This is a genomic window from Mesorhizobium sp. M0243, from assembly GCF_040321775.1.
Taxonomy (GTDB): domain Bacteria; phylum Pseudomonadota; class Alphaproteobacteria; order Rhizobiales; family Rhizobiaceae; genus Mesorhizobium.
Map to the genome: position 1 here is coordinate 53610 of NZ_JAMYSF010000017.1, position 56090 is coordinate 109699.

Below are 56090 nucleotides of genomic sequence, written 5' to 3' on the forward strand. Positions count from 1 at the left end.
CTGGCCGAGGCTTCCGACGAGGCACAGAGCAAAAGCATCGGCAACCAGACCGGCGGGCGTGTCTTCCTGTTCCTGGAAACCGACGACTTCGCCCGCGACCACGCGGCGATGCTGGAGAAGGGCGTCGAATTCCGCGAAGCACCGCGCTTCGAGCCCTATGGCACGGTGGCTGTTTTCGCCGATCTGCATGGCAATCTCTGGGACCTGATCGAGCCGAAACGTTAGGCTTGCGCACGGCTTTTCCCCGATACGACAAAGCCGGCGAAGCCCAGTTGCTTTTTCCCAGCGCTCAGCCTATATCGCCGGTTCTTGAACGCGCCCATCGTCTAGCGGTCAGGACACCGCCCTCTCACGGCGGGAACAGGGGTTCGATTCCCCTTGGGCGTACCAAGCTTGTCTCCACCAATCGCTCGATCCTGGCTACGTTCGTGGCTTCTGGCGCAGTGGGCCCGATTGCATTAGCATCGCGTCATGGGTCCTCGGGCACGGCTCCAGCGGCGCGCAGAACGCCCGGTGTTGGTCGGATCCGGACGGGCAGTCGATGCCTCGGGAGGAAGGCCAATGCAGAAGCTGCAATCTCAGGGCGTTCATCACATCACGCTGGTCGGTGCCGGGCGCCAAACCTCTATCGATTTCTGGGAAGGCGTGCTCGGCATGCCGTTCATCTTCGAGCAGCCCAACCTCGACAAGCCCAGGGAAAGCCACCTCTATTTCGATCCGGGTGATGGCCGGCTGATCACCATCTTCACCGACGAGAGCCGCACACCGGAGAAACGGCGCACGCCGACCGATCCGGGTTGTGTCCACCACATCGCCTTTTCGGTGTCGCGCGTCACCTTCCTGCAGGCGGTCTCTCGGCTCGACGAGCGCGGCATCAAGCACAGCGGCGTCAAGGATCGCGGTTTCATGGATTCGATCTATTTCGAGGATCCGCTCGGCCTGCTGATCGAGTTGGCGTCCTACCGCTTCGAACCGCCAGCGGGCTTCACCCACGCCGATGTGCTGATGGAAGCGCACAGGCTGCGGGTCGCGCGCGGCGACTACAACATCGCCGAAGTGCATCTCGCCGATGCGATCCAGGCGCTCGTCGAACGTTCCCGCGCCACCTTGTCGGACGATCGGGCGCCGAAAAACCCATACTGAACAGACCAGAGGGAGGAACAAGATGGCCAAGACAGCGACGAAGACTGCCGGGAAATCCGCGGCCAAAGCTGCCGCCAAGCCGGCGGCGAAAGCTGCGGCAAAGCCAAAAGCCAAGGCGGCCGCCAAGGCGACGGCAAAAGCCGCGCCCAGGGCCAAGGCCAAGCCGGCCAAGAAGCCGGCGCTGAAGCTCAGCATGCTGAAGCCCAGCGTCAACAACATGACCGTGCGGGTGTTTGCGCGCGCGGCCGGTTTCGACCATGCCGAGACCGATGCCTGGGGCCACACCCGTTCGCCGGAGTTCATGGCGCGAAATCCCGCCCATTTGACACCGATGATCGAGGACAAGGGCCTCCCCAGAGGCGTGTTGTGGGAAAGCTGCGCCATCATGCAGTATCTCGCCAACAAGCACGGGCTGGAGAAATTCTATCCGAAGGCGCCGGCCAAGCGGGCGATGGTCGACAGTGCCATGTTCTACCTGATCGGTACGCTCTACCCCTATGTGGCGCGCGCCACCTACCCGGCGCTCGGCTTCCCGCATTATGCCGGCGAGGTCGGCCACAGCGACGCGCACCCCGACAGGAAGTCGGAGGCCCAGAAGGCGGCGATGGCCGCGATCGCCGAGCCGCTGGAGGTCTTCCACAGCTTCTTCAGGGACGGCAAGCCGTTCATCGGCGGCAAGCATCCTTCGATCGCCGATATCCGGCTGGCGGCGACGCTCGAATTCCTGGCCGTCGTCGACTATTCCCTGCCCCGATGGGCGAAGGACTATGTGGCGGCGATCGAGAAGACGCTCGGCAAGGCCTATAGCGAGCCGGCCGGCGACGTGCGCGGCTATATCGCGCATGTGAAGTCGCAGGCCAAGGCCTGAGGTTAACGATGCGTTAACCAAAGCCCTGTCTACTGCGGGGCAATTCGCTTTCGGCCCGCGACCACGGATGTACTGGCGCAGAACGTCGTAGCGATAGGAAAGGTCGGCGCAATGCCGGCCTTTTTGCTTTCGCACGCCGTCGCCAAGTGCGATCTGGCACGAGGCCTCGTCCAGTGTCGCTTTTCTGACGTCAACTTTTGCGGAGAGATATTGTCATCGCCGGCGTTGGCCCTACCATCCAGTCCGGCATGGATGATCGGTCAGGCGCGAAATGAGGGCTGGCGATGAAAAGCGTTGCGAAGTGGGTTGCGGTTGTGGGTGTGATGCTGGCGAGTGCTGTTCATCCTTCTAATGCGGCTGAACTGAACACAATGAACGATGTCGGCACCGCCATTCAGGCATGCTGGACACCGCCGGCGGATGCCGGAACCGCCAGCGTCACCTTGAGCTTCAGCTTCAAGCGGGACGGCACGCTAATCGGCCCACCGAGGCCGACAGCCATCAAGGTGGAAGGCGATGCCAAGGCGAAGAAATCGTTTGTCGACGCCGCGACAACGGCCCTGCAGAATTGTCTGCCCCTGACCTTCTCAGCGAAGCTGGCGCAAGGGATCGCCGGCAACGTGTTCACATTGCAATTCGCTTCTCCAAAATAGGCCCTGCCGCTCAGTGGTGACTGCGCCTTGCCTCGGCATGCCGGGCAAGATCGGGCGTCTCGAAGACGTAGTCGCTCCAGGCTGATTCAGGAACCTGGCCGGCCAGATAGCATTCCAGCAACAGACTCTGCTCGGGATTGAGTGGCCTTGGCGCGCGCTGGTCCAGCCCCAGCGAGTGAAACAGGTTTCTTGTCAGGTCCGAGACGGTGAAGTGGATCGACATCTGCAATCTCCCTTTGGTCCTTCAACGCGGAAGGCCCGGCAAAGGTTTCGAACGCCTGGCGATAATGGCGCATTGATCTCGGTCCGTTGCGTTGCAAATCCTCGGCCACGGTCAGGCTTGCGCTTTCTTTCGAGGTTCGTCTCAATCTTGAAATAAAAATGTAATATCGAATTTACATGAGGTAACGTAGTACAATAGACAATAGGTTATTCAGGTTGAAACTCTTTAGATTATTAGAAATTACTCATGTAGCTGAAGCTTGCTGAAGTCATGGGCTCTAAATTCCAGGTTCTCCGCAAAAAGGACCAAGTTGTCCCGATGATCCGTTTCTGGCCTTCCATGGTGATCGCATTTATTTCGCTGGCGGCAGTTTTGTTCGGTACGCTTTCGTCCTACGCGGACAGCTGCGGCGCGATCAGAAGCCAGTTGCTTTTGGCTGGCCGCAGCGGCGGGGCGAGCCCGGAGCTTGCCCAGTTGCGCCGGCAACTTGCAGCCATCCAGACTATCGAGAGACAGCGCCAGTGCACGGCGAAAAGTTCGCTTGGTGGTCTCTTCAATGCCTGCGCCGATCTCGCCAGGAGCCGCTCGGATGTGCAGCGCCGGATCGCTGCCGCTGGGAATTCGGGCCGCGACACAGCGGGCCTGCAGGCGCGCCTCGTCGCGCTTGGCTGTGCGCCTTCGGCAAAGCAACGGCCTGTGCGCGCCGCGCCCAGCACGCAATCGGCGAGCACCACGTTCGCCGGCAATGCGATGCTGTTTTGCGTGCGTCTGTCGGACGGGTATTTCTTCCCGGCGCCAAAGTCGCAGTTCGCCGCCAGCGGCGATCTTAAGGAGACGGTCGATCAATGCCGTTACATCTGCGATGACCCCAGCGTCGACCTCTACACGTTGAGCGACGCCAGCCTCGAAACCGACCAGATGACCGCGCTCGACACGCGCAAACCCTATACCGAGCTGCCGGCAGCCTTCAGATATCGCGATGATGCGAATTTCAAGGCATGCGACGTCAAGCGCTACTACCAGCGGGTCACCGAACTGCGAGCCAGGACTGTGACGCCCGCCAACATGCGCAACGCCATTATTCCGCTGCCGACGGCGAAGCCGGATCTCGGCACGGTTGCGGCCGTCGCCGGGATCGATGCCGAAGCCCCAGGTACCGCCCAGCACCTTTCGATCGAGGCCGGCGAGCGGCCGGTGCGCGTGGTCGGCCCGGCATTTTTCCCGGCCGAATGATCGCCGGTCTTCCCCGATCGGCGATCACCGGTGGCGGCGTGCCTGCTGCGATGCGGTTGCGCGATCCCTCTGGAACAGAGGGGCACTCACGGCGTTGTGATCGACATCAGCCGGGAGGAACGCCGTGGCTACTTTCAGGGAAATGCGGGTGCTGGAGATCGTCGAAGACGACTCGCTGACCACCGAACAGAAAATCGCCGAACTGCGCGAGATCGAATCCGAGGCGCGTGGGTTGCAGCGGGCTGCCTCGGAGGGCCCAATGGACGACGATGACGGTTGGCAGGAAGATCTGCGTCAGGTTCGTCTTGCACTCGACAAGCTCGGAGCGAAGGAGCCGAAAAAAGGCGCTGCTTCCCTGTGAAGGCCGGGTAACCGAGCTATCCGCGGATCGCGTTTTGTTTGATCGAATCCCGCTTTTAGGACCAAGCTCCAATCTAATCGCAGACCATGCGAGCTCTCTTGCCAGGCTCGCTGACGTTCCTGCAGGTCAGCGATTTCGCCGGCGCCGATAGGGACGCCGACGCAGGCAACCTCGTCTGGTGCCGTCTCGGCGCGGCATGGCTGACCTTGCGCTCGGAAAAACGCCGGGGCGGCTGCGGCGCCACCGGAAAAGCGCCGTTTTCGACCTCGGCTTGCCCATAGTCGACATTCGGTGGCGGCCGGTCCCAGAAGCGTCGGACATCGAGCGGCCTCGGGATGACGACCGTGCCGTCATAACTGCGCGAGCAACCGCCGCCGAAAAGCAGCGCCAGCCCCATGAAAAAAGGCAAAATCCGTCCAAGCATCAGCAATACCCCTGCCGCTGCTTATATAGCGGGTTCGACCCTGCCGACAACCGGGCGGAATGAAGCAGACCCTGCCGCCCGATCCTGTCTAACCAACCGTTAAGGTTAGCGGATCCTTAATGCTTCTCGGGCACATTCCGCCGGCGAACCGCGGAGGAGGGTTCGGCCTTGGTTTTCGGGGTGGGGACGGCATGGCGGAAGCGAACGAAACAATCGGCGCGCGCGGCAAGCGCGGGCCTCGCAGATCCACAGCGCATGGCGATGATGCATCATCGTCCGCCTCTTGCATGGATTCGAACGATGCGCTTCGCCAACTCGTTGAAGCCGGTTCCGACTGGGTCTGGGAGACCGACGCCGAACTGCGCTTCTCCTGGCTTTCGCAAAATTACCAGGCAGCCACGGGCATTGATCCGGCAAACGTGCTCGGCCGGTTCCGCTTCGACTTCCTCAACCAGGTCCTGAACGGCGATCGCAGTGGCGCCGCGCATCTGGAGGATCTGCAGGCGCACCGGCCTTTTCGCGACTTCGTCTACGAACTCAAGGGTGGCAGCGCCGACTGTCGCTGGGTCTTGACGTCAGGCTTTCCGAAGTTCGACGACGAAGGAAGATTTGCCGGTTATCGCGGCATCGGCCGCAACGTCACGGCACTGGCGGGCGCCTTCAAAGATCCGGGGCCGGGACCATCGGCCTACGGCGAGCCCGACCAGCATCTGGCCGACCTCGAGCGGACCATGGACGCCATGCATATGGGCGTCGTGCTTCTCGATGCCAGGCTCGACACGCTGATCATCAACAAGGCCTATCGCGACCTCTCGAGGATTCCGGACGGCGCTGTTAGCGTCGGCGCTCCGTTCAGCCTGTTGATGGAGCTCAACCGCCGCAGCGGCATCTATGGCGACATCGACGAACAGCAATGGCAGCGCTACCTCGCCACCCGCCTCGACGAGATTCGCGCCGGATCCGTCGCGCCGCGCGAATTTGTCCATGCCAACGGCAGGACGATGATGTTCTCGGTGACGGCGTTGTCCGGGGGCAGGCGGCTGCTGACCTATTATGAGGTCACCGAGATCAAGCAGCGCGATGCGGAGATCAAAAGCGCCAATGCCAAGATCGCAGAGACCTTCGCCAGTCTCCGCACCATGGTCGACCAGATGCCGATCGGTGTCCTCGTCCTCGACGCCAATATGCGCGCCGAGATCATCAACCGTGCTTTCTATGATTTCTGGCAGATCGACGCCCGGCGCGCCGAGATCGGCTGCAGCTTCCGCGATCTGATGGACGCCAGCCGCGACATCGATCCGTTTGGTGCCGACGATGCATCATGGCAGCGGCATGTCGCAGAGCGCGAGGCGGAAATCAGGGCCGGGATCGCCGCCTCGCGGCAGTTCTCGCGCAATGACGGCCGCACCCTGATCTCGTCGATGGCGCCGCTGGCCGGCGGCAAGCGGCTGATCTCCTATGTCGACGTCACCGACATGAAGGACCGGGAGGCCGAACTTGCCGACGCGCTGGAGAAGGCGCGGCTGGCGGAGGCGGTGATCAACGCCGTCAAGGATCCGATCTTCGTCAAGGACGACCATCTGCGCTTCGTCTTCGTCAACGAGGCGTTCGCCGCTCTGTTTGGCCAGACGCCGCAAGCCATGCTCGGCAAGTCCGGCGGCGATTTCCTTACCACAAAGGACACCGCGCTTTTCGAGCATAGCGAACGTGACGTCCTTGCGACCGGGCGGCCGTACGAAGTGGAAGAGAATTTCGAGGCCGATGGCGCCAGCCGATCGCGCATCGTCAGGAAGAGCCGCGTCGGCATGGCCAGCGGCCGCAACTATGTTGCCGGCTTCCTGTTCGACATTTCCGACATGAAGCGCCGCGAGACCGAGGCGCAGGATGCGCGCAAGCATCTCGCCAGCGTCCTGGAATCCTTGCCGGCCGCCGTGATCATCTACGATAGCGACGACAGGTTCGTGTTCGCCAACCGCAAGATCCAGGATACGCTGCCGGCCTTGAAGCCGGCATGGCAGCCCGGCTGCACATTCCGCGAGGCACTCGTTCTGGGCCATGCGAACGGCTATTTCCGCAACAGCGGCGATCCACAAGTCGACCAGCTCTACGACAGCGACCATGACCGCTGGCTGGATGCGATCCTCGCCCGCTACCGCTTGCCCAATTCCTGCTACGAGCGTCATAACCCCGACGGCCGCTGGTACCAGGTCTACGACATGCGGACCGATGATGGCACCTTCATCGGTGTTCGCGTCGACATCTCCGAGATCAAGAGCCGCGAGGCGGCATTGCGCGATTCGATGCGCCAGATCGACCTGTTCCGGCACGTGATGGACGAGTTGCCGGTGGCCGCCTTCATCAAGGCGCAGGACCTGAGCATCGAATTCGTCAACAAGGCCTGGTGCGCGATCACCGGCTTGGCCAAGGAGGATGTCATCGGCCGCACCGACCGGCAGTTGTTCGGTGCGCAGGACGCCGATGGCTACAGCCATGACGACACGCAAGTCGTCGTGACGGGCGCCGTCAAGGAGGTCGAGGAACCCGTCACCCATCGCGACGGCACGGTTCGGCAGTTGATGACGCGCAAGAGCCGCCTGGTGACGCTGGACGGGTCGGTGCATCTGGTCGGTTCGAGCACCGACATCACCGACGTCAAGGCGCGCGAGCGTGCGCTGGAAGAAAGCATGCGCGAGAACGAGGTGTTCCGCAGCCTGATCGACAACGTGCCGGTATCGATCTACGCCAAGCGCTCCGATCTCCGGCAGTTCTATGTCAACAAGGGCTGGTGCGATCTCACGGGCTTCCGCAAGGAAGAGGCTATCGGCAAGACCGACATCGAGATTTTCGGGCCGGATGGCGAGGCTTTCGTCAATGGCGACCTCGCCGTGCTGCGCACCGGCGAAACCCAGGAGGTCGAAGAGACGGTGACGTTGGCCGACGGCAGCGTCAGGCATCAATTCGCCCGCAAGGGCGCGATGATCGCCTCCGACGGCTCGCTCTACCTGATCGGCTCGACCACCGACATCACCGAGCTGAAGATGCGAGAGGCCGAACTGCGCGAGGCGCGTCAGCGCGCCGTGCTCGCCGACCGCGCCAAGTCGGAATTCCTCGCCAATATGAGCCATGAGATCCGCACGCCGATGAACGGCGTGCTCGGCATGGCCGAACTGCTGGCCAAATCGGACCTCGACCCGAAGCAGAAGACGTTTACCGACATCATCGTGAAATCGGGCAATGCGCTGCTCACCATCATCAACGACATCCTGGACTTCTCCAAGATCGATGCCGGTCAGCTGGTGCTCGATCCCGCGCCCTTCAATCTGGCCGAGGCGATCGAGGATGTAGCGACGCTGGTGTCGACACGCGCCAAGGAAAAGGACCTCGAGCTGATCGTTCGTGTCGAGCCTCGGCTCGAGAGCCTGTTCGTCGGCGATGTCGGCCGTATCAGGCAGATCGTCACCAACCTGCTCGGCAACGCGGTGAAATTCACCGATGAAGGCCATGTGCTGGTCGACGTCACCGGCGAGAGGGTTCCAACCGGAACGAAGCTGACGATCTCGGTCACCGATACCGGCATCGGTATCCCCGAGGAAAAACTGAAACTGGTGTTCGAGAAATTCAGCCAGGTCGACACCTCTTCGACGAGGCGACACGAGGGGACCGGTCTCGGCCTCGCCATCACCTCGCGGCTCGTCGAGCTGATGGGCGGCGATATCGGGGTCGAAAGTGCGGAAGGCAAGGGCTCGACTTTCTGGTTCTCGGTGACGCTGCCGAGGGCCGGACAGCAGAACGGGCAACGCATCATGCCGATCGACGTGACCGGTGCGCGTGTGCTGATCGTCGACGACAATGCCGTCAACCGGGCGATCCTGACCGAACAGATGACATCGTGGACGTTCGATTCCTGCGCGGTCGAAAGCGGCGCCGAAGGCCTCAAGGTGCTGATCGCCGCCGCAGCCTATGGCGTGCCGGTCGACTGCGTCGTGCTCGACTACCAGATGCCTGAAATGAGCGGCGCCGAAATGGCGCGGATCGTGCGCAACACCGCCGGTCTTGCCGGCACGCCGATCATCATGCTGACCTCGGTCGACCAGTCGCTCGCCAACACCAGCTATCGCGATCTCGGCATCGATGCCCAGCTGATCAAGCCGGCGCGCTCTTCGGTGCTGCTGGAAACGCTGGTCGCCACCATCCAGCGGCATCGCCACAATACTGGCGACACGCAGCCGCTCGCGGCCGACGCCACTCCAGGCAATGTTGCACGGCCGCAGCCCTCGGCACCGTCCGAACAGCGTGCGCTGCTGCAGCCGCCTTCGATTCGCCCCCGGCCACCGGTGGCGGCTGGTGGCGACAGGCTGGATATCCTGGTGGCCGAGGACAATGAGGTGAACCAGATGGTGTTCACCCAGATCCTCGGCGAGACCGGTTATGGTTTCGAGATCGTCGGCAATGGCCGCAAGGCGCTCGACGCCTTTGGCCGGCTCAACCCGTGCATGATCCTGATGGATGTCTCCATGCCGGAGATGAACGGTCTCGAAGCAACCGCCGCCATTCGCCGGCTGGAGGAAGAAACCGGCACGCATGTGCCGATCGTCGGCGTCACCGCGCATGCGCTGAAGGGCGACCGCGAGCGCTGCCTGGAGGCAGGCATGGACGACTATCTGCCCAAGCCGATCAGTCCCCGGGCGTTGCTCGAGAAGGTCGAGCGCTGGGTCGGCGCCAGCCGGCAGGCGCAGCGCAACGCCGGATAAGCCGGCTCTGCCCGAGTGCCGGGAATACGGCGAAGATTCGCGCCCCTGTCAGCGGCCAAGACTATGGTGCGATCGCACCATATGAAAGGCGGCATCCAGCCGAGACAATGGCGACATACGAATTCCGCTCTTCCCAGTTACGGGCGGGAGCAGCGACCGCCGGCATGAGACAGCGTCAACCTACCCCAACGGACCTGTTTTCGGCGATGGCCCGGCCACGACACCGTCTGGCTGAGAGCAACGCGCTCCCGTCCGGCTTTTCTTCATAAAGGCCGGCTGATCTCCAAATCGCCGGCCAGCCTCGACCGAATCGAGCAAGTCCCTGATTCCGGTGACAAAGCCGGGCTGCGTCGGGAGTGCCGGCCAGGCGGCATTCTGCTCATCCCGCTGAAGCGTTACCGGGGTGACATCAAACTGTCATGCGACTGTTATAATCGAAGGCTATTGGCCTCAGCGGGCGCCGACTGACGAGCGCCGAGAGACCATCTTCCGAACAGGAGCAGGCCACATGAAGAAATTCCTCTATACGGCGTCGGCCGCTGCGCTTGCGCTCGCCGCGTCGTCCGGCTTCGCCGCCGCGCGCGACCAGATCCAGGTCGCCGGGTCATCGACCGTGTTACCTTATGCCAAGATCGTTGCCGAGCAGTTCGGCGAAACGTTCACCAACTTCAAGACCCCGGTCGTCGAATCCGGCGGCAGCGGCGCCGGCATCAAGGAATTTTGCAAGGGCGTCGGCGAAGACACGATCGACATCGCCAACTCGTCGCGTCCGATCAAGGCGGACGAACTCAAGTCCTGCGCCGACGCCGGCGTGAAGGAAGTCCAGGAAGTCCGGATCGGCTATGACGGCATCGTCTTCGCCACCGACATCAAGGGCCCGGACTGGGCGCTGGTTCCCGCTGACATCTACAAGGCGCTCGCGGCCAAGCTGGTCGTTGACGGCAAGCTGGTCGACAATCCGAACACCAAGTGGAGCCAGGTCAATCCGAAGCTGCCCGACTGGGACATCGCCGCCTACATTCCGGGCGAAAAGCACGGCACGCGCGAAGTGTTCGAGACCAAGCTCCTCGATGCCGGCTGTGACAAGGCTGCTCTCAAGGCTGCCGGCATTGCCGACGACAAGGAAATCGGCAAAACCTGCATCGCCATCCGCAAGGACGGCAAGGCCGTCGACATCGATGGCGACTATACCGAGACGCTCGCCCGCATAGACTCCAACAAGACCGGCGTCGGCGTGTTTGGCCTCGCCTTCTATGAGAACAATGCCGACAAGCTGAAGGTCGCCACCGTGGAAGGCATCGTGCCTTCGACCGAGACGATCGCCAGCGGCAAGTATCCCGTCTCGCGCCCGCTGTTCTTCTACGTCAAGAAGGCGCATCTGGGCGTCGTTCCCGGCCTCAAGGAATATGTCGAGTTCTTCCTTGACGACCAGATGGTTGGCCCGGAAAGCCCGCTCGCCGAATACGGCCTCGTTGCTGCTCCGGATGCCGAGCGTCAGGCCCAGCGTGACGCTTTCGCCGCCGGAAAGTCGATGTAATCAGCTGCCGAACCGGGGTGCGGGCCAATCCCGCGCCCCGGTTTCATCGCAGGCCGCAACGGCGGCTGCGTAAGAATTTCTCTTGGGGTGGGTCCATGTCCTTGCTCGTACTGGCCATCGTCGTTGCCGTCGGCCTGGTTGCCTTTTTCATCGGCCGGCAACGTGCCGCGGCCCAGGACAATGGCAAGGTCAAGCCGCATTCGCGCGCCCACTATCATGGCTGGTGGGCCTTCCTGCTCGCCGTTCTGCCTGCTCTTTTGCTGCTTGCCGTCTGGACCGTCGGGTCTTCCATCTATCTGGACCGACACATTCACGCTGCCTTGCCCGAGCGCACCGTCGACAGCAAGGTTGCCAGTGAGGCACTGGACGTCAGCCTGGTAAAGAGCCTCGCCAGGGGCCTGCGCAAGCTCGATGCGGGCACACTGGCCGCAATGCCTGTCAGCTTTGCCGAGTTGCAGCCGCTGCTCGCCGCCAAGGGTGTGGCACTGGCGAGCGACACGCAGGATTACATGATCCCGATCGCCGTCGAGGCGAACAAGGTCCAGGACCGGCTCGGCCTGTTCGGCGCCATTGTCATTCTCGTTTCCTCGATCGCCGGCGCCTTCTATGCGCTCAGGCAGATCGAGCCGCGCGCCAGGGCACGCAACAATGTCGAGAGGCTGATGCTGTGGGGGCTGCTTGCCGCCTCCACCATCGCCATCCTGACCACCATCGGCATCGTGCTTTCGATGCTGTTCCAGACGATCACCTTCTTCGAAAGCGTCTCGCCGATGAGTTTCTTCTTCGGCACCGTCTGGGATCCGCGTTTTGCCGCTGCCGGTTCGGGCGGCAGCCAGGGCCAGTTCGGCCTGATCCCGCTTCTTGCGGGCACGCTCTACATCGCCGCCGTCGCACTGCTGGTTGCGGTGCCGGTGGGGCTGATGTCGGCTGTCTACATGGCCGAATACGCAACGCCCAGGGTGCGCTCGGTGGTCAAGCCGGCGCTTGAACTGCTGGCCGGCATACCGACCATCGTCTACGGCATCTTCGCCGTCGTCACGCTTGGGCCATTCCTGCGCGACCTGTCCGCGGCACTGACCGGCGGTTCGCCCTTCATCCAGGGCCAGAGCATCTTCACCGCCGGCCTGGTCATGGGCGTCATGCTGATCCCGGTCGTGTCCTCTCTTTCGGACGACATCATAACCGCGGTGCCGCGCGCCATGCGCGACGGGTCGCTCGGCCTCGGCGCGACCCGCTCCGAGACGATCAAGCGGGTGATCCTGCCGGCTGCACTGCCCGGCATCGTCGGCGCCGTCCTGCTGACTGCCTCGCGCGCTATCGGCGAAACGATGATTGTCGTGCTGGCGGCGGGCGTCGCCGCCAACCTCACCATCAACCCGTTCGAGGCGATGACGACCATCACCGTCAAGATCGTCAACCAGCTCACCGGCGACCTCGAGTTCAATTCGCCGCAGACGCTGGTCGCCTTCGCGCTCGGCCTGACGCTGTTCGCGCTGACGTTGGTGATGAACATCGTCGCGCTCTACATCGTGCGCAAATATCGGGAGCAGTACGAATGACCGACATTTCCATGGATACGATGGTCAGGGCGGCGGCCCATCCGCGCCGCGACATCGGCCTGAAGGCCCGTTACGCTGCCGAGCGCCGATTCCGCATCTATGGCGTCGTGGCGATTTCCGTAGGCCTGGCGTTCCTGGCAATCATGCTGATCACCATCGTCTCGAAAGGCTACACCGCCTTCTGGCAGACGACGGTATCACTGCCGATCTCGTTCGACGAGAAGGTGATCGATCCTTCCGGCAAACGCGCAACCGATCCGAGCGTTCTGATCAAGGCGAATTATCCCAAGCTCGCCGAAAACGCGCTGGTGGCCAAGCTCGGCATCAATCCCGACGACAAGCCGGCGATCAAGCAGCTCAAGGGCTTCCTGTCGGAAGGCGCCCGCGTCCAGTTGCGCGACATCGTTGCCGCCGATCCGTCCGTGATCGGCACGACGCGCGACGTCAACATCCTCGCCGCCGCCAATCTCGACTCGGCTTTCAAGGGTCAGATCGACCTCAGCGTCGAGGAAGCGCGACGCAAGGTCTCGGACCAGCAGATCACCTGGATGAACAAGCTCAAGGCCGAGGGCGCGATGGCCGAGCACTTCAACAGCGGCCTGTTCACCTACGGCGCCTCCAGCCGCCCGGAAACCTCGGGCATGGGCGTGGCGATCATCGGCTCGTTCTATATGATGGTGATCGTGTTGCTCCTGGCGCTGCCGATCGGCGTCGCCGCCTCCATCTATCTGGAGGAGTTCGCCAAGAAGAACCGTTTTACCGACCTTATCGAGGTCAACATCAACAATCTGGCCGCAGTGCCGTCAATCGTCTTCGGCTTGCTCGGCCTCGCGGTGTTCATCAATTTCCTGGGCATGCCGCGCTCTGCCGCCTTCGTCGGCGGCCTGGTGCTGACGCTGATGACGCTGCCGACGATCATCATCGCGACGCGAGCCGCACTTGCAGCGGTGCCGCCGTCGATCCGCTCGGCAGCTCTCGGTCTTGGCGCCTCCAAGATGCAGATGGTGTTCCAGCACATCCTGCCGCTTGCCGCGCCCGGCATCCTCACCGGCACCATCATCGGTCTGGCGCGTGCGCTCGGCGAAACCGCGCCTCTGCTGCTGATCGGCATGGTCGCCTTCGTCGCCGATCCACCGACGACGCCTTTCGATCCGGCCACCGCGCTGCCGGTGCAGATCTATATGTGGGCGAACGAGGCCGAACGCGCCTTCGTCGAGCGTATGTCCGGCGCCATCATCATCCTGCTCGTCTTCCTCATGGCCATGAACATCACCGCGATCGTGCTTCGGCGTCGGTTCGAGCGGCGCTGGTAGAAAAAAGGCATCTTGGTATGAACATCATGACCGAACAGTCCCTTGAAAACGCAGTGGGCGACAAGATGAAGTCGAACGAAGTAATCAAAATGCGCGGCGACAAGGTCGGCGTGTTCTATGGCGAGAAGCAGGCGCTGTTCGACGTCGATCTCGACGTCCGCCTGAACCAGGTGACGGCGCTGATCGGCCCCTCCGGCTGCGGCAAGTCCACCTTCCTGCGCTGCCTCAACCGCATGAACGACACCATCGATTCAGCACGGGTAACCGGCAAGATAACGCTCGACGAAGAAGACATCTACGACAAGAACATCGATGTCGTCGAACTCAGGGCGCGCGTCGGCATGGTGTTCCAGAAACCCAATCCGTTCCCCAAATCGATCTACGAGAACGTTGCCTATGGTCCGCGCATCCACGGATTGGCCAAGCGCAAGGCCGACATGGACCAGATCGTAGAGTCGAGCCTGAAGAAGGCGGCGATCTGGAACGAGGTCAAGGACCGTTTGCAAGAACCTGGCACGGGTCTTTCCGGTGGCCAGCAGCAGCGTCTGTGCATTGCACGCGCCATCGCCGTGTCACCCGAGGTGATCCTGATGGACGAACCGTGTTCGGCGCTCGACCCGATCGCCACCGCTCGCGTCGAGGAACTGATCGACGAACTGCGTCAGAACTATACCATCGTCATCGTCACCCATTCGATGCAGCAGGCAGCGCGCGTGTCGCAGCGCACCGCGATGTTCCATCTAGGCTATCTGGTCGAGGAGGGCGCCACCGACAAGATGTTCACCACCCCCGACGACAAACGCACCCAGGACTACATCACCGGCCGGTTCGGCTGAGCTCAGGCATACGAGGGACGAAGATCATGGGTGAACATACCGTCGCATCTTTCGATGAGGATCTGGAGCAGATCAGCCAGCTGATCCGCGACATGGGCGATCTCGCCCGCTCGATGGTCAGTGGCTCGACCAGGGCTTTGCTCAATTCGGACAATGCGCTGGCGCAGCGCGTGGTTTCCGATGATGCCATCATGGATGCACGCCAGCGCGAGCTGGACGATCGCGCCATCACGCTGATCGCCAAGCGCCAGCCAATGGCCAACGATCTGCGTGCGGTGGTCGGTTCGATCCGCATGGCCGGCGACCTTGAGCGCATCGGCGACCTTGCCAAGAACATCGCCAAGCGCGTCGGCACTGTCGGGCTGAGTGTCACGCCGCACGACCTTTCGCATTCGATCGACGCGATGGCGCAACTGGTGCTGATCCAGGTGCAGGGGGTCGTCGACGAGTACGCCGCCGCCGACCCGGCAGCGCTTGCCACGCTCAGAAACAATGACGAACGCATCGACGTCAAATACACCTCGGTGTTCCGCGAGCTGCTGACCTACATGATGGAAGATCCCCGCAACATCACGGCGTGCACGCACCTGTTGTTCTGCGCCAAGAACCTCGAGCGGATCGGCGACCACGTGACCAACATCGCCGAAAATGCCTACTATGTTTTGACCGGCACGCAGCTGCCAGCCAATCGTCCGAAGCAGGACGAGACGGCAATGTCCGCGCCAGCGGCATAACAGGGGTGACCAGCCGATGATCGCACCACGCATCATGGTGGTGGAGGATGAGGAGCCGCTAGGCGTGCTGCTCCGCTACAATCTTGAATCCGAAGGTTACCAGGTCGAGGTGGTGACGCGCGGCGACGAGGCCGAAATCCGGCTGCAGGAGAACGTTCCCGACCTTCTCGTGCTCGACTGGATGGTGCCGGCGGTTTCCGGCATCGAACTCTGCCGGCGCCTGCGAATGCGCCCAGAGACCGAGCGGCTGCCGATCATCATGCTGACCGCGCGAGGCGAGGAAAGCGACCGCGTGCGCGGCCTGTCGACCGGCGCCGACGACTATCTGGTCAAGCCGTTCTCGACGCCGGAGTTCATGGCCAGGGTCAAGGCGCTGCTGCGCCGGGCCAAGCCGGAAGTGCTGTCCAGCGTGCTAAAGGTCGGCGACATCGTGCTCGATCGCGAGTCGCACCGGGTCTATCGCAAGAAGAGCGAGATCCGGCTCGGGCCGACCGAATTCCGCCTGCTCGAATTCATGATGCGCCACCCCGGCCGCGTGTTCTCGCGCAGCCAGCTGCTCGACAATGTCTGGGGCGAGACGATTTACATCGACGAACGCACTGTCGACGTGCACGTCGGCCGGCTGCGCAAGGCGGTCAACAACGGCCGCATGCCTGATGTCATCCGCACCATCCGTGGGGCGGGTTACGCGATCAGGGAAGACTAGGTGGCTGTTCCGTCCCGATAGATCGTGACCGGGAAAACTCGATTAGCACGTGGTCGCCAACAGCCGCGAAGAGTGGAATGTTGCACTCGTCTCATCGATGGGGAGCGAGCACGTGACGCTTTGGCCCAAATGCGGTCATTCGAAACCTGATGAGGATGACCGCTCTTGGCGGTACGTCGCCATCTTGCCCGCAGACTCCGACCAGAAAGCCATGCAAGAATAAATTTGAGTTAACTTAGATATACGTTCGTTAAACGACGTGTGTTCTGCATAAATATACGATTTTACTAAATTGCTTCAATTTACATTGAGCCATCACCTCCTTATTCATTATCCGCCTTCCGATTATTGCGGTCTCGGATCGAATGACGATTCCGTGGAACGATCTCGTTCCTTGCAGCGTTGCTTTGGGAGCGGTCGCCGGACCTTTGACCAGGTCGGACACCATGAGGAAGGATTTCTGATGAGCACGGTCTTAAACGCCAAAGGCATCCCTCTTGCCTACACCGGCGCTTCCACTCATTGGTTCTCGGCCACCGGGTCTGGACCGGAACTGCATGGCACCTCCGGCAACGACTCCTTCTGGGGAGACACCGGCGTCACTGTCACGATCCACGGTGGCGCCGGCGACGACTACTATCATCTCTATTCCACCAACAACAAGGTGGTCGAGGATCCTGGGGCAGGGATCGACACGATCGACACATGGATGAGCTACAAGCTCCCTGACAATTTCGAGAACCTCGTCGTTACCGGCACCAACCGATTTGCGTTCGGAAATGCGTTGGACAACATCATCAAGGGCGGGTCAGGTCACCAGACGCTGGATGGCGGCAAGGGAAATGATGTCCTGATCGGCGGCGATGGCGCCGATACTTTCGCCATCTCCAAAGGTAATGGAAGCGATCTTATCTTCGATTTCGGTGCGACCGATGCGCTCCGCCTTAACGGCTACGATTTCACTTCGTTCGATGCCGTCCGTTCACAGATGGTCCAAGTGGAATCGAACGTGATGCTGAACCTCGGATCCGACGAAATCCTGGTGTTCAAGAATACGACCATCGACAAGCTGCAGCCCACCCAGTTCGAACTTCCGATAGACAAGTCCGCAATGACGCTGTCCTTCTCCGACGATTTCAACACGCTGAGCCTTCGGGACGGGCAGGACGGCACCTGGAATTCCAATTTCTGGTGGGGAGCGCCGAACGGCAGCACGTTGAGCAGCAATGGTGAGTTGCAGTGGTATATCGACGCCAATTATGGCCCGACGAGTTCGGTCCATCCGTTCAGCGTTGAGAACGGCGTCCTCACCATCACCGCCGCGCAGGCGCCGGAGGACATCAAGCCTCTGATCAACAACTACGAATACACCTCGGGGATCCTGACGACCCACGACACCTTCTCGCAAACCTACGGCTATTTCGAAATGCGGGCGGATCTTCCTGAAACAGCCGGAGCCTGGCCGGCGTTCTGGCTGCTTCCGGAGGACGGATCGTGGCCGCCGGAGCTGGACGTTGTCGAAACGCGCGGCCAGGACCCGAACACGCTCTACATGACGGCGCATTCCAATGAGACGGGAGCGCACACGAAGGTTTCGTCAACGGTGAACGTTGCGGATACCGACGGTTTCCACACCTATGGCCTGCTCTGGACGAAGGATGAGCTTGTCTGGACCTACGATGGTGTAAAGGTCGCTCAAGCAGCGACGCCGGCCGACATGCACGATCCCATGTATATGCTGGCCAATCTCGCGGTGGGCGGCATTGCCGGCCAGCCTCCTGACCATCTGGCTACGCCAGCGGAGATGAAGATCGACTACATCCGCGCCTATACGCTGGACGACCTGCAGCACCACCCCTTGGACATCGCCGGCGACCATTCGGTCTAAGCGACGCCCTTATGTTGGGGCCATGAGCCGTTAGGAGCGCGGGAATGATTGCACGGTCTGATCTGCGGGCAGTCTTGAGGCGCGCCATCGCCGATGTCGGTGTTTTTTCGTTCCTCATCAACATCCTGCTATTGGTGATCCCCCTTTATCTGTTGCAGGTCTATGACCGCGTCCTGCCTTCCTCCAGCGTCGAGACGCTTCTTTACCTCTCTGCTATCGCGGTTCTCGCACTCGCCTTTCTCGGTCTCCTCGATGCGGTCCGCTCCGTTTACACGCAGCGCGTTGCAGCCATTGTCGACAACAGACTGGGCGCGAGGACATTCGCCGTCTCGCTGGAGGCTAAGTACGCCGGGGGAGCAGCCCTGCCTCCACTGCGCGACCTTGCCTCGGTATGCGCCTTCATCAGGTCACGTGGCGCGGCGGTCTTGTTCGACCTGCCGTTTGCTCCGTTCTTCCTCGCCCTGCTGTACCTCATCCATCCTTTGCTGTTCTGGCTTACGCTGGCGGGATCTGGTCTGTTGCTTGCGCTGGTCGTGGCAAATCAGTTTGCCATCGGCAAGAATGATGCCTTGTCGGCGGAACGCTCGGCTGTTGCCAGCCTGTCGGAGCAGGCCTTTGCCCGGAATGCAGAGACGCTGCGCGCCATGGGCATGATCCAAAACGCCGCGCGAGTGTGGGGAAGGCACGTGGCGGAGGCGCTAGTCCTGCATGACCGTTCGTCGATGGCCAACGCGATTTTCAGTGGAACGTCGCGAGCCGTACGCATGATGCTTCAGCTAGCAATACTGGGTGTCGGAGCATGGCTCGTGCTGCAAGGGAAGATGACGGCCGGCATGATCTTCGCGTCTTCCCTGGTGTCGTCCCGTGCGCTGCAGCCGCTCGACCAACTGATCGGGTCATGGCGGCAGATCGTCGACGCCAGACGATCGTGGAAGCGTTTGGACAAGGCGTTTTCCGCCCATCCGGCGCATGCGCAAAAACTGACCTTGCCGGACCCGTCCGGCGAAATTGTCGTGCAGGGCCTCATCTTTGTCGCGCCGAACGCCACACCCGGCACCGAACCCATCATCAAGAGACTGAACTTCCGCATCGGCGCAGGCGAAGCGGTGGCGATAATAGGTCCGAGCGGAGCCGGCAAGTCCACCCTGGCAAGATTACTTGTCGGTGCGATTCAGGCAACCAGCGGCTGCGTCAGGATTGATGGCGCCGATCTCAGAACCTGGGACGAGAAGCAGCTTGGCCGGCATATCGGATATCTCGCTCAGGAGGTGGAGCTCTTTCCCGGATCGATCGCGGAAAATGTCGCCCGCTTTGAACCCGATGCGAATGACGCCTCTATCGTCGAGGCAGCAAAGAATGCCCGGGCGCATGAGCTGATACTGGAGCAGCGAGACGGCTATCAGACCAGAATAGGTTCGTCGGACAGAACACTGTCGGGCGGCGAACGCCAAAGGATCGGGCTGGCGCGCGCTTTTTACGGCAATCCGCATGTTCTCGTTCTGGATGAGCCCAGTACCCATCTCGACGGCAGCGGCGAAGCCGCGCTCGAAGAAGTGCTTGCCGCCGCGAAAGCGGCGGGCGTTACGACAATCGTGATAACGCACCGCCCTTCGGTCGCCGCAGCCTGCGACCGCGTGATGCTTCTACGCAGCGGAGTGATCGAAGCCTTCGGTCCAAGCGGCGACGTGATGCGGCAGCCAATCGCCGGCATCGGCCTTGCCCCACAGCGCAGCATGGCGGTGACAGGGTCTTTTGCAACGACGAACCGCGGCACCCCTCATAGTGTCCGCTTTGGATCGTAGAAGATGACAGCACAGAGCCTCGTCCGGGAAGGCACAGCACGCACCGACATTCGCCGGGTGGCATTCGCCGGATACGCGGCAATGGCGATATTGATGGGTTGCTTTGGCTATTGGGCGGTCAGTGCACCGTTGTCCGGCGCGGTCATCACGCAAGGCACAATCTCGGCGACAGGCGGGAACATCCTCATCCAGCATCCCGAGGGCGGCATCATCCAAGAGTTGCTCGTCCATGAGGGTGATCGGGTGCAACAGGCCCAGGAACTGATCCTGCTGGATCGAACAGCCGCGCAAGCCGAACTCAACCGGCTGACGAGACAGTCGATCGCGTTGAAGGCCAGCGCCTCGCGGCTGGAGGCGGAACGCGACGGGTTGGATCGGCTTGCGCCAATCACAGAGGCTGCGCCGGCACCGTTCCAACACAATTTCGAGGTCCTGGTTCAAGAACAGCAGAAGGAATTCAACGCCAGGCTCGCCCGATTTCGATCGGAACAATCGATCCTCAGGCAACGGGTTGCCATGCATCGCCAGTCTGTTGTCGGATTGCAGGCCCAGAAACAGGCCATTGAGCAACAGGCCGAAGTCGTGAAGAAAGAACTCGGCATCAAGACCAGCCTTTTGGACAAGGGCCTCACCAATCGCACTGAATATTCACAGCTTTTGCGTAGCGAGGCCGATCTCGTCGGGCAGGCAGGGGCGCTGGAGGCAAATCTTGCATCGGCCAACACCCAGATCGTCGAAGCCCAGGAGCAGATAGAGCGCCTGACCACGCAACGCGTGGAGGAAGCCCTGACGAAACTCGACGAGGTACGTTCTTCGCTGGCTGACATTGACGAACAGATGCGGGCATCCGAGGCAGTGCTGCGGCGGACGACGATCAAGGCGCCGGCGGCGGGCATCGTGGTATCGTCCACCTACAATTCCAAGGGCAGCGTGATTGCCCCCGGCGAGAAGATCATGGAGATTCTGCCTACGGCATCGGGCTTGATCGTCGATGCACGGCTGCCGCCGAAAGACATTGACCAGGTTCGTGTCGGCCAGCCGGCAAGACTGCGACTATCAGCGTTGAACATGCGGCTCACCCCTGAGATTTCAGCCATGGTGACACAGGTTTCCGCAGATCGGCTTATCGATCAGGCTACGCATGAACCCTATTTCCGCGCCAAGCTGAAGATTGCCGCCAACTTGCCGCCCGGCGTGAAAGCGGAGCAGCTTTACCCTGGAATGCCGGTAGAAGCGTTCATCAGCACCGGCGAACGGACTTTCTTCGAGTATCTCGTACGGCCGATGCGCGATTCCTTCGCGCGCGCTTTCAAGGAGCGGTAGATGTTGCGGACCGCGCAATTTTGACCCTGGTCCTCACGCCACGCTCTTTCCGGCGCTCCCTCTCGCCTGCACGCCCGGCGCAAAAATCTCTTGATCGACGAAGATCAGTGCCCGCATGGCGCAGCCTTCGCGGATCAGTGGCAGTTCGTTCGGCTCGGTGTCGAAGGAAATCGATTTTGAGTGCTGGCCACCGGCGGTCTGGGCAATCGCCTCGCGCAGTGCCGGCTCTATCAGGTCGAAGGCGGCCGCGCTGACGCCGACCATGGCAACGGGCGCCGGATCGATCAGCGCGAACAGGCTGCCGAGGCCGTAGCCGAGCGCTTCGCCAGCCTTGCGATAGGCTTCCCGTTCGGGTCCGTCACCTTCGCGGGCCGCGGCAGCCAGGGCGCGCATGTCGGCGTCGCTGACATCGGCGACGGGTTCTGCATCCTCGCCCATCTGCCTGGCGTTGCGCCAGATGGCGTAATTGCCCGCATAGGCTTCGACGCAGCCGCGCCGTCCGCAGCGGCAGAGCGCGCCGTTCGGCCGATGGATCATGTGGCCGAATTCGCCGCCCGAGGAATGGGTGCCGGTGAACAATTCGCCCTTCAGCACCAGGCCCATGCCGATGCCGTGCGACAAAAGGATAGCGATGAAATCGTCGCGGTAACGATCGGGGTCGCGCCACCGCAGCGCCACCGCCATCATGTTGCAGTCGTTCTCCATTATGGCGGGGATGCCGAACGCGTCTTCGAATATGTCAGCGAAGGCGATATCGGTGTGCGGCGTGATCGGCGACCACAGCATGGCGCGGGCACGGGTGTCGGTAATGCCCTGGATCGCCAGCGCGATGCGGGCGATGCTGCGCACGTCCAGGTCGGGATCTGCCAGGCGGCGCCGCACGATTGCCGTGCATTCACCGATCAGCGACTCGCGCGACATCGTCAGCGTGTCCAGCCGGCGCTGTTCCTCGGATACTACCTGGCCGGCATAGTCGATGACGGCGACGGAGAGGAAGTTCAGCGACAGCACCACGGTCATTACCGCGGCCGCTTCCGGATTGAGGCTGAGGCCGACCTGCGGCCGGCCGCGTTTGAGCGAGCCGGCCTCGCTCGGCTTGCTTTCGGTCAGGATGCCTTCGACGATCAAGTCGGAGGAAATCGCCGAGATGGTCGAATGGCTGAGGCTTGTGGTCGCGGCGATTTCGGTGCGGGACGGTTGTCCGGCCTGGCGCACGGCCGCAATTACCATCGCCCGGTTGCGGCGACGCAGATCGTCGTGGCGGATTCCGACCGACATGTTCTTTCACGTCCTCCCGGTCGCCGCGGTTCTTCCTGCCCTGGAACGCTGTCGGTGACGCAGGTAAATACTGGCAGAAGCTGCACGCCCTGTCATTTATTTATTCCGAGACTCGAAAAAAACTCGAAATGACATCAAAATCCATCAGAATCGATGTTGACAGCGTTCGGACGTTGGCCCAGTGTTTTTTCGAGGCTCGAAAAAATAGGGCTTCTGTGCCGGCCCTCGGGTCAGTTTGGTCGCGCCATACGCGGCGCAGGGAGGATAATATGAAAAGATTCACAGCCGCCATCCTGGCGGGTGCCGCCATGTCGCTGACGCTCGCGTCTGTCGCGCAGGCGAAGGACAAGGTCGTCGGCGTTTCGTGGTCCAATTTCCAGGAAGAGCGTTGGAAGACCGACGAGGCCGCCATGAAGACGGCGATCGAGGCCGCCGGCGACAAGTACATCTCCGCCGATGCGCAGTCCAATCCCGGCAAGCAGCTCACCGATGTCGAAAGCCTGATTTCGCAGGGCGCCAATTCGCTGATCATCCTGGCGCAGGACGCCTCGGCCATCGGCCCTGCGGTGCAGAAGGCGCTGGACGAAGGCATTCCGGTCGTCGGCTATGACCGGTTGATCGAAAACAAGGACGTCTTCTATCTGACCTTCGACAACAAGGAAGTCGGCCGCATGCAGGCCCGCGAAGTGTTCAAGGTCAAGCCGGAAGGCAACTACGTCTTCATCAAGGGCTCCGGTGCCGATCCCAATGCCGACTTCCTGTTCTCGGGCTCGATGGAAGTGCTCAAGGAAGCCATCGACAGCGGCAAGATCAAGAATGTCGGCGAAGCCTACACGGATGGCTGGCTGCCCGCCAACGCCCAGAAGAACATGGAACAGTTCCTGACCGCCAACGACAACAAGGTCGACGCGGTGGTCGCGGCCAATGACGGCACCGCCGGTGGCGTCGTCGCGGCGCTGACGGCGCAAGGCCTTGCCGGCACAGTGCCGGTCTCGGGTCAGGACGGCGACCACGCCGCGCTGAACCGTATCGCGCTCGGCACGCAGACCGTTTCGGTATGGAAGGACGCGCGTGAGCTCGGCAAGACCGCCGCCGAGATCGCTTCGCAGCTCGCAGACGGCAAGAAGACCGGCGACATTGCCGGCGCCAAGGACTTCACGACGCCGGGCGGCAACACCGTCAAGTCGCTGTTCCTGACCCCGATTGCCATCACCAAGGACAATCTCAACCTCGTCATCGACGCTGGCTGGATCAAGAAGGAAGAAGTCTGCACGGGCGTCGCTGCCGGCACCGTCGCGGCCTGCAACTAAAAGCTGGCTTGTGCCTGCATTCTCAACGCCGCGGCCCAAAAGCCGCGGCGTTTTCTCAAAGACTTTTGTGTTTCCGCATCATGCGGATAGCTTCTAGGCTGGGCTCCGGTATACGCGTCAGACGGCCAGTCGGTGGGAGGAAATCATGACCGATACGACGTCCAACCCACAGGCCGATACGGCGCGCGCGTCGGAACTCGGGGCCGTCGCCCGGTTCCTGAAGGCGACCGAGATCGATACCCGCATGCTCGGCATGATCGGCGCGCTGCTGGTCATCTGGATTGGGCTGCATGTCATTTCCAGCCTGCGCCTCGGCGTCAACCCGCTCGATTTCGACAGCCGCACCTTTCTCACGCCGCGCAATCTGTGGAACCTGTCGGTGCAGACATCCGCGGTTGCCATCATGGCCTGCGGCATGGTGCTGGTCATCGTCATGCGCAACATCGACCTGTCGGTCGGTTCCGCCGAGGGCCTGATCGGCATGGTGATGGGGTTTGCCCAGGTGCATTTCCTGGTGCGCTTTGTCGGGCTCGAACTCGGCAATCCGTGGATCTGGGTCCTGGCGCTGGTCATCGGCCTGGCGCTCGGCCTGCTGATCGGCGCCTTTCAAGGCTTCGTCATCGCCTATCTCGAAGTGCCCGCCTTTATCGTGACGCTGGGTGGCCTGCTGGTCTGGCGCGGTGCGGCCTGGTGGGTCACGTCAGGCCAGACCGTGGCGCCGCTTGACGCCACTTTTCAGCTGATGGGCGGCGGGCCGGCGGGATCGATCGGCGCGACCTGGAGCTGGGTCGTCGGGATTGTCGCCTGCCTCGCCGTGGTGTTTGGGCTGTTCAACGGGCGGGTACAGCGCAAGCGTTTCCGGTTTCCGCTACGTCCGATCTGGGCCGAGACGCTGCTCGGAGTCGTCACCTGCGGCGCCATCATGGGCGCGGTCTGGCTCGCCAATTCCTATCCCTGGCCGATCGGCATCGTGAACAGATATGCGGCTGCCAACAACATCACCGTTCCCGAAGGCGGCCTGTTCATCGCCCACGGTATCGCCATACCGGTGCTGATGGCGGTTGCCGTCGGGCTGGTCATGACCTTCATCACCAACCGCACCCGTTTCGGCCGCTATGTCTTCGCTATCGGCGGCAATCCCGAGGCGGCCAATCTCGCCGGCATCAACACGCGCTGGATCACCATGAAGGTGTTCATGATCATGGGCGTGCTGGCCACGATCGCCGCAGCGATCTCCTCGGCCCGGCAGAATTCGGCCACCAACGTGCTTGGAACGCTCGACGAGCTGCTGGTCATTGCAGCCGCCGTGATCGGCGGCACGTCGCTTGCCGGCGGGTCGGGAACGATCATCGGCGCCATGCTCGGCGCCCTGCTGATGCAGTCGCTGCAGTCCGGCATGGTGCTGCTTGGCGTCGATTCGCCGCTGCAGAGCATCGTCGTCGGCGCCGTACTGGTGATCGCCGTGTGGCTCGACACCGTCTATCGCAAGCGCGTCTAGGAGGGCATGCCATGACTGACAAGACTGCTCCTACAGCCACCGCGCTGATCGACATGAGGAACATCTCGATCGCGTTTGGCGGCATCCGCGCCGTCGACGACGCCTCGATCGATCTTTTCCCCGGGGAGGTCGTGGCGCTGCTCGGCCACAATGGCGCCGGCAAGTCGACATTGATCAAGATCCTGTCCGGCGCCTACAAGCGCGATTCGGGCCAGATCTTCGTCAACGGCGAGGAGGCATCGATCTCCAATCCACGCGATGCCAAGAAATACGGCATCGAGACGATCTACCAGACGCTGGCGTTGGCCGACAATGTCGACGCCGCCGCCAATCTGTTCCTCGGCCGCGAGTTGATGACCGCCTGGGCCACGCTCGACGACGTTGCCATGGAGGCCGAGGCACGCAAGGTGATGGGTCGGCTCAATCCCCGCTTCCAGCGCTTCAAGGAGCCGGTGATCAAGCTGTCGGGCGGCCAGCGGCAATCGGTGGCGATCGCGCGTGCGATCCTGTTCAACGCCCGCATCCTGATCATGGACGAGCCGACGGCGGCGCTTGGTCCGCAGGAAACGGCGCAGGTCGGCGAACTGGTCAAGCAGCTCAAGTCCGACGGCATCGGCATCTTCCTGATCAGCCACGACATCCACGATGTGTTCGAGCTTGCCGACCGGGTCTGCGTCATGAAGAATGGCCAGGTCGTCGGCACCGCCCGCACCACTGATGTCACCCAGGACGAGGTGCTGGGGATGATCATTCTGGGCAAATGCCCGCCGGGCGCCATTCCCGGACCGGGCGCGCTGAAGATAGCGGCCTGAGATCGAGCCAGATCGCGGTTGCCGGACACGTGATATGCCAGCCGTAAGGATGGCTTGGCCTTGGCATTGTGTTGGCACGGCGACTTGCCCATAAAGGTCCGACATCGCTCAGGGACCGCACGATCCGTTGAAGAAGCTTTTTCCGATCATCGCCTTTATCGCCGTCGCGCTGATCAGCATGGTGATGGCAGGTTTTGCTTATTTCGCCACGCAGGAAGCCGCGCGCATCAAGTTCGAGGCGACTGCCGACGATGCGCTCAACCGGATCGAGAGCCGCATCGACCTGCATCTGTCGCTGCTGCGCTCGACGCAGGCCCTGTTCGACGCCCGCAATGGCGATATTTCTCGCAATGAGTTCAAGGCGTTCTTCAACGCGCTCGATGTCGACAAGAATTTCGCCGGCTTGCGCGGCATCGGTTTCCTCAGGCTGGCAAAGGCGGGCGACGAGGCGACGGTCGAACGCGATATGCTGCACGATTATGGCGTCAGTCATCCAATCTACCCGGATACCACGCAATCCTGGCGTACCCCTATCGTGCTGTTCGAACCGCTGGATCCATCCAACCAAGCCGGCATCGGCTACGACATGTTCAGCGAACCGGTGCGGCGTGTGGCGATCGAAAAGACGATGTCCGACGACCAGCAGCACGCCAGCGGGTTGGTGCAGCTGGGCCAGGACACGGGCGCCGCGCAGACGTTCACCGGCTTCTTCGTTTTCGTGCGGCTCAATGTCGAAACCGCTCCCGACGTCATCAATGCTTCGAGATCCTCGACGGCCGGTTTTCTCTATGCGGCCTTTCGGGCTCGCGATCTGTTCCAGACCGCGCTCAGCCGGTCGCCGCTGCTGCCGGTCAACACCGAAATCTATGATGGCGATGGTGCCGTGAACGGCGATAATCTGCTGTTCCGGTCGGAGACGCCGCCGGCGTCGACTTTCGGCGACAGGCTGCTGGTCACCCGAAAGATCATCGTCGCCGGACGGCCATGGACTGTCCTGTTCCGGCCGACAAGCGCCTTCTCGCAGCCGTCGTCGCGCGCCATTCCGGTGATGCTGGGGCTGTTCGGCCTGTTGTTGGCGGGCGCCATCGCGCTGGTGGCGCGCTATCAGGAGCGGGCCTATGAGGCAGCGTCGCGGTTGCACGAAACGACGGAAAAGAGCCTGATCGAAAAAGACCTGATGCTGCAGGAGATGAAGCATCGCATCAAGAATTCGATCACCAGGGTGCTGGCTATCGCGCGCCAGACGGCATCGCGGGCTACCGACGTCAACGAGTTTTCCGCATCCTTCTCGGCCAGGCTGCAGGCTATGGCGGCGTCCCAGGACATGCTGACGCGCTCGCGCTGGCAGAAGGCCGATCTTGGCGATCTCCTGCGCATCGAACTCGGCCAGGTGTTCGGCAAGGAGCTGCCCGAGGGGCTGCTGTCAGGGCCGCAGGTGCTGCTCGACGAAACCACGACGCAAGCGCTCGGCCTGACCTTCCACGAACTGGCGACGAATGCGCTGAAATACGGCGAAGCCGGCAATTCCGTCGGCGCGCTGAAAGTGGACTGGTCGGTCGAAGGGCGCGGGCGCGACAGGACGCTGGCTCTCAATTGGCGCGAAAACGGGCAGACGAAACTCGAAGCGCCAGCCAAGACCGGATTCGGCACCAAGCTGATCGATCTCAACGTGACGCGGGAGCTGCGCGGTACGATCAAACGCGATTACCAGGCCAATGGGCTGAACGTTGAAATCAAAATTCCACTCGCCAACTGAGCGCGACCTTCACCCGAAAAGGATCAAGCGTCCAGACATGAAAAATCCGAAGGCCAGCGGACCGGCCTCCGGATCCACGTTTCGATTATCGCCGAATTAGTTGCAGCGAGCCGTGTAGATCCGGCCGCGATGATCGCGATATTGACAATAGCCGTTGCGCAGGTTGCGCACCAGCAGGCCGGAACCGGCACCAACGGCCGCGCCGATCAGCGCGCCCTTGCCGCCGCCGACCAAGCCGCCGACACCGGCGCCGATCAAGCCGCCGCCAACCACGTCCTGCTCGGTCGAGGTGCAGCCGCTGACGGCAACCACCGCAACCAGTGCAATAATCATCTTCCGCATAGAGTCACTCCTCACTTTTTGTCCTCACTTGGTAAAGCTCCAGCTGCCATTTAGCATGAAATGACGGCCTTTGCTGCTGCAATCTATTGTTGGTGAAGATAGTCTTTTTCTGGGCGTGCCGCGTTCGACGCCATTACGAGGCTGGAAATTGCCAAAGACGCGTCAAGCGTACCATCGGCGCGCACATTCCAGACGATCTTATCATAGTCGTCTTCAAGCGCCGGATCGACGGCAAGGCATTTGGCGACGATGTTGTCAGCCTGCCCTTGCACGTCGCCCAAGGCGAACGGGCGTTCGGCCACGCATTGCTCGGCGCTCGCGAAAACGCTTCTGGGCACCTGGAGTTCACGGCAGTCGGCCATCGTGTTCGAGCAACCGATGACCAGCAGCAATGCAGCGATATGTTCCATGGCGGGAAGTCCTCTCGCCATAGTAACGGTCTACATTCGCCAAAGTTCCTGGCTCGCTGGGCCGGGCAGGGAAGTAAGAGGGCGACAATCAATTCTGTCACCGGCCGAAACGAGCTGGCCTCAGACCAATTGGTACAGGGCGACCACCGCGATCACGGCCAGCAGGCCCAGCGCGACAAGGCGCAAGGCCCCATTGGGAACAGGGGCCAGCGGTGGCGCGGATGCCTCGGAGTCCTCAAACTCGCCCATGGAAATCCGGGCGGCCTGCTCCAGTCTGTTCATGTCGGCAACCGTCAAGGCATTCCTCCCGCACCATGCTGCAATCCTGCTGCGGAAATGTTCGGTGATGCAACAAGTTCCAGCGGTATCTGGGAAAAACAGCATCTGCTTTTATGGTGAACAGCTGGTTAAGGAAGCTCGGGTCGCTCAATCCGTCTCGAAATTGCCGTGCGGAACGACAAGGCGGTACTCGAGACGGCCAGCCGCGATTTCGAGCGTCGCCGTTCCGTTCAGCGACGTCGGCACGACCCGTTCGAGTGCGACGCTGCCGAAGCGCTTCTCGCTACGCCTAACATCACTGGCTCCGATTGCCTCGGCCCATGTCAGGGACAGGGAGGTTCCCGTGTCGGCGGCGGTCAGGTTAGCTGTAACATCGACGAATCCATCGGGCCGCGACAGGGCGCCATAGCTCACCGAATTGACGGCGAGTTCATGCATCGCAAGGCCGATATGCAGGGCAGCGTTGGGATTGAGATAGGGGTTTGCCCCCTGAAATCTCAGGCTGCGAACCGGATCGCCGCCGTAGCGGCCCACCTGGCCCGATACGAGTTCGCGAAGTGCTGCACCCCGCCAGTTGGAAGAGGTCACGAGATCTTGGGACGAAGCCAGCGATTGCAGCCGGCCGCGAAAGCGTGTCAGGAAATCGCCGATGCTGTCGGAGTAGCGACCGGTCTGGGTGGCTATGCTCTGGATGATCGCCAGCAGGTTTTTGGAGCGATGGCTTACCTCCCGCAACAGCGTCGTCAGGGTCTGCTCGCGGCGCTTTTGCTCGGTCGTCTCGACCATTGTGGTGACGACGCCTTGCACCGTGCCGCCGTCGCCGTGGTCGGCATCGATCCAGACCTCAAACCAGCGGCTGCCATCCTCGACGGGAACGCTGATCTCGAGACGTTGGGGGTTGCCGGATGCAATGACGTCGCGCTTGGCCGCGCCGATGCGGTCGGCCTGCGCCTCCGGCAGAATACCGATGCTGTCGGTGGTGTCCGAAACCCAGGGCGCACGCATGTTGCGCGCCCATACGGTTTTCATCTCGCGATCCTGGTAGAGAACGGAAATGCCGGCATTGTGCAACGCGTGAAGAAGGGCGCGGCCGAGCTGCATGCCGCTTTCGGCAGGATGGAGGGCGATGACTTCATCGCTTTGCACGTCGTCCTTCCTGTTTCCGGTCCTGGAACCCATCGGCCAAACTGTCCACCCAATTCAGGCTGAACGGCTCACCGGTGAATGGGTTCCAAACAGGTTTCCCGAACCGCCGCCAAAAAACGGTCCGCCGGACGGCGTCCTTTAGGACACCGCCCGGCGGTGGCTGGAAACCGTTTGAGGGGTGCGGCTTCCAGTGTTCGGCCGTTCGTTGTTATGAAGCCCGTTTGAACAGGCCCGCAAGAAGCGAAATGACCAGGAAAGCGAGGAAGATGAAAAACAATATCTGCGCTATGCCGGCAGATGTACCGGCGATGCCGCCGAAACCAAGCGCGCCGGCGATGATCGCAACGACGAGAAATACGAGCGCCCAGTAAAGCATGATGCATCTCCTTCGAATGGTGCGATAAAAACGTGGGTGGCTGCGGTTTGTTCCCACCCTTTGCCGAAAAAGACCGAGCTTGCAAATCGTTCAAGCAGGAAGCGCGCAGGAATTTCACCGTCGCCGCCCGCGTGCATCAGGCGGCACGATTACCACTTCCCCAATTCACGACTATGCGGCGGCTTTCGCCTGGCGGTCAAAGAACAGTGCCTGGCTGATCAGCGCCTTGACCATGTCGGGATTGAACGGCTTGGTGACCAGAAAGGCCGGTTCCGGCCGTTCGCCAGTCAAGAGGCGCTCGGGGAAGGCGGTGATGAAGATGACCGGCACCGACGTCGATGACAGGATCTCGTTCACGGCCTCGATGCCGGAACTGCCGTCGGCAAGCTGGATGTCGGCCAGCACCATCTTCGGCCGTGTCTTGCCGAACATCATCACTGCCTCGGCATGGGTGCGCGCCGTTCCAACGACGCGGTGCCCGAGGCTCTCTACCATTTCTTCGATATCCATGGCGATCAGTGGTTCATCCTCGATGATCAGAACGTCGGTTGCCACCTGACGGGATATCTCGTTGCTCGCCTGGGCAAGCAGCTCTGAAAACTCCTGGTCGCCGACGTCGAGGATCTCAGCCGCTTCGTCCTCGCTGAAGCCTTCGACAGCCACGAGCAGAAAGGCCTGACGAGGCCGCGGCGCGATCGCATTCAGATTGGCGGCGGTGCGCTGTTCCCACGCCGATTGCGCCTGCTCCTGCGGGACGCGGATGGCGACGGATGTGAACAGCTTGGCGAAAACCTTGTACAGCGCGATGCGGTCGCTCGATGCTTCGGGAAATATCTCGATATCGGCGATGATGGCCTCGAGCATCGCGGCTACCAGCGCATCACCACTCTCTTGCGACCCGGAAACAGCCCGCGAGAAGCGGCGCAGGAAGGGCAGATGTGGTGCGATGGTGGCGGATAAGCTCATGGTAAGACGTCTCCCTCAGAATGACGTGATTGCATAGGTCAAGCTGACTGCAAGCCCTGACGTTAACGCGGATTTTTTGAAAAAGTTCCGCCTCGACGGAACAAAAGCCGGGGAGTGGCGTTTGTGGTCGGGATGGGCAACCAGACGAGGGCGCCGCTTGCGTTGTGTTGAGTATGATAAGAGCGGCTTGAGCGCTGGGAATACAAGGGCAAAATGAAGGATATGACGAAAGATATTCTGGCTGGCGCCGAGAGCAGGCTCCGGAACGGTTCTGGTGATGCTCTTGGACCGAACTCCGAAATCGGACGCAAACTCAAACAATATTACGACGCGCTGGTCTCCGACGATGTGCCGGATCGCTTTTCCCAGTTGCTTAGCCAGCTGGAACAGGCTGAACCCGCACAGAAGAAGGACTGAGGCATGGCCGCGGTCTCCCAAGGCTTCAAGACCGATCTGCTTGGGGCAATCCCAAGTCTGCGCGCGTTCGCCGTGTCGCTGACTCAAAATGCCGATAAAGCCGACGACCTCGTCCAGGAAACGCTCGTCAAGGCTTGGGACAAGCATGAGAGCTTCCAGCCCGGCACCAACCTCAAGGCCTGGCTTTTCACCATCCTGCGCAACGAGTTCTATTCGCAGATGCGCAAGCGCGGGCGCGAAGTGCAAGACAGCGACGGTATCATGACGGCCAGGCTTGCCGTTCATCCGGCTCAGCACGGCCAGCTTGACCTGAAGGATTTTCGTGGGGCGCTGGAACAATTGCCGGAGGACCAACGCGAAGCCATCATCCTCATCGGCGCGTCTGGTTTCTCCTACGAGGAGGCCGCCGAGATCTGCGGTTGCGCGGTGGGGACGATCAAGAGCCGCGTCAGCCGAGCCCGTACGCGCTTGCAGGAGATCCTGAAAATATCAGGCGAGGACGAGTATGGTCCGGACGCAATTTCGGCCCAGGTAACGAGCTCGCCGGCAAGCTGACCGCGATCGTGTCTCAAGCGCGTCCGCAGGCCGCGGCGACCGCTTGCACGAGGTCTTCACCCGAATAGGGTTTGCCAATCAGCCTGACGCCCGGAAACGATGCCTTGATCTCCTCTGCATCCGAATAGCCCGACGCAAACACGAAAGGTATGCCTGCCGCGCGCAGGCCGGAGGCGAAATCGATCGTCGAGACACCGCCCAGCATCAAGTCGACAATGGCTGCATCGAATCGCGTGGCGACCTCGCGGCCATCGACCTCGGTCAGGTCACGGGCGATCACCACCTCATCGGCGCCATGGTCGCGGCAAAGCTGCTCGACATCCATGGCGATCAGAAATTCGTCCTCCAGGACCAGAATCCGCAATCCGTCAAGCAATGTGGGCACAGGCAAAGACTCCTTGAAACGCCGGAGTCATGATCGCTAATTCGCTTGCTGTCATTTAAAAAAGACATGTGGCAAGCGGGCGGAATCTCAATCCTTGCAACGGGAAACGCGCTCCTCCAAGAGCGGGCTTTCGAAGGGGGTCGAAATGTCAGTCCAGAACAATAGCCAATATCCTTGCGAGAACTGCCCATTGCGGCCGTTGCCGATTTTCCGCGATTTCGAAAAACAGGAACTGGCCTTCATCAGCAAATTCAAGAAGGGCGAACTCGCAGTCGAAAAGGGTGGCACGGTGCTGGTGGAGGGAAGCCATAGCGCCCATCTCTACACCGTGCTCTCCGGCTGGGCGTTTCGCTACAAGTTGTTGCGGGACGGCCGCCGCCAAATCCTCAACTATCTCATGCCCGGCGATCTGATCGGCCTGCAAGGCAGTGTGATGGGCGAGATGCAGCATTCCGTGGAGGCACTGTCGCCGATGCTGCTGTGTGTTTTCGAGCGCGAATATCTGCATGAGCTGTACCGCAATCATCCCGGGCTGGCCTATGACATCACCTGGATCGCATCGCGTGAAGAGCGGATGCTGGACGAGAACCTGCTCAGCCTCGGGCGCCGCAGTGCGATCGAGCGCGCTGCCTATCTCATCGCCTTCATCGGCGGCCGCGCCAAGGTCGTTGGACTGAATGGCAACCAAACTGTCCAGATACCGATCACGCAGCAGCACATTGCCGATACGCTCGGCCTGTCGCTGGTTCACACCAACAAGACGATCCGCAAGCTGATGGATCGCAAGCTGATCGTCTGGCGCGACGGCGGCTGCGTGGTCTCCGACAATGAAGGCCTCAAGCGGCTCGCCGGCTGGGAAGGGCTGGGTGAAGCGCGCCGGCCATTAATCTGAGGAAGCGTCTTTTGCGGGAGCCGACGGACCGGGTGCGCGCCGATGCGTTTTCGGCTACTTTGTCCCCAATGCCGGAACCTTGAGGCGGGCAGCGCGTTTGAAACCAAGCAATCACAAGGAGTTAAGCCATGGCCACTGCCGCAGGAAAGACCGCAAACGACGCCCGTGCAAATGCGGACCTGGAAGCCGACATCAGGCAGTTGAAGGCCGACATCGACAAGCTCACCAAACAACTGGCCAAGACCGGCGAGCATGGTTACGGCACCGCGCGCCGCGCAGCCACGGAAGGGGTCGAGCAGTTGCGTGCGCAGGGCGAAGCAGCCTTTGACAGCCTGCGCAGCAATGCCAAGGACATTGAAGCGCAGATGATGGCAAGCGTGCGCGAAAAGCCGGTGACGTCACTGGCGATCGCCGCCGGCGTCGGCTTCCTTTTCGCGCTCATCGCGCGTCGCTAGTCGCGCTTCGGATGGGAATGCTGGCAACCCTGATCTCGGGTCTCGCCTCGGGGGAGACCGTGGCCGCCATATACCGGGCGCGCACGGCGGCAATCGTCTATGTGATCGCCATGGCCGCCGCACTTTGCGGTCTCGGCTTTCTTGTCGGGGCGGCCTATATCTGGACGGCGATGCGCTATGGGCCGCTTGCCGCGGCACTGGGGTTCGGCGTCGGTTTTCTGGTGCTTGCCGGGGTTGTCCTGCTGGTCTACCGGATATCGGCAGGCTCGCGCGCCCGGCGCCGGGCGCGGCGCCGCAATGCCGACATGAAGGCGATCGGCATCACCGCCGCACTCGCCGTGCTGCCGAGCCTGCTTAAGGGAAAAGGCGGTCTCGGCGTCATTCTGGGGCCGGCCGTGGCGCTCGCGGCCTACGCCATCTACCGCGAGAATGTGAAATCCGACGATCCGGACGAGAGCGAGCGGAGATAGACCTGTCGGGAGGTCACTTCGACAGATCTTCCAGGGGCATCGATATTTCGGCAAATACGCCTTCCGGCCGGAATTCATGGGTCACTTCGCTGAAAATGACCTTGGCAAGGCTGCGGCGAATGAGGATCGAGCCGAAGCCGTGCCGATCCGGCGGAGCGACTTGCGGGCCGCCGCTTTCGCGCCAGGTCAGCACAAGACGCCGGGCATCCCTCCTGCCTTGCGTCCTCCAGCCGAGGTCGACCCTGCCTGACGGCACCGACAGCGAGCCATATTTCAGCGCGTTGCTGGCGAGTTCATGCAGGATCAGGCCAAGCCCGATGGCCTGGTCGGGCGACAGCAGCAGGTCGTCGCCGGAGATCGTCATGCGCGGCTGCTCGGCCGTTTCGAAAGGTTTGACCTCGATTTGGACGAGTTCACTGATGCCGATGCCACGCCACTCGCGGTCCGACAACAGATTGTGGGCGATGCCCAAGGCCTGAAGCCTGGCGCCGAAGGCCTCGAGGAACTGGCTTGGCTGGCGGGCGTGGCGCACGGTCTGGGTTGCCAGCGCCTGGACGGTCGCCAAAGTGTTCTTGACGCGATGGTTGAGCTCACGCAGCAGCAGCCGTTGCCGTTCGTCGCCGAGCTTGCGCTCGGAGATGTCGTAGTTGACGCCGAAGATCAATGTCGGCTTGCCGTCGCCGTCACGCTCGATCACACGGCCGCGCGTGGCGAGCCAGCGCGGCGGATGAAAGCCCTTCACCCGGTATTCGCCGAAATAGTCGTCGCTGCCGGTCAGGGCGTCGCGAAAGCGGGTTTCGGTCTGGTAGACGTCACGCGGATCGATGGCGGCGAGGATGTCACGTGCGCGCAGCCGGTTGGAGCGCGGCAGGCTGAACAGCTCCGACATCAATGTGTCGCATTCGATGATATCGGTGCGGATGTCCCATGCCCAACTGGCGAGCGACGCCGCATCGAGTGCGATGGCGCGTCGTTTTTCCTCGCGCACCAGTGCGGCCTCGGCGATCGCGCCGCTGCGGGTTGCATCCTTGAGGGTGAACAGGCTGGCGGCGAGGCTGGCGAGCGCCTTCAACTGGTCGAGCTCGGCGCGGGATGGAAAACCATGCGGCTCGCGGTCGAGCACGCACAGAGTACCGATGCGGGCACCTGCCACGATCATCGGCGCGCCGGCATAGAAGCGGACATGATGTTTTCCGGTGACCAGCCGGTTGGTCTTGAAACGGGGGTCCGTCGTTGCATCCACGACCACCATCGGCTCGTCGCCGGCGGAAATCGCATGGGCGCAAAACGAGACGTCGGTCGCCGTTTCGGTCTCGTCCAAGCCGAAGCAGGATTTGAACCACTGCCGTTCGAGGTCGACGAGTGTGACCAGGGCCATCGGCGCCTGCATCACCGCCGCGGCAAGGCTGCTGACCCGGTCGAAATCGGGGTCGGGCGCCGTATCCAGCATCTCCAACCCGTGCAGCACAGCGAGCCGGTCAACATCCTTGACTGCGCGCGCAACTTCGGCCGGCAGATCGGGTGTTGTTTGCGTCTTGCCAGTCACCCTAATTGCCTCGTCCCGGTCTTCGCCGCCCCATGCTTGCGCTGGTGCAAGGCCAGGGCGCATTTCCGGAACCATCCTAGCGAGGAACCGTTACCCGACCATGATTTGCCGAGCGCGCCAGTTGGTGCAGTATGAGACAGGGATCGAGCATGGCCAAGATCATTCCAGAAAACAAGGCGCGGCAGGGGCGATGGGGCTGGCATGGATTTCGAATCCTGATCGCCGCATTGCTTTTGGTGTTTGCCGCGTGGGGCGTTGCCGAGATCTATGGTGTGTTGATCAAGGCGCCAACCAGTGATGAACAGCATGTCCCCACATCTAGCACCACCGAGCAGGCTCCTGCTGGTTAAAGCCGGTTTGTTCGTTGCAACGCATCGTATCATGCGGCTCTCGATTGGGCCGCGCTCGTCGGCACCAGTACATTCAGCGCGCCGGGCTGGATTTCGATTACCGTTTCACGGTCAAGCCTGACCAGTTCGCCGTCCATGACGGCGCGAAACTTGCGGCTGCTCGAATGGATTCTCAGCACCGTTCTGTTCGTCTGGTGGATTTCGACATGTTCGTTGTCGCGCCATTTGCCGCGCGCCACGTTGAAGAAGAACTTGACCAGTTCGGCGCGCTGCTTCGCCACCGTGACATAGACACCAAGCACGCCGCCCGCCGGATTGTCGGCGTAGGGCAAATGGCCTTCGCCGAACAAATTGTTGGTGACGCCGATGCCGGTGATGCGGGCCGCCATTTCGGCTTCGCCGATGCTGAGCGTCACATTCATCGCAGGTGGATTGTTGATCGTCGCCCAAGCCGCCTTGGCCGAGGCGCGGATCTTTCCCAACCGCGAACCGAACTCCATCTTCTGGCGCAGTTGCACCATCTTCGCATGCATGCCGATCGAGAACTGGTGCACGAAAGGTTGGCCATTGGCCGTCGCCACGTCCACTGCGATGATTTCGCCGTCGGCGAAGGATTTCAGCGCGCCGTCGAGCGACTGCGGAATGCCCAGCCCGCGTGCGAACAGGTTCATGGTGCCGGCCGGCAATATGGCTAGCGCCTTCTTCGTGCCCATCAGCCGGGCAGCCGCGGCGGAAATGGTCCCGTCGCCGCCACCCGCCAGCACGATGTCGACCGAGCGACGCGACGCCGCGCTGTCGAGCGTTTCCACCACGTCCTTGCCGGCGACAATCTCGATGCTGAGCGAGTGACCGGCCGTCTCCAGCGTCTGATGCATCCGGTCGGAGAATGCGGCGAGGTCGGTGGTGCGCAAAGTGCCGCCATCCCGGTTCAGCACCGCTGCGAATTTCATGCCCCGCTCCACCATGTCAGCCAAAAGCGGCCGGGACAACACCCAGCCGATGGCTGAAACGCGGCGGCGACGGAAAGGTTCCCTAGCTACGCGTGGGCTGCCCGGCGGCCCGATATTTCTGTGGTTTCGATTCCCGGACGGCAGCGGTTTTGTCGGAACAACAGACTGGTCACAACGTTGTGAACCTGTAGATGCCGCGTCCGATTTTCCAACGAACACGCGGCGCATGAGATCAGGCACGAGGAGAGACTATCATGATCCGCAATCTTTTAGCCACCACTGCACTCGCAACGCTGATCGCCACCGGCGCTTATGCGCAGAGTGCGACGACCCCAGCGCCCGCGCAGAGCCCCGCCGTTCAGGAGACAGGCGCCGCAGCGGTCCGCGCAGAGGGCAGCATAGTCACCAACATCATAGGAGAGTCCGTCTATAACGGCACCGGCGATGATGCCGAGAACATAGGTGAGGTCAGCGACGTCGTCTTCGACAAGGATGGGCAGGCGAAATCCGTTGTCATCGACGTTGGCGGTTTTCTGGGCGTCGGTGCCAAAAGCGTCGCCTTCGAGTACGGTAAGCTGCAGTGGGCCGAAAAGAATGGTGACCGCTGGCTGGTAGCCCAGACGACCAAGGACGAGTTGACCGCTCAGGCGGAATTCGACAGCCAGCCCTACAGTCCGGCCCCTGCACCTGCGGCATCGACTGACGCGGCCGCACCGACGGCACCCGCTACGACGGATACGGCACAAAAGCCGGCCGACATGAACGCCGCACCGGCGGAACCGGTGAAGCGCGCGGACGGTAACCTTGCCACCAACATCATCGGTGAAGACGTCTATAACGGCACCGGCGACGACGCGCAGAATATCGGCGACGTCAATGACATCGTGCTGACTAGGGAAGGCAAGGCCGAGTCCCTTGTCATCGGCGTTGGTGGTTTCCTTGGTCTCGGCGCCAAGAACGTCACCTATGACTTCTCCAAGGCGCAGTGGGCCGAGAAGAATGGCGACCGCTGGCTGGTCGCCCAGACCACCAAGGAAGAGCTGCAGGCGCAGCCGGATTTCGACCGAAAGGCCTATGATCCGGCGCCGGCAACGACGGCTTCAAATGCGCCGGCGGCCACCGCTCCGGCAGCTCTGCCCTCTGACACCACGGCTCCTGCTGTCGCTCCGGCAGACAAGACCGCCGAAGCTCCGGCAGCGACGACCCCTGACGCCTCGGCTCCCGACCAGACACAGACTGCCGCCATCGACAAGTCGACGTTGACCGAGATGCCGGTCGGCGAGATTCGTGCCGATGACCTGAAGGGCACGACTGTCTACGGCGCCAACGACGCCAGGGTCGGCGAGATCGGCGATGTCGTGCTTGCGCCCGACAAGAAGGCCGACGCGGTGATCGTCGACGTCGGCGGCTTCCTCGGCATTGGCGAGAAGGAAGTCGCGGTCGGCATGGATAATCTCAAATTCATGACCGATAAGGACGGCAACAAATATCTTTACACGACCTTCACCAAGGAACAGCTTGAGGCTCAAACCGCCTATGACAAGGGCAGCTATGCCGAACAGCGCGATCAGCAGCGCATGATCGTAAGGTAATTCTGTTCAGCCAAATGAAGCCCGCGCTGGCAACGGCGCGGGCTTTATTTATGTGTGGCCAGGTGGCAGGCCAGCGGCATGGCCGACTAGGCCGTTCTCGGTCAATTCGGCCAGTGCCAACGACTGGTCGAGATGTTCGGCCCGCCAGGCGAGCAGCCGTTCGGCGAATTCCAGGCGCACGGTGAGATGACTGGGGTCGGCCGCGAGATTGTCCAGCTCGCCCGGATCGTTTTCCAGATCGAACAGCAGCGGCGGCAGGTTGCCGCCGAAATGCACATACTTGAAATGTTCCGTGCGGATAACGGCGAGGTTGCATTGACGTGCGGCGATGCCGAAATGGTTTTCGGCCTCGCCCGCGGCAATCGAGCGGAAGTCAAACTCCCAATGCGCGGCATCGCGCCACGCCGCAGGGGTTTCTCCGCTCAGGAACGGCTTCAGCGAGGCGCCGTCGAGATGCGGCGCGGGCTTTTCGCCGAGCAGGTCGAGAAGGGTCGGCAAAATGTCGACCGCTTCGGTGAAGCTATCGACACGGCCGCCGGCAGCCTTGCCGTGGCGCGGATCGCGGACAATCAGCGGAATGTGGTAGCTGCCGTCGAAATAGGCGCCCTTGCCCAGCATGAAATGGTCGCCCATCATCTCGGCATGGTCCGAGGTGAGCACGATGATGGTGTCGTCCCACGCGCCCGCGGCCTTAACCGCTTGCCAGACGCGGCCGAGCTGCGCGTCGACCTCGGAAATCATGCCGTAATAGATCGCGCGGATGCGGCGAAAATTGTCTTCGCTCCAGTCGTGCACCTTGCCTCTGGCTTCGGGCCGGAATTTTATCTGTTTCTGCCGGCCGAGATCATAGGCAAGATAGGGATGGTTTTCCGCCTCTTCCTGCCAGCTTGCCGCGCGCCGGAAGGCCGGGCCGTCAGCCGGATCGTACATTGTATTGTAGGGCTCCGGGGCAATGAAGGGCGGGTGCGGGCTGATGAAGGAAAGATGCGCGAACCACGGCGCGGCGTGCTCCTGTTCGCCAAGCCAACGCGTGAATTCGCCGGTCAGGAAGGCCGCCGGGGTTTGTTGCCCGCGGTAGACGGGCGGCGCGTTGCTGATGGTGGTCCCGGCGCCGTCGGCCAGCGGACGGTGGATGTCGGGGGAGCCGGCGCTGGCGTCGACACCTTGCAGCTCCAGCCAGGATAGCCATTGCTTCTGGTGCTCCGGCAGCAACTGGCGCACCGTAAAGCCCGGCAGCACGCCTTCATAGCTTTGCAGCCGCGGATCGCCCGGCGCCAGCAGGCGCGGATCGAGCGAGACGTCGGTGTAGCCGAACAGCGTCGGATCATAGCCCAGAGCGCGAGCCGAGAGCGCGATGTTGCCGTGGCGCGCGTCGAGCGGCGTGCCGTTGCGGCAGACGCGGTTGTTCATCTGGTAGAGACCGGTGTAGAGGCAGGCGCGGGCGGGCGAGCAGGGCGCCGCGCCGCCATAGTGCCGCTTGAACAGCACACCCTCCCGGGCCAGTGCGTCGGCGTTCGGCGTCTGCACAACCGGATGACCGGCTGCGGACAGACAATCGCCACGCCACTGATCGCATGTGATCAGGAGAATGTTGGGCCGCCTGGCTTTTCCAGTCACTCACGATACCTTTGTCCCGGAATGTCGAATGCCGTTCATGGAAACGAATTCTGGCCACGGCGCAAGCCCGACTCTGCGAGCCAATTGGTGAACGAACTCTGTTCCATCGTTCACTTTTGCGACACAGTCCGTTCTGTGTTTGCCGCCTTTGCGTAAACTGCTCGGGTCCTCATATTGGCATGGACAGCGGCGAGGGCCGCACAAGTACCAAGGGAAGGAGCAAGACAATGCTCGACCAGATCAAGGGCCTGCATCACGTCACGTCGATGGCCAGGGATGCCCGCCAGAACAACGATTTCTTCACCAGGAAACTCGGCCAGCGCCGGGTCAAGAAGACTGTCAATTTCGACGCGCCCGACGTCTATCATCTCTATTATGGCAATGAGACCGGCACGCCGGGTTCGGTGATGACCTATTTCCCTTTCCCCGACATCGGCAAGGGCCGGCATGGCGTCGGCGAAGTCGGAACCACCGTCTACTCGGTGCCGGAAGGCACGCTTGCCTATTGGGAAAAACGTTTTGCCGATGAGGGCGTCACCGGCCTCTCGCGCGAAGAGACCTTCGGCGAGAAGCGCCTGGCTTTTGCCGGACCGGATGGTGACGGCTTCGCGCTGGTCGAGGGCAAGGGCGACGGCAGAGCGCCCTGGGCGAAAGGCGGTGTTCCGGTCGACCAGGCGATCCGCGGTTTCCATTCGGTATCGCTCAGGCTGAAGGATGGCGGCGCCACTGAGGAGCTGCTGAAGTTCATGGGCTATGAGGAAGTCGACAAGTCCGGCAATCTCAGGCGGCTGGCGGTGAAGAACGGCAATGGCGCCGATGTTATCGACATCGAATCGCTGCCGAGCACGGCCTTCGCCGATGTCGGTGCCGGCTCCGTCCATCACGTCGCCTTCGCGGTCGAGAACCGCGCCAGGCAGCTCGAGGTGCGCAAGGCGTTGATGGACACGGGCTATGGGGTGACGCCGGTGATCGATCGCGACTACTTCTGGGCGATCTATTTCCGCACACCGGGTGGCGTGCTGTTCGAAGTCGCCACCAACGAGCCGGGTTTCGATCGCGACGAGGATACCGCTCATCTGGGCGAAGCGCTGAAGCTGCCGACACAGCACCAGCACCTGCGGCCCTATCTTGAACAGCATCTGCCGAGACTGGAAGGCTGAGGTCATGAGCAAGGACGCTTACATCCACAAGCTGCTGCCCGGTTCGCCGGGCGGCCCATTGCTGTTCGTCTTCCATGGCACTGGAGGCGATGAGAACCAGTTTCTGTCGCTGGGGCGCGATCTCACGCCCCAGGCAACCATCATCTCGCCGCGCGGCGACGTGTCCGAACAAGGTGCTGCGCGCTTCTTTCGCCGCACCGGCGAGGGCGTCTACGACATGGAGGATCTGGCACGGGCGACGATCAGGATAGCGGGCTTCGTCAAGGCCCATGTCGAAGCAGCGAAGCCATCGGCCGTGCTGGGTCTCGGCTATTCCAACGGCGCCAATGTCCTGGCCTCGGTGGTGTTCGCGGCTCCAGCGCTGTTCGACGCGTCGGTGCTGATGCATCCGCTGATCCCGTTCGAGCCGCAGGTCAAGGGCAGCCTCGCCGGCCGCCATATTCTGATGACCGCCGGCAAGCGCGACCCGATCTGTCCGCCGAACCTGACCACGCGGCTCGAGGCCTATTTGCGTGCCGACGGCGCCGATGTCACAGTGGAATGGCACGATGGCGGGCACGAGGTGCGGCCAAACGAGATCGAGGCGGCACGGCGGTTCTTTGCCGATGCTGCCCAAGGAGCATAGCGATGCCTGAACAACTGCCTGAGATCGAACTTGAGGATCGCGGTTCCAAGGGCCGCTATGTCCTGCGTGGACCCGATGGAGCCGAGGCCGAGATGACCTTCACCAAGATCGGTGAGCACCAGATCATCATCGACCACACCGAAGTGCCGGACGTCTTTCGCGGCCAGGGTGCCGGGCTTCGGCTCGTCACCCGCGCCGTCGAGGATGCGCGTGCGGCAGGCAAGAAGATCATCCCGCTCTGCCCGTTCGCCAACGCCCAGTTCCGCCGCCATCAGGAATGGGCCGACGTGCTGAAGCGGTAGGGATTTCGTTGCTTGGAAACGGCGCGGCAAGCGGCTGCCATCCTGCCGGGGCGGCTTTGGCATTTGCGCGGGTGGCGCATCCTGCCTAAGTAGATAGGATATATCCTAGCCGCCGCGCCGACAAACGAACCGAATGATCCCCCAATGACCGAAACCGATCTCGTTCCCGTCTTCGACGGCCACAACGATACGTTGCTCAGACTCTATCAGTCGAAAGACACGGACGTCGAAAAACTGTTCATCGAGGGGAAATCGGGCGGCCATATCGACCTGCCACGCGCGAAAGCCGGCGGCTTCGCCGGGGGCATGTTCGCCATCTTTCCGCCGCCTGTCGAGAAATCCAGGCGCGGCGCCGTGCCCTTGGCGCCGAGCGTCGCCGAACCGCTGCCGCCCGAGGTTCCGCGCAATGAGGCGCTGACCTCGACCATCGCCATGGCCTCGATCCTGTTCAGGCTGGAACGGGCCGGAGCGCTCACCGTCTGCCGTAGCGCCGGCGATGTGCGCAATGCCATGGCGCAAGGTTCGATCGCCGCGGTGTTCCACATCGAAGGGGTCGAGGCGATCGATCCCGAGCTCACCATGCTCGACGTGCTGCATGAAGCCGGCCTGCGCTCGCTCGGCATCGTCTGGAGCCGTCCGAACGCCTTTGGCCACGGCGTGCCGTTCCGCTTCCCGTCCTCACCCGACACCGGCCCCGGGCTGACCGATGCCGGCAAGGCGCTGGTCAAGGCCTGCAATCAGCTGAAGATCATGATCGATCTCTCGCATCTCAACGAGAAGGGCTTTCGCGATGTCGCGGCGCTCAGCGATGCGCCGCTGGTCGCGACCCATTCCAACGTGCACGCGATCTGCGGCCATTCGCGCAACTTGACCGACTGGCAGCTCGGCGCGATCCGCGAAACCGGCGGCATGGTCGGGCTGAACTTCGCAACCGGCTTCCTGCGCGAGGACGGTCGCATGAATGCCGACACAAGCCTCGACATCATGGTGCGGCATATCGATTCGCTGCTGCAGGCGCTGGGTGAGGATGGCGTTGGTCTTGGCTCCGATTTCGACGGCGCCATGATCCCGGCCGTCATCGGGGATGTCGCCGGCCTGCCGAAGCTGATCGATGCATTGGCGGCACGCGGTTTCGGCCGCGCACTGATCGAAAAAATCGCCTATCGCAATGGCTCAATATGCTCGATAAAACGATAGGTTAGAGACAAGCCTGCGGCATGGCGTGTGCGGCCCGCCGGCATATGTCGACAGGGACATACTTCGTCTGTGGAAGCCGGATGCGACTGGGTGGATAGCCGGCAATGCTGAAGACCTTCACGGATGAGGGCGGCGAATTCGAGCGAACCGATGTCGTCATCGTCGGTGCGGGTTTCACAGGCCTGTCGGCGGCGCTCGAGATGAAGAAGGCCGGCATCGATTTCATCCTGCTCGAAGCACGCGACCGCGTTGGCGGACGCGTCGAGTCCCGACTGAACGGACTTGGCGAACGGATCGATAGTGGCGGCCAGTTCCTGTGCGAGGACATGCCGGAATTGATGGCCCTGGTCGAAGCACGCGGCAAGACGCTGGTTGAAACCTATGTCGATGGCGATTTCATTACCCAGCCGACGATGTCCGTACAGAGAGCAGAGCGGATCTATGACGCGGCAATGGCAATCCGCGAGCGCATGAACGGGATCGATCCGGACGACGTCTCGATTGCCGGGCTGGCCGTTGCCGACTGGCTTGCCCGCCAGCGCGATTCCGCCGATGCCAGGGCCGTCTTCCGTTCGATGATCGAAGGCCTCTGGTGCATGGCGCTGGATCAGATTCCTCTCTGGTATCTGATCGACAATGACCGACGCGTCACCAACGAGGTGCCGGAGCTGCAATATTTCGTGCGCGAAACCATGCATTCGCTGGCCGACGATCTGGCCCGCGACCTTGGCGATCGGTTGCGGCTCAGCGAGCCCGTCACGCGCATCGAGCACAGTTCGCAAGGTGTTCTTGTCGTTTCGGCCGGGAGTGCCATCGCGGCGCGCGCGGTTCTGGTTGCCGTCCCCCCGGCGACGGTGACGGAGCTCGCCTTTGTCCCTGCCTTGCCGGCTGGACTGGGGCGGGCGCTCGGCGCCTGGAAAAGCGGCGCGGCTATCAAGATCCTGGTGCGCTATGCCAAACCGTTTTGGCGCGGGCGGGATTTGAACGGCATGGTGATGTGGCTCGATCCGCCGGGACTGTTTGCCTGCGACGCTGGCAAGGATGTCGAGCATGCCGCGCTCGTCGTGTTCGTCGGCGGGCCGCTCGCGCTGCGCTGGCGCGACCTCGGCGAGCCGGAACTGCGTGCGGAGGTGACCGGCCGGTTGGAGGCAGCCCTTGGCCCGAGTGCCGGCGACGTCATCGATTTCAGTTTGCGTGACTGGGTAGGAGATCGCTGGAGCGGCGGCGCGTACAGCGATCTTGTTGTCGACGTGACAGCAAGAGATGCCGAGCGAACGATCCTTGCCGGCGCACCCCCGGTGTATCTCGCCTGTTCAGAACTCTCGCCGTCGTTTCCGGGGTATGTCGAGGGCGCTATTATTGCCGGGCGTATCGCCGCGCACAAGATCATTGCCGAGCTTCAAGCTCCGGCCTGAGCCTGGTCTTTTCGAAAAACTGTTTGGCAAGATCGGTCGGGTTGCGCCTCGAGCCCGAGCGCCGTCGAAGCTATGCCCGATTTTGCCCGACTTCGCCCGAATGCTGTTTCGAACTCGTTACAGTGCCAGTCCTTCGCCACCCCATCGTCGTTACAAAGTGCGGATAAGTTCATTTCACCGCCAAAAGAAACTCAGCGAAGGGGAAGGCAATGCATGCGAAAATCCAGACGATCCGCGGCGAGAGCCGCCTTCAGGCTCCAGAACGCAATGACCGCCGTCCGAAACTGGCGCTGCGCCAGCGGGCCAGCGACCACCCCATGGCGATGTTCATGGTGCTGGCTGCTTGCGCCTTCGTCGGCATGGCGTTCACGCCGACAATCGGGCCGGCCTTCGCTTCGTTGAATCCGCCGTCCAATCTCATCGACGGCGCGCAGACGACGACCAGGACCGCGCGTCTGCCGGTGCCGGTGACCGACTTCGCCTGCAAGGGCCAGGCCTGGGGTGCCGAGAGTATCGATTGCCTGCGCGCCATCGCCGAACAGTCCGGAACACACAAGAACCGCGCCATCCGCATGATCGCCTATGCCGCGCCCTTGGCCGACACGCCGAATATTTTCTGATTTTGTCGAAGCATGATCCGAAACCGTTCCCGCTTTGGGATCATGCTCCGGACTCCCCGAGCGCTCCCTCCAGTGCGCTCTTCTTCGGCCCCGGGGGCCTCTTCCTTATCCTTTCAAGACCGCCTGTTCGGCAATGGCGGACAGCACACTGCGCACATCCAGCGTGCTGAACGGCTTTTCCAGGATCTGCGGCCGCTGCTGTGCCGGCAGCGCCTCGATTTCGGCTTTCGCACCGATCAGGTCGCCTGTGACCAGCACGAAACGCCGTGCCAGATCAGGCTTTTCGGCGAGCAACTCGCGATAGATCGATATGCCGCTAACGCCGGGCATGCGCAGGTCCGAAAAGACGATGTCCGGCGGCATGTGGCCGCTCAAAGTGGCGGCGGCCGATTCCCAGACAGGAACGATCCGTGACTTGATGCCCATCAGTTCGAGAATGTCGGAGAGCGAGCCGGCGACATCCGGCTCGTCGTCGATGATCAAGGCATGCCGCAGGCCGCTCGATCGCGGCTGGTTGTCGCCGGCGATGGCGAGGCCGGCCACGATGGCCGGCAGCTGGACGACGAAGCGCGCGCCTCTCGGGAGCACTTCCTCGAACCAGACATTGCCATTGTGCCGCTCGATGATCGATTTCGAGATCGACAGGCCGATGCCGGTGCCGACGCCGACCGGCTTGGTGGTGAAATAGGATTCGAAGATGCGGCTGCGGATCGTTTCCGGCACGCCGGGCCCATTGTCCTCGACCGAGAAGCAGGGATGACCGCGGTCGCTGCGGAACGTCCGCACCTTGATCAGCCGGTCGCCGGCAATGCCGGCCAAAGCGTGCTGGCTGTTGATGAGGAAATTGGCCGCCACCTGCGTCACATGGTCGGCGTCGGCCATGGCCAGCAGCGGGCCGGCGGCGAAATCGGTGTCGATGGTGATGCCGCTCGAGCGCGCGCCATAGGCGGTCACTTCGAGTGCCGACCGGATCACCTGGTTGAGGTCGGTCTCGGCCTGTGCCGCGGGATGGAGGCGGACCATCGACAGGAAGCTCTTGACGATGCGGCCGCAGCGCTCGGCGGCCGCACGGACTTTCTCGGCGCGCACCTTGGTCTGCGGGTCGGAAGCGAATTCGTGCAGCAGCGTCGATTGCGCCACCACCACGGCCAGCGGATTGTTGAGCTCGTGCGAGACGCCGGCCAGCAACGAACCCATCGCCGCCATCTTCTCGTTCTGGTGCAGCTTCTCGCGCTGCCGGCCGATCTCCTCCTCGGCGCGCAATTTGTCGCGCAGGTCGCGGATGGAGCCGAAGATCAGGCGGCGGTCGGCAACCCGCATCTCGGTCGCCGTCAGCTCGATCGGGAACACTTCGCCGGCGGCGTTCTGGGTCACCGTCTCGAGCCGTTGGCCGACCATCGGCGCGCCGCGGCCGGACATGTATTCGGCCCCCGAAGCATAGCCCTTGCGGTAGTAGATCGGCACGATCGTATCGAGCAGGTCCTTTCCGAGGATGTCGCTGCGCTGGAAGCCGAACATCTTCTCGGCAGCCGGATTGAATTCGATGATCGAGCCGGTCTCGTCGATGACGACGATGGCGTCGAGCGAGGCCTGCAGCATGGTGCGGCGAATGACCTCGCTGGCGTGGGCGTCGGAGGGCGAGCGCTCGATGGCGTCGCCGATGGCCAGCGCGATGATATGCAGCGTCGCCTCTTCCTCGTCCGTCCATGCACGCTCGTTGACGCAGTCATTGACCGCCAGCGTGCCCCAGAGATGGCCATGCGCGAAGACCGAGACCGAGAGGAACGATTTGATGTTCTGCTTCTCGAAATCGGTCCTCAGGAAGCCTTCGAGGTCGCGCGTATGGCCAGCGAAGATCTTGCCTTGCCGTTCGTCCTCGGCAAGCCGCTCCAGCAGGGGGTCGGAATTGACGATCGATTGCATGATGACGGTTGGCGACGCCAGTTCGCCGCCGAAAAGAGGGTCGATCCAATAGGCGGCGACGGATTGGGCGAAGCCCTGGCCGGGCAGTTCGCGCAAGCGAAACAGGATGCCGCGCTGGCAATCCATGGCCCGGCAAAGCGTTTCCAGTATGCCGTCCATCTCGCGCTGCCAGTCGCCGGCCTCGCGAAGCCGGCGAACGACGCGCACGGCCGCCATCGCCGCGCCCTGCCTGAACCCTTGCATATCGGTGCTTGCTGCTTCAGCGATCATCTTGTGCCGTCATTCCGGAGTCGTGCCAATTCGGAGTCGTGCCAATTTCGGCTGGCGAGCAACCGAATCCTTCCGGCTCGGAGCTCAGTTCCCGTCGCCGGCCGGCAGCGAGAAGATATAGCCCTCGCCGCGCACCGTGCGCAGGAATTTCGGATTGGCGGGATCGGCCTCGATCTTCTTGCGTAGCCGCATGATGCGAATGTCGACCGCGCGTGACGATTCCGGATCTTCGGTGAAACCGATCGCCTCGGAGATAGCGGCGCGGGTCAGCAGCCGATTGGCGCGGGTGAGGAAAATCTCCAGCACGTCGAACTCGCTCTTGGCCATGTCGATCACCGCGCCATTGGCGCCGGTGACCAGCCTGCCGTCGAGATCGGCCTGGAAGGGGCCGAAGGTAACGGAACGGCGATCCGTCCCGGCCTTGTTGTCCTGGAGCTCCTTCGGCTGGGGAACCCGGCGCAACACGCTGCGCACCCTGGCCAGCACTTCGCGCAATTCGTAGGGCTTGACGATGTAGTCGTCGGCACCGAGTTCCAGCCCGACGATGCGGTCGAGCGCGGTGCCGGCCGCGGTCGCATAGATGATGCCGATCGGCAGTTTCGAACGCAGCCAGCGGCCGAGCGAGAGGCCGTCCTCGCCGGGCATGGCGATGTCGAGAATGGCGAGATGAAACGATTGCGTTTCAACGAGGCTGCGCGCCGCGGCAGCACTTTCAGCGGTGGCCACGTCATAGCCGGATGCGCCAAGATATTCTGCGACCGCGTCCCTGAGGTCGGGCTCATCCTCGACGATGACAATTCTTGCCCGCACGATGCTTTCGCTCCCACTTTCAGTGGAAAGTAGATTGGGTATAAACATCATGTCCAGCACTCATATCCGGGTTGCCAGGGAACGGTTGGAAAAGATGGCCGCACGATCCGTTATTGCGCTCGTTTCGGTAGCCGAAGTGGTGGCGACCGAACTCGCCGACCATCTCGAGCGGCGCGGCCACGACGTGCATCAGGCGCGCCAGCCCTGGGAGGCCGAATCGCTGCTGTCGGGAAAGGGCATCGACGTCGTCGTCGTCGGCGACAGCCTCAGCCAGGCGGAGGGGCGGGACCTGCTCAGACGTTATGGCGGCCAAGGAGGAGGCGGCGAGGGCGGACCGGATTTTATCCTCATCTGCCGGCCGGCCGATCTTGTCGACAAGGTGCTGGCGCTGGAGCTTGGTGCGGCCGACGTCGTCGAGAGCCCGCTCAATGTCCGTGAACTGGCCGCCCGTGTCGGCGGCCTGCTTTCGCGCCGCGGCAGGGGCACCCAGGAACTGATCGTGCTGGAAAACGCGACCGTCGATCTGAGATCGGCCATGGTCATGCATCGCTCCGGCTCCGAGGAACAGCTTTCGCCCGGCCAGGTGGCGCTGCTCAGGTTGTTCCTGGCCAGTCCACGCAAGGTGCTGACGCGTGACGATATCATCGCCGCGGCACCGGCCGAAAACGCCGACGCCTTCGATCGTTCGATCGATTCGCGCATCGTGCGGCTGCGCCGCAAGCTCGACACCGACACCATCACCACAATACGTGGCGCCGGCTATCGGTTCGATCCGCCGCGGCAATTCGCCGACTGACTGCCGGGTACTGGCGCAATCCCTTTTTTCGGGCATCGGATTTTCCATCTCTGGGCCCGATGCTCTTTATACTCAGCGTACCAGCAGAAGCGATGGCCCCACCGGCATGTCACTGCCCATGGTGAGTTCGCTTGCATGGGCGCGGTCCCTGAGAAGCATGGTGGCAAGACCGGCAAAGCCGAGCAGGCCTTGGGCGTAAAGCAGTGCGGACAGCACCGAAGCAGCGAATTTCGTTTTCATCGTCGCAGTTCCCCAAAAATGCCAATTCTCTAGAAATGAACCTGTTGCGGGTCGCTTCAGGATACCCCCGAAGTGCCCGCGCCGCCCACGGAGCCCCCCGTCGCGGCGCGGGCCTTCGGTCCTCTCGGCAGCAAGTTGCCGGAGGCGCCGCGCAAACCCGTCAGCCTAAGGCCGACCCGCCAGAGGGCCTTGAGCCGGGCGATGCGCAGGCTGGAAACAATCCAGACCGTGGCGAAAAACAGTGCGGCATGCAGCGTCGAAATCTCGCCTGATGTCATCGCGCCGAGGCTTGTCAGCGGGGTGCCGGCAACCGTGCCGACGCCGCCGATGACCGCTGCCGCGATGCTGATCCTGAGAAGCCAGGACAGCGCGTTCGATTTCGTTCCCATGTTCGTTACCGGCTGTTTTCGTTGCGTCAACTTTGCTCGCGGCCCGTATCCGGATCATGCCGCTAGGGGTCGCGCTTTGTTGCAGGTTGGTTTCGATACTGACGGTTGTTCTTTCACATGACGCCAATTCGCACTTTCATTTGGGGGCGGATACTCATGTTCCCGACTCTTGGTCTTGGCTGGGCGGGCCTGCCGAGCCTGTTCTAGCTAGGCTTATAAGGAGGCGTTTGTTAAGTAGTGGAAACAGATTCGAAACAGAAACGAGTGTTTTGCGAAATCTCCTCGAAACATGACGTTGGGATAAGCGGCCATCGAATTGGAGCCGGCCTAACCGGCAGAAAGAGGGGACTTCATCATGCACACCGCCATTTCCGCCAAGCTCATCAACATCACCGCCGCTGCCTTGACTGGTGCAGCACTGCTGCTCGGCGCCGGCTCGGGTGCGGCGCACGCCGCCAACAAGATCGTGGCGCGCGTTTCGCTTTCGCAGCAGATCATGGAAGTCTCCGTCGACGGCCGGCCGACCTTCGCCTGGAAAGTCTCCACCGGCGACCGGGCCCATGTGACGCCGACCGGCTCGTTCAAGCCGACCCGCATGCATGAAATGTGGTACTCGAAGAAATACGACAACGCCCCGATGCCGCACTCGGTCTTCTTCAGCGGCGGCTATGCGGTGCACGCGACCTACGCGATCAAGCGCCTCGGCCAGCCGGCTTCGCATGGCTGCGTGCGGCTGCACCCCGACAACGCCGCCGATTTCTACCAGCTCGTCGAAACCTTCGGGGCGACCAACACCAGCATCGTCATCGTCAAGTAGCAGGCTGGAAACGGTGGCGTGTCAGCATGCTGTCGCGCCTTGTTCAAGGCTCCCGCCGGAAAACGCTGCGGTATCGAGTACAGCGCAAACCGGCGGTATCGAGCAAAGCTCGAACCGGGGTATCGAGCCCAGCCAAAAGAAAGAGGCCGGGAAATTCCCGGCCTCTTTTCTTTTGCTTCCATCGATTTGTCCTGCACATTTCCGGGCGGGACTCCCTCGACCGCCCTAGCTCGGCAGTGCCGGCATCAGCTTGGGGTCCGGCTTCTCCGCCAAATGAGGCAGATCCTTGCTGGCGATGAAGGTGTAGAACATGGGCACGACGAAGAGCGTGAACAGGGTGCCGACCAGGATGCCGGTGAAGATGACCAGGCCCATCGAATAGCGGGCTGCGGCACCAGCGCCGCTGGACGTGATCAGCGGCACAACGCCGAGCGCCATCGCCGCTGTCGTCATCAGGATCGGCCGCAGGCGCACCTTGGCCGAGGCGATGATGGCGTCGCGCCGCCGCATGCCATGTTTTTCACGCTGCTGGTTGGCGAACTCGACCAGCAGGATGCCGTGCTTGGTTATCAGACCGATCAGTGTGATCAGGCCGACCTGCGTGTAGATGTTGAGCGTCCCGAGGCCCAGATTGAGAGGCACGATCGCGCCGAAGATCGACAGCGGCACCGCCATCATGATGATCAGCGGGTCGCGGAAGCTTTCAAACTGCGCCGCCAGCACCAGATAGATGACGACCACGGCGGCCGCGAAAGCGATCAGGATGGTGTTGCCCTGTTCTTTTTCCTGCCGCGATTGACCGGAATAGTCGAGGAAGAAGGTGTCGGGCAGGCTCTCCTTGGCAATGTCCTCCAGCGCCTTCAGCCCGTCGCCGGTCGTGACGCCGGGCAGCGGGAGCGCCGAAATCGTCGACGAATTCAGCTGGTTGAACTGCTCGATTGCCGCCGGCGCCGCATTGGTCGAAATCTTGACCACCGCCGATAGCGGCACCATCTCGCCCGTCACGCTGCGCACGAAGTATTCGCCGAGCTTGTCGGGGTTGTCGCGAAACTCTTGCGGCACCTGCGGGATGATGTCGTAGCTGTTGGAGTCGCGGTCGAACTGCGCCACTTCGGCGCCGCCGACCAGCAAGGTCAGCGTGCGGCCGATATCGGCGATCGGCAGGTTCAGCGCCGCGGCGCGGTCGCGGTCGATGGTCACCGTCACCTCCGGCGCGTCATAGGCCATCGAATTCTGCACGACGATGAAGCGGCCGGAGGCCTGCGCCTTGTTCTTGATCTGCTCGGCCACCTCGTACACCTCCGAGGAAGCGCCCGTCGATCGCACCACCATGGAAATGGGCAGGCCGCCGCCGGAGCCCGGCAACGTCGGCGGTGCAAAGACGAAGGCCTCGACACCGGCCACTTTGGCGATACGGGCCGTAATGTCGGCCTGCAGTTCCTTCGAATTGCGCTTACGTTCCGCCCAGTCCTTGAAGGCATAGCCGACGAAGGCGCTGTTTGTCGTGCCGCCGAAGGCCACGGCCGAGAACTGCGCCCGTGTTTCGGGAATATCCTTCACCAGGCCGAGGATCTGGTTGACGTATGTCTCGGTGTAATCGGAGGTCGCATAACGCGGCCCCGTCACAATCGAGAGCAGAAAGCCCTGGTCTTCTTCCGGCGCCAGTTCGCTTGAGGTCTTGGTGAACATGAAGCCGGTGACGCCGACAAGCGCAAGCACGATGATCAGCGTCAATGGGCGATAGTTCAGTGATCCGGTGACGGCCCGTTCATAGACATGCTCGACGCGCGCGAAGGTGCCGTCGACAATGCGCTGGAAACGGCCCGGCGTGCCGGACTTCAAGAGGCGTGCCGACATCATCGGGGTGATGGTGATGGCAATGACACCCGACAGCACCACCGAGCCGGCGAGCGTGACCGCGAATTCACGGAACAACGCGCCGGTCAGGCCGCCGGTGAAGGCCAGCGGCGCGAACACGGCGGCCAGCGTCATGGTCATGGCAACGATGGCCGACGATATTTCGCGCATACCGCTGAACGCGGCCTGCATCGGCGACATGTGGTCTTCTTCCATATGGCGATGGATGTTCTCCACCACCACGATGGCGTCGTCGACGACCAGGCCGATCGCCAGAACCATGGCCAGCAGTGACAGCAGGTTGATCGAGTAGCCGACCGCAAACAAAAGGAAGCAGACGCCGATCAGCGACAACGGGATGGTGATGATCGGCATCATCACCGACCGGAAGGAGCCAAGAAACAGAAGGATGACGACGATGACGATGGCAACCGCCTCGGCGATGGTCTTGAACACCTCTTCGATCGAGGCGCTGATCTGCCCGGTCGCGTCGTAGACGACCTCGATCGTCATTCCCTTCGGCAGTGTCTCCTGAATCTGTGGCACCAGCTTGGTGAGCGCCGCCGCCGTGGTCAGCGGATTGGCCGCCGGCGTCGGGAAGATGGCGAGGAAGGTGCCGGGCTTGCCGTTGAACGAGACCCTGGTGTCGGTGTTCTCGGCGGCGAGTTCGACGCGAGCCACGTCGCGCAACCGCACCACATTGCCGTCAGTCGAGCGCAGCGGCAGCTCGGCGAAGGCCTCCGGCGTCTGCAATGTCGAGCGCACGGTGATCGAGGAAACGACATACTCGTTCTGGGTGTTGCCGGGCGCCGACAGGAAGTTGGAATTGTTGATCGCCGTCAGCAGTTCGGAGGCCGTCACGCCGCGCGCGGCAAGCTTGACCGGATCGATCCAGACGCGCATCGAGTATTCCTGGGCGCCGAAGATCTGCACGTCGGCGACGCCTTCGACCGTCGACATGCGCGGCCTGATGACGCGCTCGATATACTCCGTAAGCTGCTCCTTCGTCATGTTCGGATTTTGCATCGAGATGTACATCATCGCGAACTGCTGGCCGGTGCCCTTGACGATGACAGGGTCCTTCGATGCGTCCGGCAAGGTGCCGCGCACGCCCTGGACCTTGGACAGAACTTCAGTCAGCGCGACGTCGGGGTTCGAGCCGAGCTTCATCTGCACCGTCACGGTGCTGGAGGACGGGCGGCTGGACGAGGTGACGTAGTCGATGTTTTCGGTCGAGGCGACGGCGCGCGCGATCGGGGCGGAAATGAAGCCCTGGATCAGATCGGCGCTGGCGCCCGGATAGGCCGTGGTGATGGTGATCGCCGTTTCGTCGACCTTCGGATACTGCCGGATCGACAGGTTGAAGATGCCCTGGAAACCCAGAAGCAGGATCATGCAGCCAAGGACCGTCGAAAGAACAGGCCGGCGAATGAAGAGATCGGAGATGCTCATTGCTGGCCGGCCTGCTTGTTTGCCGATTTGGTCGGGTCGATGGTGTTGTCCACAACGACGGACATGCCGTTGAAGAGGCGGTTCTGACCGGCGGTGACGACTTCGTCGCCAGCCTTCAGCCCCTCGACGATCTCGACCATGCCTTGATTGCGGCGGCCGGGCTTGACGAACACCTGCGACAGCACGAGCGCGGGCTTGTCACCTTCCGCCGCCGGCTTGGCCGCATCGGGAGCCTGGTCAGTCGGCTTTGCCGCATCGGCGGTGGGCTTGGCAGCATCAGCCGCCGGCTTCATGGCATCGGCCGGCTTGGTGTCCGCAGGCTTGGCATCAGCCGATTTGTCGGCTGCCGGCGCGGCGGGTTTTTCCTCCGGCTTGGCAGCTGGCGCCGCCTCGGCGGGCTTGGCTGGCTGCACCACGAAGATGTAGTCGCCATAGAGACTTGTCGTCAGCGCCGTCTGCGGCAGGGTCAGCACGTTCTGCTCTTCGGGCAGCTCGACACGCACCTGCACGAACTGGCCGGGGGTCAGCTTGCCATCGGGATTGGCGACTTCCGCCCGGATGTTCACCAGCCGGCTGGACGAGTCGATCTTCGGGTCGATGCCGCGAATGGCGCCTGCGAATGGCCTGTCCTCACCGCCAAAGCCCAATCGAATCGTCTGGCCTATCTTGAGCAAGGCGAGTTGCTGTTCGGGAACCGAGAAATCGACCCGCATCGTGTCGAGATCCTGCAATGTCACCACGGCGGTGCCGGGCGCCAGATACTGGCCGATATCGATCCTCGGAATGCCCACCGTGCCGCCGAAAGGCGCCGTCAACTGCTTCTGCTCGAGCACGGCCTGCAGCTTGGTGACCTGAGACGCCGAGGCCGAGGCCGCCGCACGCGCCGTGTCCAGCGTCGAGTCGGAGCCAACGCCACGCCTGGTCAGTTCGATGGCGCGGGCAAGCGATGTCTGATCGAGCGCGGCCTGAGCCTTCTGTGCGTCGAGATCGGCGCGCTCGACGGCGTCATCGAGCTGCAGCAGAACCGCATTGTCCGCCACCTTCTGGTTGGCATGGAAAAGGATGTCCTTGACGATACCGGTGGTCTCGACCGTCAGGTCGACACCGCGCACGGCCTTGACCGTACCGATCGCCTCGACGCCGGGCGTCCAGGCCGAAGGCTTGGCGATGGTTGTCGAAACGGTTGCTGCCGGCGGCTTCATCGATGCGAAGTACTGCTTGATGCCGTTGTCACGCAGGAAGTTGAAGCCCACGATGCCGCCGACCACGACGACGAGCAGGGCCAAAACCAGAACAATGATAAATATACGGAGTATGCGCTTGAACAAGGAAGTCCCCTCAGTCGAAATCCGGCGCGAAGCGCGGATATCGGGACACATATCGACTGCGGGTCCCGATTTCAAATAATGGCGGTCTTACTGTACCGTCTGGACGGTCTTGTCAATTGGGCCTAAGCTTGCG

The 56090-nt window shown here is 62.2% G+C and carries 53 protein-coding genes, 1 tRNA gene and 1 pseudogene (1 of these 55 only partly in view); 36 read left to right on the plus strand and 19 right to left on the minus strand.

Annotated features, from left to right (window positions below; all coding sequences use genetic code 11):
* The 5 genes from NKJ11_RS21370 to tolA form a co-directional block, all read left to right on the plus strand.
* A protein-coding gene (locus tag NKJ11_RS21370; RefSeq protein WP_023810974.1) for a VOC family protein crosses the window boundary here: on the plus strand, positions 1 to 225 show its 3' portion. Its footprint begins 183 nt before the window's first position; the window shows 225 of its 408 coding nt (coding positions 184-408); its start codon lies beyond the left edge, outside the window; the stop codon is at positions 223 to 225.
* Between the two features lie 90 nt (positions 226 to 315).
* Positions 316 to 390: transfer RNA gene (locus tag NKJ11_RS21375), tRNA-Glu, on the plus strand.
* Positions 391 to 561: 171 nt separating this feature from the next.
* The gene (locus tag NKJ11_RS21380) at positions 562 to 1143 is read left to right on the plus strand and encodes a VOC family protein (protein ID WP_127268028.1); all 582 of its coding nucleotides are present in this window, start codon (positions 562 to 564) and stop codon (positions 1141 to 1143) included.
* A 22-nt stretch (positions 1144 to 1165) separates the two neighbouring features.
* Entirely contained in the window at positions 1166 to 2011 is an 846-nt protein-coding gene (locus tag NKJ11_RS21385) for a glutathione S-transferase family protein (RefSeq protein WP_128305016.1), read from the plus strand.
* 284 nt (positions 2012 to 2295) lie between these two features.
* Positions 2296 to 2664, plus strand: coding sequence for a cell envelope integrity protein TolA (gene tolA / locus NKJ11_RS21390; RefSeq protein WP_352794233.1), 369 nt, complete (start codon positions 2296 to 2298; stop codon positions 2662 to 2664).
* 10 nt (positions 2665 to 2674) lie between these two features.
* On the opposite strand, the gene NKJ11_RS21395 is transcribed toward tolA, so the two are convergent.
* Positions 2675 to 2887 carry a hypothetical protein gene (locus NKJ11_RS21395; protein WP_023810978.1) on the minus strand — a complete coding sequence of 71 codons (213 nt, stop codon included), beginning with the start codon at positions 2885 to 2887 and terminating at the stop codon, positions 2675 to 2677.
* A 318-nt stretch (positions 2888 to 3205) separates the two neighbouring features.
* Here NKJ11_RS21395 and NKJ11_RS21400 point away from each other — a divergent pair, with 318 nt between their 5' ends.
* The gene (locus NKJ11_RS21400; protein ID WP_352794235.1) at positions 3206 to 4120 is read left to right on the plus strand and encodes a DUF2865 domain-containing protein; all 915 of its coding nucleotides are present in this window, start codon (positions 3206 to 3208) and stop codon (positions 4118 to 4120) included.
* A gap of 124 nt (positions 4121 to 4244) precedes the next feature.
* Complete coding sequence (locus NKJ11_RS21405) at positions 4245 to 4481, plus strand: hypothetical protein (RefSeq protein ID WP_013529265.1); 237 nt, start codon at positions 4245 to 4247, stop codon at positions 4479 to 4481.
* Positions 4482 to 4554: 73 nt separating this feature from the next.
* Here the strand turns inward: NKJ11_RS21405 and NKJ11_RS21410 are convergent, their stop codons facing one another.
* A complete protein-coding gene (locus NKJ11_RS21410; RefSeq protein ID WP_352794237.1) occupies positions 4555 to 4905 on the minus strand; it encodes a hypothetical protein in 351 nt (116 codons plus the stop codon).
* 191 nt (positions 4906 to 5096) lie between these two features.
* On the opposite strand from NKJ11_RS21410, the gene NKJ11_RS21415 reads away from it, so the two are divergent.
* The 10 genes from NKJ11_RS21415 to NKJ11_RS21460 all read left to right on the plus strand — a co-directional run bounded on the left by NKJ11_RS21415 (position 5097) and on the right by NKJ11_RS21460 (position 21354).
* Positions 5097 to 9656: a PAS domain-containing protein gene (locus NKJ11_RS21415; RefSeq protein WP_352794239.1), complete on the plus strand. Its 4560-nt coding sequence runs from the start codon at positions 5097 to 5099 to the stop codon at positions 9654 to 9656.
* Positions 9657 to 10164: 508 nt separating this feature from the next.
* Entirely contained in the window at positions 10165 to 11193 is a 1029-nt protein-coding gene (locus tag NKJ11_RS21420; RefSeq protein ID WP_352611788.1) for a PstS family phosphate ABC transporter substrate-binding protein, read from the plus strand.
* 95 nt (positions 11194 to 11288) lie between these two features.
* Positions 11289 to 12752, plus strand: coding sequence for a phosphate ABC transporter permease subunit PstC (gene pstC, locus NKJ11_RS21425; RefSeq protein ID WP_352794240.1), 1464 nt, complete (start codon positions 11289 to 11291; stop codon positions 12750 to 12752).
* Positions 12749 to 14065, plus strand: a complete 1317-nt coding sequence (gene pstA / locus NKJ11_RS21430; RefSeq protein ID WP_023810984.1) for a phosphate ABC transporter permease PstA — start codon at positions 12749 to 12751, stop codon at positions 14063 to 14065. Before pstC ends, pstA begins: the two co-directional genes overlap by 4 nt.
* Positions 14066 to 14082: 17 nt before the next feature.
* Complete coding sequence (pstB, locus tag NKJ11_RS21435) at positions 14083 to 14901, plus strand: phosphate ABC transporter ATP-binding protein PstB (RefSeq protein WP_013529271.1); 819 nt, start codon at positions 14083 to 14085, stop codon at positions 14899 to 14901.
* 26 nt (positions 14902 to 14927) lie between these two features.
* Positions 14928 to 15635, plus strand: coding sequence for a phosphate signaling complex protein PhoU (gene phoU / locus NKJ11_RS21440; RefSeq protein ID WP_127413489.1), 708 nt, complete (start codon positions 14928 to 14930; stop codon positions 15633 to 15635).
* A gap of 16 nt (positions 15636 to 15651) precedes the next feature.
* Complete coding sequence (phoB, locus tag NKJ11_RS21445) at positions 15652 to 16341, plus strand: phosphate regulon transcriptional regulator PhoB (RefSeq protein WP_010911896.1); 690 nt, start codon at positions 15652 to 15654, stop codon at positions 16339 to 16341.
* 463 nt (positions 16342 to 16804) lie between these two features.
* On the plus strand, positions 16805 to 18229 hold the full coding sequence (gene eglC, locus NKJ11_RS21450) for an endo-1,3-1,4-beta-glycanase EglC (RefSeq protein WP_352442041.1): 1425 nt from the start codon (positions 16805 to 16807) through the stop codon (positions 18227 to 18229).
* A 44-nt stretch (positions 18230 to 18273) separates the two neighbouring features.
* Positions 18274 to 20031, plus strand: coding sequence for a type I secretion system permease/ATPase (locus NKJ11_RS21455; protein ID WP_352629262.1), 1758 nt, complete (start codon positions 18274 to 18276; stop codon positions 20029 to 20031).
* A gap of 3 nt (positions 20032 to 20034) precedes the next feature.
* Positions 20035 to 21354, plus strand: a complete 1320-nt coding sequence (locus tag NKJ11_RS21460; RefSeq protein WP_128305025.1) for an HlyD family type I secretion periplasmic adaptor subunit — start codon at positions 20035 to 20037, stop codon at positions 21352 to 21354.
* 33 nt (positions 21355 to 21387) lie between these two features.
* On the opposite strand, the gene NKJ11_RS21465 is transcribed toward NKJ11_RS21460, so the two are convergent.
* Positions 21388 to 22632 (minus strand): ROK family protein, encoded by a 1245-nt coding sequence (locus NKJ11_RS21465; protein ID WP_128305026.1) that lies wholly within the window; start codon positions 22630 to 22632, stop codon positions 21388 to 21390.
* Positions 22633 to 22901: 269 nt separating this feature from the next.
* Between NKJ11_RS21465 and xylF the strand changes: the two genes are divergently transcribed.
* The 4 genes from xylF to NKJ11_RS21485 all read left to right on the plus strand — a co-directional run bounded on the left by xylF (position 22902) and on the right by NKJ11_RS21485 (position 28008).
* Positions 22902 to 23942, plus strand: a complete 1041-nt coding sequence (gene xylF, locus NKJ11_RS21470; protein WP_023810990.1) for a D-xylose ABC transporter substrate-binding protein — start codon at positions 22902 to 22904, stop codon at positions 23940 to 23942.
* Positions 23943 to 24087: 145 nt separating this feature from the next.
* Positions 24088 to 25440, plus strand: a complete 1353-nt coding sequence (locus NKJ11_RS21475) for a sugar ABC transporter permease (protein WP_224698718.1) — start codon at positions 24088 to 24090, stop codon at positions 25438 to 25440.
* 11 nt (positions 25441 to 25451) lie between these two features.
* Positions 25452 to 26252 (plus strand): ATP-binding cassette domain-containing protein, encoded by an 801-nt coding sequence (locus NKJ11_RS21480; protein ID WP_352772815.1) that lies wholly within the window; start codon positions 25452 to 25454, stop codon positions 26250 to 26252.
* A gap of 127 nt (positions 26253 to 26379) precedes the next feature.
* The gene (locus NKJ11_RS21485) at positions 26380 to 28008 is read left to right on the plus strand and encodes a CHASE domain-containing protein (protein WP_352677409.1); all 1629 of its coding nucleotides are present in this window, start codon (positions 26380 to 26382) and stop codon (positions 28006 to 28008) included.
* Between the two features lie 96 nt (positions 28009 to 28104).
* Here NKJ11_RS21485 and NKJ11_RS21490 read toward each other — a convergent pair whose 3' ends face one another.
* The 6 genes from NKJ11_RS21490 to NKJ11_RS21515 form a co-directional block, all read right to left on the minus strand.
* A complete protein-coding gene (locus tag NKJ11_RS21490) occupies positions 28105 to 28350 on the minus strand; it encodes a YMGG-like glycine zipper-containing protein (RefSeq protein ID WP_023810994.1) in 246 nt (81 codons plus the stop codon).
* Between the two features lie 83 nt (positions 28351 to 28433).
* The gene (locus NKJ11_RS21495) at positions 28434 to 28760 is read right to left on the minus strand and encodes a hypothetical protein (protein ID WP_023810995.1); all 327 of its coding nucleotides are present in this window, start codon (positions 28758 to 28760) and stop codon (positions 28434 to 28436) included.
* 120 nt (positions 28761 to 28880) lie between these two features.
* Positions 28881 to 29057: a hypothetical protein gene (locus NKJ11_RS21500; RefSeq protein ID WP_127295168.1), complete on the minus strand. Its 177-nt coding sequence runs from the start codon at positions 29055 to 29057 to the stop codon at positions 28881 to 28883.
* A gap of 129 nt (positions 29058 to 29186) precedes the next feature.
* Positions 29187 to 30218: a sensor histidine kinase gene (locus NKJ11_RS21505; protein ID WP_164893021.1), complete on the minus strand. Its 1032-nt coding sequence runs from the start codon at positions 30216 to 30218 to the stop codon at positions 29187 to 29189.
* 175 nt (positions 30219 to 30393) lie between these two features.
* Positions 30394 to 30561: a DUF1328 domain-containing protein gene (locus NKJ11_RS21510; protein WP_013529282.1), complete on the minus strand. Its 168-nt coding sequence runs from the start codon at positions 30559 to 30561 to the stop codon at positions 30394 to 30396.
* Positions 30562 to 30732: 171 nt separating this feature from the next.
* Positions 30733 to 31527, minus strand: a complete 795-nt coding sequence (locus NKJ11_RS21515; protein ID WP_023810997.1) for a response regulator — start codon at positions 31525 to 31527, stop codon at positions 30733 to 30735.
* A gap of 213 nt (positions 31528 to 31740) precedes the next feature.
* Here NKJ11_RS21515 and NKJ11_RS21520 point away from each other — a divergent pair, with 213 nt between their 5' ends.
* Positions 31741 to 31944, plus strand: coding sequence for a NepR family anti-sigma factor (locus NKJ11_RS21520; protein WP_352794241.1), 204 nt, complete (start codon positions 31741 to 31743; stop codon positions 31942 to 31944).
* Between the two features lie 3 nt (positions 31945 to 31947).
* Positions 31948 to 32499 carry an RNA polymerase sigma factor gene (locus NKJ11_RS21525; RefSeq protein WP_013529285.1) on the plus strand — a complete coding sequence of 184 codons (552 nt, stop codon included), beginning with the start codon at positions 31948 to 31950 and terminating at the stop codon, positions 32497 to 32499.
* A 13-nt stretch (positions 32500 to 32512) separates the two neighbouring features.
* Here the strand turns inward: NKJ11_RS21525 and NKJ11_RS21530 are convergent, their stop codons facing one another.
* Positions 32513 to 32824 (minus strand): response regulator, encoded by a 312-nt coding sequence (locus NKJ11_RS21530; protein WP_050592687.1) that lies wholly within the window; start codon positions 32822 to 32824, stop codon positions 32513 to 32515.
* A gap of 205 nt (positions 32825 to 33029) precedes the next feature.
* Between NKJ11_RS21530 and NKJ11_RS21535 the strand changes: the two genes are divergently transcribed.
* The 3 genes from NKJ11_RS21535 to NKJ11_RS21545 all read left to right on the plus strand — a co-directional run bounded on the left by NKJ11_RS21535 (position 33030) and on the right by NKJ11_RS21545 (position 34701).
* Entirely contained in the window at positions 33030 to 33776 is a 747-nt protein-coding gene (locus NKJ11_RS21535) for a Crp/Fnr family transcriptional regulator (protein WP_352794242.1), read from the plus strand.
* Positions 33777 to 33904: 128 nt separating this feature from the next.
* Positions 33905 to 34231: an ElaB/YgaM/YqjD family protein gene (locus NKJ11_RS21540; RefSeq protein WP_023811001.1), complete on the plus strand. Its 327-nt coding sequence runs from the start codon at positions 33905 to 33907 to the stop codon at positions 34229 to 34231.
* An 11-nt stretch (positions 34232 to 34242) separates the two neighbouring features.
* Positions 34243 to 34701, plus strand: a complete 459-nt coding sequence (locus tag NKJ11_RS21545; RefSeq protein WP_352554484.1) for a hypothetical protein — start codon at positions 34243 to 34245, stop codon at positions 34699 to 34701.
* 13 nt (positions 34702 to 34714) lie between these two features.
* On the opposite strand, the gene NKJ11_RS21550 is transcribed toward NKJ11_RS21545, so the two are convergent.
* The gene (locus NKJ11_RS21550) at positions 34715 to 36247 is read right to left on the minus strand and encodes a sensor histidine kinase (RefSeq protein ID WP_352794243.1); all 1533 of its coding nucleotides are present in this window, start codon (positions 36245 to 36247) and stop codon (positions 34715 to 34717) included.
* A gap of 149 nt (positions 36248 to 36396) precedes the next feature.
* On the opposite strand from NKJ11_RS21550, the gene NKJ11_RS21555 reads away from it, so the two are divergent.
* Positions 36397 to 36597 (plus strand): hypothetical protein, encoded by a 201-nt coding sequence (locus NKJ11_RS21555; protein WP_352794244.1) that lies wholly within the window; start codon positions 36397 to 36399, stop codon positions 36595 to 36597.
* Between the two features lie 29 nt (positions 36598 to 36626).
* Here NKJ11_RS21555 and NKJ11_RS21560 read toward each other — a convergent pair whose 3' ends face one another.
* Positions 36627 to 37547, minus strand: a complete 921-nt coding sequence (locus NKJ11_RS21560) for a diacylglycerol/lipid kinase family protein (RefSeq protein ID WP_352554482.1) — start codon at positions 37545 to 37547, stop codon at positions 36627 to 36629.
* 254 nt (positions 37548 to 37801) lie between these two features.
* Here NKJ11_RS21560 and NKJ11_RS21565 point away from each other — a divergent pair, with 254 nt between their 5' ends.
* Positions 37802 to 39139 carry a PRC-barrel domain-containing protein gene (locus NKJ11_RS21565; protein ID WP_352794245.1) on the plus strand — a complete coding sequence of 446 codons (1338 nt, stop codon included), beginning with the start codon at positions 37802 to 37804 and terminating at the stop codon, positions 39137 to 39139.
* Between the two features lie 48 nt (positions 39140 to 39187).
* Here NKJ11_RS21565 and NKJ11_RS21570 read toward each other — a convergent pair whose 3' ends face one another.
* Complete coding sequence (locus NKJ11_RS21570; protein WP_352794246.1) at positions 39188 to 40756, minus strand: alkaline phosphatase family protein; 1569 nt, start codon at positions 40754 to 40756, stop codon at positions 39188 to 39190.
* A gap of 227 nt (positions 40757 to 40983) precedes the next feature.
* On the opposite strand from NKJ11_RS21570, the gene NKJ11_RS21575 reads away from it, so the two are divergent.
* From NKJ11_RS21575 to NKJ11_RS21600, 6 genes and pseudogenes are all read left to right on the plus strand, one after another.
* Positions 40984 to 41916 carry a VOC family protein gene (locus NKJ11_RS21575; RefSeq protein WP_352794247.1) on the plus strand — a complete coding sequence of 311 codons (933 nt, stop codon included), beginning with the start codon at positions 40984 to 40986 and terminating at the stop codon, positions 41914 to 41916.
* 4 nt (positions 41917 to 41920) lie between these two features.
* On the plus strand, positions 41921 to 42541 hold the full coding sequence (locus tag NKJ11_RS21580) for an alpha/beta hydrolase (protein ID WP_352677418.1): 621 nt from the start codon (positions 41921 to 41923) through the stop codon (positions 42539 to 42541).
* A gap of 2 nt (positions 42542 to 42543) precedes the next feature.
* Positions 42544 to 42843, plus strand: coding sequence for a GNAT family N-acetyltransferase (locus tag NKJ11_RS21585; RefSeq protein ID WP_023811010.1), 300 nt, complete (start codon positions 42544 to 42546; stop codon positions 42841 to 42843).
* A 144-nt stretch (positions 42844 to 42987) separates the two neighbouring features.
* Positions 42988 to 44045, plus strand: a pseudogene (locus tag NKJ11_RS21590) (dipeptidase).
* A 99-nt stretch (positions 44046 to 44144) separates the two neighbouring features.
* Positions 44145 to 45455, plus strand: coding sequence for a flavin monoamine oxidase family protein (locus NKJ11_RS21595; RefSeq protein WP_352677419.1), 1311 nt, complete (start codon positions 44145 to 44147; stop codon positions 45453 to 45455).
* 209 nt (positions 45456 to 45664) lie between these two features.
* Entirely contained in the window at positions 45665 to 46075 is a 411-nt protein-coding gene (locus NKJ11_RS21600) for a hypothetical protein (RefSeq protein ID WP_023811012.1), read from the plus strand.
* 105 nt (positions 46076 to 46180) lie between these two features.
* Here NKJ11_RS21600 and NKJ11_RS21605 read toward each other — a convergent pair whose 3' ends face one another.
* Complete coding sequence (locus tag NKJ11_RS21605) at positions 46181 to 48268, minus strand: ATP-binding protein (RefSeq protein ID WP_352760778.1); 2088 nt, start codon at positions 48266 to 48268, stop codon at positions 46181 to 46183.
* 84 nt (positions 48269 to 48352) lie between these two features.
* The gene (locus NKJ11_RS21610; RefSeq protein ID WP_352611813.1) at positions 48353 to 49126 is read right to left on the minus strand and encodes a response regulator; all 774 of its coding nucleotides are present in this window, start codon (positions 49124 to 49126) and stop codon (positions 48353 to 48355) included.
* 46 nt (positions 49127 to 49172) lie between these two features.
* On the opposite strand from NKJ11_RS21610, the gene NKJ11_RS21615 reads away from it, so the two are divergent.
* Positions 49173 to 49874, plus strand: coding sequence for a response regulator transcription factor (locus NKJ11_RS21615; RefSeq protein WP_127271440.1), 702 nt, complete (start codon positions 49173 to 49175; stop codon positions 49872 to 49874).
* A gap of 72 nt (positions 49875 to 49946) precedes the next feature.
* Here the strand turns inward: NKJ11_RS21615 and NKJ11_RS21620 are convergent, their stop codons facing one another.
* Both NKJ11_RS21620 and NKJ11_RS21625 read right to left on the minus strand, forming a co-directional pair.
* On the minus strand, positions 49947 to 50114 hold the full coding sequence (locus tag NKJ11_RS21620) for a hypothetical protein (protein ID WP_023811016.1): 168 nt from the start codon (positions 50112 to 50114) through the stop codon (positions 49947 to 49949).
* Between the two features lie 56 nt (positions 50115 to 50170).
* On the minus strand, positions 50171 to 50503 hold the full coding sequence (locus NKJ11_RS21625) for a hypothetical protein (protein WP_023811017.1): 333 nt from the start codon (positions 50501 to 50503) through the stop codon (positions 50171 to 50173).
* 355 nt (positions 50504 to 50858) lie between these two features.
* Here NKJ11_RS21625 and NKJ11_RS21630 point away from each other — a divergent pair, with 355 nt between their 5' ends.
* A complete protein-coding gene (locus NKJ11_RS21630) occupies positions 50859 to 51320 on the plus strand; it encodes a L,D-transpeptidase (RefSeq protein ID WP_023811018.1) in 462 nt (153 codons plus the stop codon).
* Between the two features lie 225 nt (positions 51321 to 51545).
* On the opposite strand, the gene NKJ11_RS21635 is transcribed toward NKJ11_RS21630, so the two are convergent.
* Positions 51546 to 54629, minus strand: coding sequence for an efflux RND transporter permease subunit (locus NKJ11_RS21635; RefSeq protein ID WP_023811019.1), 3084 nt, complete (start codon positions 54627 to 54629; stop codon positions 51546 to 51548).
* Positions 54626 to 55957, minus strand: a complete 1332-nt coding sequence (locus NKJ11_RS21640; protein ID WP_128305042.1) for an efflux RND transporter periplasmic adaptor subunit — start codon at positions 55955 to 55957, stop codon at positions 54626 to 54628. Before NKJ11_RS21640 ends, NKJ11_RS21635 begins: the two co-directional genes overlap by 4 nt.
* Between the last annotated feature and the right edge of the window lie 133 nt (positions 55958 to 56090).

What these genes read in the sequence shown, in the direction of transcription:
- NKJ11_RS21380 (WP_127268028.1), top strand. Translation starts at nt 562, where the DNA reads ATGCAGAAGCTGCAATCTCAGGGCGTTCATCACATCACGCTGGTCGGT.
- NKJ11_RS21385 (WP_128305016.1), top strand. Translation starts at nt 1,166, where the DNA reads ATGGCCAAGACAGCGACGAAGACTGCCGGGAAATCCGCGGCCAAAGCT.
- tolA (WP_352794233.1), top strand. Translation starts at nt 2,296, where the DNA reads ATGAAAAGCGTTGCGAAGTGGGTTGCGGTTGTGGGTGTGATGCTGGCG.
- NKJ11_RS21395 (WP_023810978.1), bottom strand. Translation starts at nt 2,887, where the DNA reads ATGTCGATCCACTTCACCGTCTCGGACCTGACAAGAAACCTGTTTCAC.
- NKJ11_RS21400 (WP_352794235.1), top strand. Translation starts at nt 3,206, where the DNA reads ATGATCCGTTTCTGGCCTTCCATGGTGATCGCATTTATTTCGCTGGCG.
- NKJ11_RS21410 (WP_352794237.1), bottom strand. Translation starts at nt 4,905, where the DNA reads ATGCTTGGACGGATTTTGCCTTTTTTCATGGGGCTGGCGCTGCTTTTC.
- NKJ11_RS21415 (WP_352794239.1), top strand. Translation starts at nt 5,097, where the DNA reads ATGGCGGAAGCGAACGAAACAATCGGCGCGCGCGGCAAGCGCGGGCCT.
- NKJ11_RS21420 (WP_352611788.1), top strand. Translation starts at nt 10,165, where the DNA reads ATGAAGAAATTCCTCTATACGGCGTCGGCCGCTGCGCTTGCGCTCGCC.
- pstC (WP_352794240.1), top strand. Translation starts at nt 11,289, where the DNA reads ATGTCCTTGCTCGTACTGGCCATCGTCGTTGCCGTCGGCCTGGTTGCC.
- pstA (WP_023810984.1), top strand. Translation starts at nt 12,749, where the DNA reads ATGACCGACATTTCCATGGATACGATGGTCAGGGCGGCGGCCCATCCG.
- pstB (WP_013529271.1), top strand. Translation starts at nt 14,083, where the DNA reads ATGAACATCATGACCGAACAGTCCCTTGAAAACGCAGTGGGCGACAAG.
- phoU (WP_127413489.1), top strand. Translation starts at nt 14,928, where the DNA reads ATGGGTGAACATACCGTCGCATCTTTCGATGAGGATCTGGAGCAGATC.
- phoB (WP_010911896.1), top strand. Translation starts at nt 15,652, where the DNA reads ATGATCGCACCACGCATCATGGTGGTGGAGGATGAGGAGCCGCTAGGC.
- eglC (WP_352442041.1), top strand. Translation starts at nt 16,805, where the DNA reads ATGAGCACGGTCTTAAACGCCAAAGGCATCCCTCTTGCCTACACCGGC.
- NKJ11_RS21455 (WP_352629262.1), top strand. Translation starts at nt 18,274, where the DNA reads ATGATTGCACGGTCTGATCTGCGGGCAGTCTTGAGGCGCGCCATCGCC.
- NKJ11_RS21460 (WP_128305025.1), top strand. Translation starts at nt 20,035, where the DNA reads ATGACAGCACAGAGCCTCGTCCGGGAAGGCACAGCACGCACCGACATT.
- NKJ11_RS21465 (WP_128305026.1), bottom strand. Translation starts at nt 22,632, where the DNA reads ATGTCGGTCGGAATCCGCCACGACGATCTGCGTCGCCGCAACCGGGCG.
- xylF (WP_023810990.1), top strand. Translation starts at nt 22,902, where the DNA reads ATGAAAAGATTCACAGCCGCCATCCTGGCGGGTGCCGCCATGTCGCTG.
- NKJ11_RS21475 (WP_224698718.1), top strand. Translation starts at nt 24,088, where the DNA reads ATGACCGATACGACGTCCAACCCACAGGCCGATACGGCGCGCGCGTCG.
- NKJ11_RS21480 (WP_352772815.1), top strand. Translation starts at nt 25,452, where the DNA reads ATGACTGACAAGACTGCTCCTACAGCCACCGCGCTGATCGACATGAGG.
- NKJ11_RS21490 (WP_023810994.1), bottom strand. Translation starts at nt 28,350, where the DNA reads ATGCGGAAGATGATTATTGCACTGGTTGCGGTGGTTGCCGTCAGCGGC.
- NKJ11_RS21495 (WP_023810995.1), bottom strand. Translation starts at nt 28,760, where the DNA reads ATGGAACATATCGCTGCATTGCTGCTGGTCATCGGTTGCTCGAACACG.
- NKJ11_RS21505 (WP_164893021.1), bottom strand. Translation starts at nt 30,218, where the DNA reads ATGGGTTCCAGGACCGGAAACAGGAAGGACGACGTGCAAAGCGATGAA.
- NKJ11_RS21510 (WP_013529282.1), bottom strand. Translation starts at nt 30,561, where the DNA reads ATGCTTTACTGGGCGCTCGTATTTCTCGTCGTTGCGATCATCGCCGGC.
- NKJ11_RS21515 (WP_023810997.1), bottom strand. Translation starts at nt 31,527, where the DNA reads ATGAGCTTATCCGCCACCATCGCACCACATCTGCCCTTCCTGCGCCGC.
- NKJ11_RS21520 (WP_352794241.1), top strand. Translation starts at nt 31,741, where the DNA reads ATGAAGGATATGACGAAAGATATTCTGGCTGGCGCCGAGAGCAGGCTC.
- NKJ11_RS21525 (WP_013529285.1), top strand. Translation starts at nt 31,948, where the DNA reads ATGGCCGCGGTCTCCCAAGGCTTCAAGACCGATCTGCTTGGGGCAATC.
- NKJ11_RS21530 (WP_050592687.1), bottom strand. Translation starts at nt 32,824, where the DNA reads ATGGATGTCGAGCAGCTTTGCCGCGACCATGGCGCCGATGAGGTGGTG.
- NKJ11_RS21535 (WP_352794242.1), top strand. Translation starts at nt 33,030, where the DNA reads ATGTCAGTCCAGAACAATAGCCAATATCCTTGCGAGAACTGCCCATTG.
- NKJ11_RS21540 (WP_023811001.1), top strand. Translation starts at nt 33,905, where the DNA reads ATGGCCACTGCCGCAGGAAAGACCGCAAACGACGCCCGTGCAAATGCG.
- NKJ11_RS21545 (WP_352554484.1), top strand. Translation starts at nt 34,243, where the DNA reads ATGGGAATGCTGGCAACCCTGATCTCGGGTCTCGCCTCGGGGGAGACC.
- NKJ11_RS21555 (WP_352794244.1), top strand. Translation starts at nt 36,397, where the DNA reads ATGGCCAAGATCATTCCAGAAAACAAGGCGCGGCAGGGGCGATGGGGC.
- NKJ11_RS21560 (WP_352554482.1), bottom strand. Translation starts at nt 37,547, where the DNA reads ATGAAATTCGCAGCGGTGCTGAACCGGGATGGCGGCACTTTGCGCACC.
- NKJ11_RS21565 (WP_352794245.1), top strand. Translation starts at nt 37,802, where the DNA reads ATGATCCGCAATCTTTTAGCCACCACTGCACTCGCAACGCTGATCGCC.
- NKJ11_RS21575 (WP_352794247.1), top strand. Translation starts at nt 40,984, where the DNA reads ATGCTCGACCAGATCAAGGGCCTGCATCACGTCACGTCGATGGCCAGG.
- NKJ11_RS21580 (WP_352677418.1), top strand. Translation starts at nt 41,921, where the DNA reads ATGAGCAAGGACGCTTACATCCACAAGCTGCTGCCCGGTTCGCCGGGC.
- NKJ11_RS21585 (WP_023811010.1), top strand. Translation starts at nt 42,544, where the DNA reads ATGCCTGAACAACTGCCTGAGATCGAACTTGAGGATCGCGGTTCCAAG.
- NKJ11_RS21595 (WP_352677419.1), top strand. Translation starts at nt 44,145, where the DNA reads ATGCTGAAGACCTTCACGGATGAGGGCGGCGAATTCGAGCGAACCGAT.
- NKJ11_RS21600 (WP_023811012.1), top strand. Translation starts at nt 45,665, where the DNA reads ATGCATGCGAAAATCCAGACGATCCGCGGCGAGAGCCGCCTTCAGGCT.
- NKJ11_RS21605 (WP_352760778.1), bottom strand. Translation starts at nt 48,268, where the DNA reads ATGATCGCTGAAGCAGCAAGCACCGATATGCAAGGGTTCAGGCAGGGC.
- NKJ11_RS21610 (WP_352611813.1), bottom strand. Translation starts at nt 49,126, where the DNA reads ATGTTTATACCCAATCTACTTTCCACTGAAAGTGGGAGCGAAAGCATC.
- NKJ11_RS21615 (WP_127271440.1), top strand. Translation starts at nt 49,173, where the DNA reads ATGGCCGCACGATCCGTTATTGCGCTCGTTTCGGTAGCCGAAGTGGTG.
- NKJ11_RS21620 (WP_023811016.1), bottom strand. Translation starts at nt 50,114, where the DNA reads ATGAAAACGAAATTCGCTGCTTCGGTGCTGTCCGCACTGCTTTACGCC.
- NKJ11_RS21625 (WP_023811017.1), bottom strand. Translation starts at nt 50,503, where the DNA reads ATGGGAACGAAATCGAACGCGCTGTCCTGGCTTCTCAGGATCAGCATC.
- NKJ11_RS21630 (WP_023811018.1), top strand. Translation starts at nt 50,859, where the DNA reads ATGCACACCGCCATTTCCGCCAAGCTCATCAACATCACCGCCGCTGCC.
- NKJ11_RS21635 (WP_023811019.1), bottom strand. Translation starts at nt 54,629, where the DNA reads ATGAGCATCTCCGATCTCTTCATTCGCCGGCCTGTTCTTTCGACGGTC.